This window comes from Kitasatospora sp. NPDC058115, assembly GCF_042884635.1.
Lineage (GTDB): Bacteria > Actinomycetota > Actinomycetes > Streptomycetales > Streptomycetaceae > Kitasatospora.
Window position 1 is genome coordinate 111,525 of record NZ_JBHVTL010000008.1, and the last position, 57,671, is coordinate 169,195.

51 protein-coding genes (2 of these 51 cut by a window edge) are annotated in these 57,671 nt (G+C 73.6%); 39 read left to right on the forward strand and 12 right to left on the reverse strand.

Features of this window, described 5'->3' with window-relative positions; genetic code table 11:
• From ACFVVL_RS11000 to ACFVVL_RS11015, 4 genes are all read right to left on the reverse strand, one after another.
• A protein-coding gene (locus ACFVVL_RS11000) for a transglutaminaseTgpA domain-containing protein (protein ID WP_387673334.1) crosses the window boundary here: on the reverse strand, positions 1–665 show its start. Its footprint begins 1,798 nt before the window's first position; the window shows 665 of its 2,463 coding nt (coding positions 1–665); it begins with the start codon at positions 663–665; its stop codon lies off the left edge, out of view.
• Positions 662–1,984, reverse strand: a complete 1,323-nt coding sequence (locus ACFVVL_RS11005; protein ID WP_380286853.1) for a DUF58 domain-containing protein — start codon at positions 1,982–1,984, stop codon at positions 662–664. The genes ACFVVL_RS11000 and ACFVVL_RS11005 overlap by 4 nt, the downstream gene beginning before the upstream one ends.
• A gap of 1 nt (position 1,985) precedes the next feature.
• A complete protein-coding gene (locus ACFVVL_RS11010) occupies positions 1,986–3,035 on the reverse strand; it encodes an AAA family ATPase (protein WP_380286852.1) in 1,050 nt (349 codons plus the stop codon).
• Between the two features lie 301 nt (positions 3,036–3,336).
• On the reverse strand, positions 3,337–3,879 hold the full coding sequence (locus ACFVVL_RS11015; RefSeq protein WP_387673338.1) for a beta-class carbonic anhydrase: 543 nt from the start codon (positions 3,877–3,879) through the stop codon (positions 3,337–3,339).
• 508 nt (positions 3,880–4,387) lie between these two features.
• On the opposite strand from ACFVVL_RS11015, the gene rsmH reads away from it, so the two are divergent.
• From rsmH to ACFVVL_RS11095, 16 genes are all read left to right on the forward strand, one after another.
• On the forward strand, positions 4,388–5,362 hold the full coding sequence (gene rsmH, locus ACFVVL_RS11020; RefSeq protein WP_387673341.1) for a 16S rRNA (cytosine(1402)-N(4))-methyltransferase RsmH: 975 nt from the start codon (positions 4,388–4,390) through the stop codon (positions 5,360–5,362).
• Positions 5,363–5,489: 127 nt separating this feature from the next.
• Positions 5,490–6,074, forward strand: a complete 585-nt coding sequence (locus ACFVVL_RS11025) for a cell division protein FtsL (RefSeq protein ID WP_387673344.1) — start codon at positions 5,490–5,492, stop codon at positions 6,072–6,074.
• Positions 6,071–8,371 carry a penicillin-binding transpeptidase domain-containing protein gene (locus tag ACFVVL_RS11030; protein ID WP_387673347.1) on the forward strand — a complete coding sequence of 767 codons (2,301 nt, stop codon included), beginning with the start codon at positions 6,071–6,073 and terminating at the stop codon, positions 8,369–8,371. The genes ACFVVL_RS11025 and ACFVVL_RS11030 overlap by 4 nt, the downstream gene beginning before the upstream one ends.
• A gap of 6 nt (positions 8,372–8,377) precedes the next feature.
• Positions 8,378–10,030: a UDP-N-acetylmuramoyl-L-alanyl-D-glutamate--2,6-diaminopimelate ligase gene (locus ACFVVL_RS11035; protein ID WP_380286846.1), complete on the forward strand. Its 1,653-nt coding sequence runs from the start codon at positions 8,378–8,380 to the stop codon at positions 10,028–10,030.
• On the forward strand, positions 10,027–11,427 hold the full coding sequence (gene murF / locus ACFVVL_RS11040; protein ID WP_380286845.1) for a UDP-N-acetylmuramoyl-tripeptide--D-alanyl-D-alanine ligase: 1,401 nt from the start codon (positions 10,027–10,029) through the stop codon (positions 11,425–11,427). Before ACFVVL_RS11035 ends, murF begins: the two co-directional genes overlap by 4 nt.
• Positions 11,427–12,488 (forward strand): phospho-N-acetylmuramoyl-pentapeptide-transferase, encoded by a 1,062-nt coding sequence (gene mraY, locus ACFVVL_RS11045; RefSeq protein ID WP_380286844.1) that lies wholly within the window; start codon positions 11,427–11,429, stop codon positions 12,486–12,488. The genes murF and mraY overlap by 1 nt, the downstream gene beginning before the upstream one ends.
• A complete protein-coding gene (murD, locus tag ACFVVL_RS11050; protein ID WP_387673352.1) occupies positions 12,473–13,939 on the forward strand; it encodes a UDP-N-acetylmuramoyl-L-alanine--D-glutamate ligase in 1,467 nt (488 codons plus the stop codon). The genes mraY and murD overlap by 16 nt, the downstream gene beginning before the upstream one ends.
• A 55-nt stretch (positions 13,940–13,994) precedes the next feature.
• Complete coding sequence (gene ftsW, locus ACFVVL_RS11055; RefSeq protein ID WP_380286842.1) at positions 13,995–15,374, forward strand: putative lipid II flippase FtsW; 1,380 nt, start codon at positions 13,995–13,997, stop codon at positions 15,372–15,374.
• A 6-nt stretch (positions 15,375–15,380) separates the two neighbouring features.
• Positions 15,381–16,487 carry an undecaprenyldiphospho-muramoylpentapeptide beta-N-acetylglucosaminyltransferase gene (murG, locus tag ACFVVL_RS11060; protein WP_380286841.1) on the forward strand — a complete coding sequence of 369 codons (1,107 nt, stop codon included), beginning with the start codon at positions 15,381–15,383 and terminating at the stop codon, positions 16,485–16,487.
• Positions 16,480–17,256 carry a cell division protein FtsQ/DivIB gene (locus tag ACFVVL_RS11065; RefSeq protein WP_380286840.1) on the forward strand — a complete coding sequence of 259 codons (777 nt, stop codon included), beginning with the start codon at positions 16,480–16,482 and terminating at the stop codon, positions 17,254–17,256. The genes murG and ACFVVL_RS11065 overlap by 8 nt, the downstream gene beginning before the upstream one ends.
• 413 nt (positions 17,257–17,669) lie before the next feature.
• Entirely contained in the window at positions 17,670–18,908 is a 1,239-nt protein-coding gene (gene ftsZ, locus ACFVVL_RS11070) for a cell division protein FtsZ (protein WP_387673357.1), read from the forward strand.
• On the forward strand, positions 18,905–19,636 hold the full coding sequence (gene pgeF / locus ACFVVL_RS11075) for a peptidoglycan editing factor PgeF (protein ID WP_380286838.1): 732 nt from the start codon (positions 18,905–18,907) through the stop codon (positions 19,634–19,636). Before ftsZ ends, pgeF begins: the two co-directional genes overlap by 4 nt.
• On the forward strand, positions 19,636–20,442 hold the full coding sequence (locus ACFVVL_RS11080) for a YggS family pyridoxal phosphate-dependent enzyme (protein ID WP_387673361.1): 807 nt from the start codon (positions 19,636–19,638) through the stop codon (positions 20,440–20,442). Before pgeF ends, ACFVVL_RS11080 begins: the two co-directional genes overlap by 1 nt.
• A gap of 227 nt (positions 20,443–20,669) precedes the next feature.
• Positions 20,670–21,272 (forward strand): cell division protein SepF, encoded by a 603-nt coding sequence (locus tag ACFVVL_RS11085; RefSeq protein ID WP_380286836.1) that lies wholly within the window; start codon positions 20,670–20,672, stop codon positions 21,270–21,272.
• A 92-nt stretch (positions 21,273–21,364) separates the two neighbouring features.
• The gene (locus ACFVVL_RS11090; protein WP_030301231.1) at positions 21,365–21,646 is read left to right on the forward strand and encodes a YggT family protein; all 282 of its coding nucleotides are present in this window, start codon (positions 21,365–21,367) and stop codon (positions 21,644–21,646) included.
• 59 nt (positions 21,647–21,705) lie between these two features.
• Entirely contained in the window at positions 21,706–23,052 is a 1,347-nt protein-coding gene (locus ACFVVL_RS11095; RefSeq protein WP_380286835.1) for a DivIVA domain-containing protein, read from the forward strand.
• Between the two features lie 144 nt (positions 23,053–23,196).
• On the opposite strand, the gene ileS is transcribed toward ACFVVL_RS11095, so the two are convergent.
• Positions 23,197–26,328, reverse strand: coding sequence for an isoleucine--tRNA ligase (ileS, locus tag ACFVVL_RS11100; RefSeq protein ID WP_380286834.1), 3,132 nt, complete (start codon positions 26,326–26,328; stop codon positions 23,197–23,199).
• Positions 26,329–26,908: 580 nt separating this feature from the next.
• Here ileS and ACFVVL_RS11105 point away from each other — a divergent pair.
• The 6 genes from ACFVVL_RS11105 to ACFVVL_RS11130 all read left to right on the forward strand — a co-directional run bounded on the left by ACFVVL_RS11105 (position 26,909) and on the right by ACFVVL_RS11130 (position 33,609).
• Positions 26,909–27,427 carry a TraR/DksA family transcriptional regulator gene (locus ACFVVL_RS11105; protein WP_380286833.1) on the forward strand — a complete coding sequence of 173 codons (519 nt, stop codon included), beginning with the start codon at positions 26,909–26,911 and terminating at the stop codon, positions 27,425–27,427.
• Between the two features lie 90 nt (positions 27,428–27,517).
• Positions 27,518–28,321 carry a signal peptidase II gene (lspA, locus tag ACFVVL_RS11110; RefSeq protein ID WP_387673366.1) on the forward strand — a complete coding sequence of 268 codons (804 nt, stop codon included), beginning with the start codon at positions 27,518–27,520 and terminating at the stop codon, positions 28,319–28,321.
• Positions 28,322–28,385: 64 nt separating this feature from the next.
• Positions 28,386–29,324, forward strand: coding sequence for an RluA family pseudouridine synthase (locus ACFVVL_RS11115; RefSeq protein WP_380286831.1), 939 nt, complete (start codon positions 28,386–28,388; stop codon positions 29,322–29,324).
• A gap of 11 nt (positions 29,325–29,335) precedes the next feature.
• On the forward strand, positions 29,336–29,797 hold the full coding sequence (locus ACFVVL_RS11120) for a GNAT family N-acetyltransferase (RefSeq protein ID WP_380286830.1): 462 nt from the start codon (positions 29,336–29,338) through the stop codon (positions 29,795–29,797).
• A gap of 66 nt (positions 29,798–29,863) precedes the next feature.
• Positions 29,864–32,722, forward strand: coding sequence for an alpha/beta fold hydrolase (locus ACFVVL_RS11125; RefSeq protein ID WP_387673370.1), 2,859 nt, complete (start codon positions 29,864–29,866; stop codon positions 32,720–32,722).
• A 5-nt stretch (positions 32,723–32,727) separates the two neighbouring features.
• Positions 32,728–33,609: an ABC transporter permease gene (locus ACFVVL_RS11130; RefSeq protein ID WP_387673557.1), complete on the forward strand. Its 882-nt coding sequence runs from the start codon at positions 32,728–32,730 to the stop codon at positions 33,607–33,609.
• 269 nt (positions 33,610–33,878) lie between these two features.
• On the opposite strand, the gene ACFVVL_RS11135 is transcribed toward ACFVVL_RS11130, so the two are convergent.
• Positions 33,879–35,513: an alkaline phosphatase D family protein gene (locus ACFVVL_RS11135; RefSeq protein ID WP_387673560.1), complete on the reverse strand. Its 1,635-nt coding sequence runs from the start codon at positions 35,511–35,513 to the stop codon at positions 33,879–33,881.
• A 190-nt stretch (positions 35,514–35,703) separates the two neighbouring features.
• Here ACFVVL_RS11135 and ACFVVL_RS11140 point away from each other — a divergent pair, with 190 nt between their 5' ends.
• From ACFVVL_RS11140 to dnaE, 3 genes are all read left to right on the forward strand, one after another.
• Complete coding sequence (locus tag ACFVVL_RS11140) at positions 35,704–36,285, forward strand: dienelactone hydrolase family protein (RefSeq protein ID WP_387673372.1); 582 nt, start codon at positions 35,704–35,706, stop codon at positions 36,283–36,285.
• 73 nt (positions 36,286–36,358) lie between these two features.
• Positions 36,359–37,039 carry a hypothetical protein gene (locus ACFVVL_RS11145; RefSeq protein ID WP_380286826.1) on the forward strand — a complete coding sequence of 227 codons (681 nt, stop codon included), beginning with the start codon at positions 36,359–36,361 and terminating at the stop codon, positions 37,037–37,039.
• 210 nt (positions 37,040–37,249) lie between these two features.
• Positions 37,250–40,795 carry a DNA polymerase III subunit alpha gene (gene dnaE, locus ACFVVL_RS11150; protein WP_380286825.1) on the forward strand — a complete coding sequence of 1,182 codons (3,546 nt, stop codon included), beginning with the start codon at positions 37,250–37,252 and terminating at the stop codon, positions 40,793–40,795.
• Positions 40,796–40,825: 30 nt separating this feature from the next.
• On the opposite strand, the gene ACFVVL_RS11155 is transcribed toward dnaE, so the two are convergent.
• Positions 40,826–41,713, reverse strand: a complete 888-nt coding sequence (locus tag ACFVVL_RS11155) for a LysR family transcriptional regulator (RefSeq protein WP_380286824.1) — start codon at positions 41,711–41,713, stop codon at positions 40,826–40,828.
• Between the two features lie 72 nt (positions 41,714–41,785).
• On the opposite strand from ACFVVL_RS11155, the gene dapA reads away from it, so the two are divergent.
• From dapA to ACFVVL_RS11185, 6 genes are all read left to right on the forward strand, one after another.
• Positions 41,786–42,676, forward strand: coding sequence for a 4-hydroxy-tetrahydrodipicolinate synthase (gene dapA / locus ACFVVL_RS11160; RefSeq protein WP_387673377.1), 891 nt, complete (start codon positions 41,786–41,788; stop codon positions 42,674–42,676).
• Between the two features lie 97 nt (positions 42,677–42,773).
• Positions 42,774–43,802 (forward strand): aspartate-semialdehyde dehydrogenase, encoded by a 1,029-nt coding sequence (locus ACFVVL_RS11165; protein ID WP_380286822.1) that lies wholly within the window; start codon positions 42,774–42,776, stop codon positions 43,800–43,802.
• A gap of 245 nt (positions 43,803–44,047) precedes the next feature.
• On the forward strand, positions 44,048–45,334 hold the full coding sequence (locus ACFVVL_RS11170; protein WP_387673380.1) for an NYN domain-containing protein: 1,287 nt from the start codon (positions 44,048–44,050) through the stop codon (positions 45,332–45,334).
• A gap of 68 nt (positions 45,335–45,402) precedes the next feature.
• A complete protein-coding gene (locus ACFVVL_RS11175; RefSeq protein ID WP_380286820.1) occupies positions 45,403–46,401 on the forward strand; it encodes an ABC transporter ATP-binding protein in 999 nt (332 codons plus the stop codon).
• A complete protein-coding gene (locus ACFVVL_RS11180; RefSeq protein ID WP_380286819.1) occupies positions 46,398–47,210 on the forward strand; it encodes an ABC transporter permease in 813 nt (270 codons plus the stop codon). Before ACFVVL_RS11175 ends, ACFVVL_RS11180 begins: the two co-directional genes overlap by 4 nt.
• A 79-nt stretch (positions 47,211–47,289) precedes the next feature.
• Entirely contained in the window at positions 47,290–48,006 is a 717-nt protein-coding gene (locus tag ACFVVL_RS11185; RefSeq protein WP_380286817.1) for a hypothetical protein, read from the forward strand.
• 97 nt (positions 48,007–48,103) lie between these two features.
• Here the strand turns inward: ACFVVL_RS11185 and ybaK are convergent, their stop codons facing one another.
• From ybaK to ACFVVL_RS11200, 3 genes are all read right to left on the reverse strand, one after another.
• The gene (gene ybaK, locus ACFVVL_RS11190) at positions 48,104–48,598 is read right to left on the reverse strand and encodes a Cys-tRNA(Pro) deacylase (protein ID WP_380286816.1); all 495 of its coding nucleotides are present in this window, start codon (positions 48,596–48,598) and stop codon (positions 48,104–48,106) included.
• Between the two features lie 14 nt (positions 48,599–48,612).
• Entirely contained in the window at positions 48,613–49,341 is a 729-nt protein-coding gene (locus ACFVVL_RS11195) for an LON peptidase substrate-binding domain-containing protein (RefSeq protein WP_387673385.1), read from the reverse strand.
• Positions 49,342–49,402: 61 nt separating this feature from the next.
• The gene (locus tag ACFVVL_RS11200) at positions 49,403–50,983 is read right to left on the reverse strand and encodes an oxidoreductase (RefSeq protein ID WP_380286814.1); all 1,581 of its coding nucleotides are present in this window, start codon (positions 50,981–50,983) and stop codon (positions 49,403–49,405) included.
• Positions 50,984–51,086: 103 nt separating this feature from the next.
• Here ACFVVL_RS11200 and hisD point away from each other — a divergent pair, with 103 nt between their 5' ends.
• The 8 genes from hisD to hisF are packed head-to-tail and all read left to right on the forward strand — an operon-like array spanning position 51,087 to position 56,859.
• The gene (gene hisD / locus ACFVVL_RS11205) at positions 51,087–52,394 is read left to right on the forward strand and encodes a histidinol dehydrogenase (RefSeq protein WP_387673388.1); all 1,308 of its coding nucleotides are present in this window, start codon (positions 51,087–51,089) and stop codon (positions 52,392–52,394) included.
• Positions 52,373–53,491 (forward strand): histidinol-phosphate transaminase, encoded by a 1,119-nt coding sequence (locus tag ACFVVL_RS11210; RefSeq protein WP_387673390.1) that lies wholly within the window; start codon positions 52,373–52,375, stop codon positions 53,489–53,491. Before hisD ends, ACFVVL_RS11210 begins: the two co-directional genes overlap by 22 nt.
• A gap of 6 nt (positions 53,492–53,497) precedes the next feature.
• Positions 53,498–54,091 carry an imidazoleglycerol-phosphate dehydratase HisB gene (gene hisB / locus ACFVVL_RS11215; protein WP_380286811.1) on the forward strand — a complete coding sequence of 198 codons (594 nt, stop codon included), beginning with the start codon at positions 53,498–53,500 and terminating at the stop codon, positions 54,089–54,091.
• Positions 54,088–54,240, forward strand: coding sequence for a hypothetical protein (locus tag ACFVVL_RS11220; protein ID WP_380286810.1), 153 nt, complete (start codon positions 54,088–54,090; stop codon positions 54,238–54,240). The genes hisB and ACFVVL_RS11220 overlap by 4 nt, the downstream gene beginning before the upstream one ends.
• 33 nt (positions 54,241–54,273) lie before the next feature.
• On the forward strand, positions 54,274–54,909 hold the full coding sequence (gene hisH, locus ACFVVL_RS11225; RefSeq protein WP_380286809.1) for an imidazole glycerol phosphate synthase subunit HisH: 636 nt from the start codon (positions 54,274–54,276) through the stop codon (positions 54,907–54,909).
• Positions 54,910–54,929: 20 nt separating this feature from the next.
• On the forward strand, positions 54,930–55,655 hold the full coding sequence (gene priA, locus ACFVVL_RS11230; protein WP_380286808.1) for a bifunctional 1-(5-phosphoribosyl)-5-((5-phosphoribosylamino)methylideneamino)imidazole-4-carboxamide isomerase/phosphoribosylanthranilate isomerase PriA: 726 nt from the start codon (positions 54,930–54,932) through the stop codon (positions 55,653–55,655).
• The gene (locus ACFVVL_RS11235) at positions 55,652–56,092 is read left to right on the forward strand and encodes a Rid family hydrolase (protein WP_380286807.1); all 441 of its coding nucleotides are present in this window, start codon (positions 55,652–55,654) and stop codon (positions 56,090–56,092) included. The genes priA and ACFVVL_RS11235 overlap by 4 nt, the downstream gene beginning before the upstream one ends.
• Positions 56,089–56,859: an imidazole glycerol phosphate synthase subunit HisF gene (hisF, locus tag ACFVVL_RS11240; protein WP_380286805.1), complete on the forward strand. Its 771-nt coding sequence runs from the start codon at positions 56,089–56,091 to the stop codon at positions 56,857–56,859. The genes ACFVVL_RS11235 and hisF overlap by 4 nt, the downstream gene beginning before the upstream one ends.
• Here hisF and ACFVVL_RS11245 read toward each other — a convergent pair.
• Together ACFVVL_RS11245 and ACFVVL_RS11250 are read right to left on the reverse strand one after the other, a co-directional pair.
• Positions 56,819–57,586, reverse strand: a complete 768-nt coding sequence (locus tag ACFVVL_RS11245) for a Crp/Fnr family transcriptional regulator (RefSeq protein WP_387673397.1) — start codon at positions 57,584–57,586, stop codon at positions 56,819–56,821. The genes hisF and ACFVVL_RS11245 overlap by 41 nt on opposite strands.
• 61 nt (positions 57,587–57,647) lie before the next feature.
• On the reverse strand, positions 57,648–57,671 hold the end of the coding sequence (locus tag ACFVVL_RS11250; protein ID WP_387673399.1) for a VOC family protein. It continues 762 nt past the right edge of the window; only the last 24 of its 786 coding nucleotides appear in the window; the start codon falls outside the window, past its right edge; the stop codon is at positions 57,648–57,650.

Genomic DNA, 57,671 nt, shown 5'->3' on the forward strand with positions numbered 1-57,671 from the left:
GCCACCACGCCGACCTGCCGGCCGCCCTGGCCGAGGGCGGCGAGGCCGCCGCCCTCACCGCGTTCGGCGCCGCGGAAGATCCGGCCCCAGCGGGAGACCCGGTCCTGGCCCTCGGCGAAGAGCAGCAGCAGGTAGCCGGCGGCGGCGGTGGCGAACCAGAGCCAGCTGCTCTGGTCGCCGGCCAGGCCGTTGCCGACCGAGTAGAGGGCGAGCAGCGGCAGCCCGGCCAGCGCCGAGCGGCGGTAGGTGACCGCGACGGTGTCCACCGCGACGGCGATCAGGCCGACCGAGCCGACCAGGATCATCCGCAGGCCGGGGTTGGGCGGGGCGGGGATGGCGTAGTCACGGACGTCGGTGAACCCCTGGCCGAGGACCCGGCCGAGGGTGCGGACCGATTCGGTGCCGGGCACCACGCCGCCGAAGACCGCGGAGGAGGAGGCGAAGCCGAGCAGCAGCAGGACGAACAGCACCAGCAGCTGGCCGAGCGGCACGGTCCACCGGTAGAACGGCGTGCGCCGCAGTCCGGCGCCCACCAGCGCGAGGACCGCCACCACCAGGTAGGCGTGGACGATCCAGCCCCTGGAGGTCAGCAGCGGGGTCAGGCAGAGCGCGGCCAGGGCGGTCGCCAGCGCCGAGTACACGGTCAGTTTGGCCCGGGTGGTCACGCGCCGGCCTCCTCTCGGTAGGGGGCGGACGACTCGGCCCGGTCGGCGGCCCGCCACAGCTCGGGGACGGAGTCGCCGGCGCGGACGGTGAGCACCGTCCAGCCGGCCTCGCGCAGCCGGCGGGCCCGGTCGCGGAACTCCTCGCCGCCGGTGTCGGGGGCGAGCAGGCGCAGCCCGGCCCAGGTGCCGGTGTCGAGCAGGAAGGCGACGGCGCCGCCGGTGCGGTTGCGCAGCCGGGCGAGCCGGGCGGTCTGCTCCTCGTCGAGTTCGCCGAGGACGGCCACCAGCAGGCCCTCGCCGCCGGAGCGCAGCGGCTCCTCGGCGCGGGAGAGCCCGGCGCCGTCGGAGAGGTCGACGACGGCGAGCGCGTCCAGGATGACGCCGGAGGTGACGGCGGCGCCGTGCCCGCCGTCGCCCTCGATGCCGGGCACGGCGTGGCCGGTGTCGGTGAGCAGCCGGGTCTGGTAGCCGCGCTCCAGCAGGTGCACGGCGACGGAGGCGGCGCAGCCGACGGCCCATTCGAAGGATGAGGCCGGGCCGCTGCCGCGGTGGCCGGTCTCGCGGGTGTCCAGCAGGACGGTGGCGCGGGCCCGGCGGGGCTGCTCCTCGCGCCGGACCATCAGCTCGCCGTAGCGGGCGGTGGACTTCCAGTGCACCCGGCGCAGGTCGTCGCCGGCCCGGTACTCGCGCAGGATGACGTCGTCGTCGCCGGCCAGCGCGAGGGAGCGGGTGTGGCTCTCGCCCTGCCCGGCCCACTCGCCGCTGAGCCGCACGTGCGGCAGCGCCAGCACCTGCGGGACGACGGTGAGCACGTCGGAGGCGGAGAACGAGCGGTTCAGCTCGCACATCCCGAACGGGTCGGAGAGCCGCAGCTGGAGCGGGCCGAGCGGGTAGCGGCCGCGCAGGTCGGAGCGGACCCGGTAGGAGACCTCGCGGTGGCCGCGCGGCTCGACCCGGTCCAGCACGAACCGCGGGCGCGGCCCGAGCACGTACGGGACCTTGTCCTCCAGCAGCAGCAGGCCGGTGGGGACCCGCGAGACGTTGTCCACCCGCAGGTGCACCCGGGCCTCCTGGCCGGCCACCGCGCGGTGCGGGGTGAGCCGGCGTCCGCTGGCGACCCGGTAGCGGGTGTTGGCCAGCAGCATCGCGGCGGCCAGCGGCAGCACGGCGAGCAGGACGCCGACGCGCAGCAGCGCGTCCTGGCCGAGCAGGTACGCGCAGACCACGGCGGTCAGCCCGGCGGCGAGGAAGGATCGGCCGCGGGTGGTGAGGCCGCGCAGGCCGGCGCGCAGGCCCGACGGTTCGTCGGACGGGCCCACCTCAGCCCCTCCGGACGGCGGTGCCGCCCTGCTGCGGGCGCGGCAGCGGCAGGCGGGCGACCAGGTCGGCGACGATCTGCTCGGCGGTGCGGCGGCTGAGCTGGGTCTCGGCGGTGGGCATCAGGCGGTGGGCGAGCACCGGGACGGCGAGGCGCTGGATGTCGTCCGGGGTGACGTAGTCGCGGCCGTCCAGGGCGGCGGCGGCGCGGGCCGCCCGGACCAGGTGCAGGGTGGCGCGCGGCGAGGCGCCGAGCCGCAGCTCGTGGCTGTTGCGGGTGGCGGCGACCAGGTCGACGGCGTAGCGGCGGACCGGGTCGGCGACGTGCACGGTGCGGACCAGGTCGATCAGCTTGAGGATGTCGGCGGCGTGCGCGACCGGCTGCAGGTCGTCCAGCGGGCTGGCGCCGGCGTGCACGTCGAGCATCGCGAACTCGGCCTCGGGGCTGGGGTAGCCCATCGAGATCCGGGCCATGAAGCGGTCCCGCTGGGCCTCCGGGAGGGGGTAGGTGCCCTCCATCTCGACCGGGTTCTGGGTGGCGACGACCATGAACGGCGAGGGCAGTTCGTAGCTGGTGCCGTCGATGGTGACCTGGCGCTCCTCCATCGACTCCAGCAGCGCGGACTGGGTCTTGGGCGAGGCCCGGTTGATCTCGTCGCCGACCACGATCTGGGCGAAGATCGCACCGGGGCGGAACTCGAAGTCGCGCTGCTGCTGGTCGAAGATGTTGGTGCCGGTGACGTCCGAGGGCAGCAGGTCCGGGGTGAACTGGATGCGTCGCACGGTGCAGTCGACGGACCGGGCGAGGGCCTTGGCGAGCATGGTCTTGCCGACGCCGGGCACGTCCTCCAGCAGCAGGTGGCCCTCGGCGAGCAGGACGGTCAGGGCGATCCGCACGGCCTCCGGCTTGCCCTCGATCACGCTCTCGATGTTGCCGCGGACGCGGTCGACGACGGCGGCGAGTTCCGGCAGGCCGACCGGAGCGTACCCCGCGGCCTCCTGGTCGCCCCCCGCACGACCGTTGAGACCGGCCTGATCGCTGTAGCTCGTCACCCGTTCGCTCCCTGGCACACCACGACCGGCTCCGTCCGAGCCCGGCCCCACCCCATGCTGGACGCGGCCCCTCCGGGCGCGGTTCCGCGTGCGGGAGCCGGGTGCCGGAGTACGGCCTGCGGCTGGCCGCCCCAGGTGGTTCGAGGTCAGACCGGCAGGCGCATTCTCCCCCCTGCGGAGGCCAGAAGTCACCACTTGGAAGGGCCGCGCAGCTCGGCCGGGGGCCCGGCGGGCCCGGACGGGCCGCTCGGACGGGCCGGTCGGGCAGGGATCGGTCGGGCAGGGATCGGTCGGGCCGGGATCAGTCGATCTCGCGCAGCAGGCCGGTGTGGACGTCGAACACGAAGCCGCGCACGTCGTCGGTGTGGAGCAGGAAGGGGGAGGTGCGCACCCGCTGCATCGACTGGCGGACGTCGCCGTCCAGGTCGACGAAGGCCTCGACCGCCCACTGCGGGCGCTGGCCGACCTCCAGCTCCAGCTCGCGCCGGAAGTCCTCGGTCAGGCCGAGCAGGCCGCAGCCGGTGTGGTGGATCAGGGCGATCGAGCGGGTGCCCAGGGCCCGCTGGCTGATGGTGAGGGAGCGGATGGTGTCGTCGGTGACCACACCGCCCGCGTTGCGGATGACGTGGGCGTCGCCGAGTTCGAGGCCGAGTGCGGCGAACAGGTCGAGACGGGCGTCCATGCAGGCCACCACGGCGATCCGCTGGACCGGGCGGGCGTCCATGCCGCCGTCGCGGAAGGTCACCGCGTACGCGCGGTTGGCGGCGACGAAACGGTCGATGACGGTCGGTGGGGCGGGGTCGGCAGCGGCGGTCGGCCCGGGCCGGTCGGGAGTCACTGTCATGGGGGAGACGTTAGTGCGATTTCCCGGTGTGCGGTGGGGCTGATTGCTACAGAGCGGGCGCCTGTTGCCGAGGGCATCCCGACAACGGCCGGACGGGGTCCGTGTGCGCCACCCGGGTGGTGCACCGGGCCCCTGGCATGTGCCACGAGCACCCCCGCGACCTGCGGTGATCCGTACCGCCGCCCGGGTGGTGCGCCGGAGCGGGCCATTGACTGACGGGGCGTGCGCGATAGAGTTGCGGCGCAGTGGAGCACACCCGCCGAGGCCCGTCAACCGGGCCTTTCCGGCCGTGCGGTGACCGACGCGGCCCGTGGCCTCCACCCGCTCTCCGTGCCACCTGGCGCACCTTCCCCGGCGCCGGGCGGTCACGACCTTCCCCTCGGAGCGGGCGGGGACCACGGGCCGCGCGGCCCGGCCCGAGCGACGGCTCCACCTCCCGGTGGGACAGAATGGTCGGAGCTCCCCGGACGTCGGGCGGCTTTCGCACCGAGGAAGGGCGCCACAGCGCATGACCACCAACGAGCCGGCACCCAAGCACGTCCCGGTGATGCTGCAGCGGTGCATGGACGCGCTGGCCCCGGCGATCTCCCGGCCCGGCGCGGTGGTGGTGGACGCCACCCTCGGCCTCGGCGGTCACAGCGAGGCGCTGCTCACCCAGTTCCCGGAGGTCCGGCTGATCGCGGTGGACCGCGACCCGGCGGCGCTGAAGCTCTCCGGCGAGCGGCTGGCCCGCTTCGGCGACCGGGCGACCCTGGTGCACGCCGTCTACGACGAGATCCCCGAGGTGCTGGACCGGCTGGACGTCCCCGCGATCGACGGCATCCTCTTCGACCTCGGTGTCTCCTCGATGCAGCTGGACGAGGCCGACCGCGGCTTCGCCTACTCCCAGGACGCGCCGCTGGACATGCGGATGGACCAGACCCGGGGGATCAGCGCGGCCGAGGTGCTGAACACCTACAGCCACGGCGAGCTGGCCCGGATCCTCAAGTTCTACGGCGAGGAGCGGTTCGCCGGCAAGATCGCCTCGGTCATCGTCCGGGAGCGCGAGAAGGAACCGTTCACCACCAGCGCGCGTCTGGTCGAGTTGGTGCGCAGTGCCATCCCGGCCGCCACCCGCCGCACCGGCGGGAACCCGGCCAAGCGGACCTTCCAGGCGCTGCGGATCGAGGTCAACGGCGAGCTGGAGGTCCTGGACCGGGCGATCCCCGGGGCGCTGGACGTCCTGGCGCTCGGCGGGCGGATCGTCGTGATGTCGTACCAGTCGCTGGAGGACCGCCTGGTCAAGCAGTACTTCGCGGCCGGCGCCACCAGCACCGCCCCGCCGGGGCTGCCGTTCGTCCCCGAGGAGCACCAGCCCTGGCTGAAGCTGATCACTCGCGGTGCCGAGTTGGCCACGGAGGAGGAGATCGAGGAGAACCGGCGCGCCGCGCCCGTGCGGCTGCGGGTGGCGGAGAGGATCAGGGACCGAAGCACCCGGCGCTGACCGGCACCGGGGCGGTCCGAAGGGCGGAGGAAAGACAGTGGGGCCGGTGGCCGGAGGCGGGGCGGGGGGCCGTTTGCTCCCCGGGCAGAGCGGCAGGGCGCGGATCACCGTGCGTCCGGGACGGCAGGTGCGGGGACGTACGCCGTTCGCGGTCCTGGTGGTGCTGCTGCTCGGCGCCGGGCTGCTCGGGCTGCTCGCGCTGAACACCGCGCTCAACGAGGGCTCCTTCGAGCTGTCCCGGTTGCAGCGCCAGACCACCGTGCTGACCGACGAGCAGCAGGGGCTGCAGCACCAGATCGACCAGAACTCCGCGCCGGACGCGCTGGCCCGCCGGGCCGCCGAACTGGGCATGGTGCCGGCCGGCGGGATGGCCTTCCTCGACCTGCCGAACGGCGGCGCGGTGGTCGGCACGCCCAAGGCGGCCCAGGACAGCCCCCCGGTGAAACGGTCCACCGCGGAACCGTGGCCCGCCAAGCAGCCCGCGCCCGGCGCCCAGCCCAGTGCCCCGCCCGCGCCCGGCGCCCAGCCCAGTGCTCCGCCGAGCGGCCAGCCGGCCGCGGGGACGACGGCTCCGGCCGCCCCGCCGCCGCCCACCGCCGCCACCCCCGCCGCCTCGCCGACCGGCCCGGCGGCCGGTGGTGACGTCACCGTCCAGGTCAACCCGGGCCCGGCGCAGCCGTCGCCGCACGCGGGCGGAGGTGCCGGCCGATGAGCACCCCCCGCCAGCCCTCCGGCGGCGGCGCCGACGGGCGCCGCCCGGTCAGGGGCGCCGCGCCGCGTCCGGCCGCCCCGCGCGGGCAGTCCGCCGGCCGCGCCCAGAACCCCAAGCCGCAGAACCCGAAGCCGCAGAGCCCGAGGTCGCAGAGCCCGAAGGCACCCGACCCCAAGGCGCAGAACCCCAAGGCCCAGAACCCCCGCGCCCAGAACCCCCGGCCGCAGAGCGCCAAGCTGTCGGCGGCCAAGCCGTCGGCCGCCCGGGCCCAGGCCCCGAGGGACCCGGCCGCCCGGCCCCGCCCCCCGCGCGCCCCGGAGCAGCGCCGCTCCGACGGCCGCCCGCCGGTGCCCCGCCCGCGCCCGCAGCGCCGCCCGCCGGCCCGCCGCCCGCCGGCCCGCCGGCCGGTCTCCCGGGGGATCCGGCTGGCCGATCCGCGCCGCCGGCTGCGGGTGATCACCATCGCGCTCTCGGTGGTGTTCTCGATCTTCGCCGGACGCCTGGTCCAGCTCCAGCTGCTGGACTCCGACGCACTGGCCGCCGACGCCAACACCAACCGCTACCTGAACATCCCGATCACCGCCGAGCGCGGCTCGATAACGTCCTCCGACGGCGTGGCCCTGGCCACCACCGTCGACGCCTACGACATCACCGCCGACCCGGCGATGTTCACCCCCGAGGCGACCGGCCTGCCGGACGCGCCCGAGCAGGCCGCCGCCCTGCTGGCGCCGATCCTCGGTGTGCCCAAGGAGAAGATCGCCGCCGACCTGCACACCCCCAAGACCCGCTACAAGCGGCTCGCCGCCCAGCAGAGCCCGGACGTCAAGAACCAGATCAGCGACCTCAAGTCCGGCCTGGAGAAGCAGGCCGGCTCGCGCGCCTGCCAGGCCCAGAAGCGGTTGCTGAACAAGCCCGCCGAGGAGGGCGGCCGCACCCGGCTGGACAACGAGTGCGTCAACCCGCTGGCCGGCGTCTTCAACCGGGAGACCCAGAAGCGGGTCTACCCGTCCGACGGGCTGGCCGCCAACCTGGTCGGCTTCGTCAACGCCGAGGGCGAGGGGTCCGGCGGGCTGGAGCAGCAGTACCAGGAACTGCTGGCCGGCAAGGACGGCCACAGCAGCTACGCCCAGGCCGGCGGCCGCCTGGTGCCCACCGCGGGCGGCTCGCTGGAGCCCGCCGTGCCCGGCACCGACCTGCGGCTGACCATCAACCGGGACATCCAGTGGGCCGCCCAGCGGGCCATCACCGACCAGGTCTCCAACGCCGGGGCGGAGAAGGGCTACGTGATCGTCCAGGACGTGCGGAACGGCCAGGTGCTGGCGATGGCCACCTCGCCCGGCTTCAACCCCAACGACCTGAGCACCGCCAAGAACTCGCAGCTCGGCAACGCCGCCCTCCAGGACGCCTACGAGCCCGGCTCCACCGCCAAGCTGATGACCATGGCGGCCGTGCTGGACACCGGCAAGGCCACCTGGGACACCAAGGTCACCGTGCCGTACCCGCTGGTCCGCGGCGACGTGGCGTTCAAGGACGACGTGGAGCACGACACCTGGTACCTCACCCTGGCCGGCGTGCTCGCCAAGTCCTCCAACATCGGCACCATCGAGGCCGCCCAGACCCTCGGCGCCACCCAGCCCGAGGCCAACCAGGTGCTCTACGACTACCTGCGGAAGTTCGGCATCGGCCAGCAGACCGGCCTGGGCTTCCCCGGCGAGACCGCCGGACTGCTGGACAAGCCGGAGGACTGGAAGGCCTCCAAGCAGTACACGATCCCGTTCGGCCAGGGGCTCTCGGTCAACGCGCTGCAGGCGACCTCGGTGTTCTCGACCATCGCCAACGGCGGGGTCCGGGTGGCGCCCAGCGTCGTCCAGGGCACCACCGCGCCGGACGGCAAGTACTCCCCGGCCCCGGCGTCCGCGCAGTCCCGGGTGGTCGGCGAGCAGACCGCCAAGACCCTCACCGAGATGCTGGAGTCGGTCGTCTCCGACGAGCAGGGCACCGGCGGCAAGGCCGCGATCCCGGGCTACCGGGTCGCCGGCAAGACCGGGACCGCCAACCGGGTCGACCCCAAGGCCGGCGGCTACCGGGGCTACACCGCCTCCTTCATCGGCTTCGCCCCGGCCGACCAGCCGCGGGTCACCGTCTCCTGCGTGATCCAGGACCCGGTCAACGGCCACTTCGGCGGCCAGCTGTGCGGTCCGGTGTTCAAGCAGGTGATGGAGTTCACCCTCAAGACCCTCCAGGTCCCGCCGAGCGGCAGCGAGGCGCCCAACCTGCCCGTCGAGTGGAAGCCGTGATCGACCATGAGCAACGACCTGGCGGGTGCGGCCGCCGGTACGGAAAAGAGCCGGTTTGGCCCTGGACGCCCTTCGGCGGATAGCCTCTCCGCCGTGCCGAAACCCGATCAAATCACCGTGAGCCCGCCCCGCCCCGCCCGGACCGGCGCCCGGCCGCTCGCCGAGGTCGCCCGCCTGCTGGGCCTCGACCCCGTCGAGGGACCCGAGGTCACCGGCGTCACCCACAACGCCCGCGAGGTCCGCCCCGGCGACCTCTACGTGGCGTTCCCGGGGGCCAACCACCACGGCGCGTCGTTCGCCGGGCAGGCCGCCGCGGCCGGCGCGGTCGCGGTGCTCACCGACCCGGCCGGCGCCGAGCTGGCGGCCGGCAGCGGCCTGCCGCTGCTGGTGGTCGACCGGCCCCGGGCCCGGATGGGCGAGCTCGCGGCCGCCGTCTACGACCGGCCGTCCGAGCGGCTGCTGATGATCGGCCTCACCGGCACCAACGGCAAGACCACCACCTCGTACCTGGTCGAGGGCGGCCTGCGCGGCGCCGGCCGCCACCCCGGCGTGATCGGCACCGTCGAGATGCGGGTCGGCGACGAGCGGATCAAGAGCGAGCGGACCACCCCCGAGGCCACCGACCTGCACGCGATCCTCGCCGTGATGGGCGAGCGCGGCGCCGACGCGGTGACCATGGAGGTCTCCAGCCACGCCCTGGTCTACGGCCGCACCGACGGCGTGGCCTACGACGTCGCGCTGTTCAACAACCTCACCCCCGAGCACCTCGACTTCCACCCGGACATGGAGGACTACTTCCAGGCGAAGGCCCGGCTCTTCCAGCCGGGCAAGTCCCGCGCCGGCGTGGTCAACCTGGACGACGCCTACGGCCGCCGACTCGCCGCGGAGGCGAAGATCCCGGTCGCCACCTTCTCCGCCACCGGCGCCCCCGCGGCGGACTGGCGCGCGGTGGACGTCCAGCTCGGCCCGGTCGGCTCGACCTTCCGGGTGCTCGGCCCCGACGGCGCCGAGGCGGACGCCTCCGTCCCGCTGCCCGGCCCGTTCAACGTCGCCAACGCGCTGGCCGCGATCGTCCTGCTCGCCACCGCCGGGCTCCCGCTGGAGCGTGCGGTGGCCGGCGTCGCCGCCGTCCCCGGCGTGCCCGGCCGGCTGGAGCGGGTGGACGCCGGACAGCCCTACGTCGCGGTGGTCGACTACGCGCACAAGCCGGACGCCCTGGAGGCCGTCCTCGGCTCGCTGCGCGAGGTCACCAAGGGCCGGCTGCACGTGGTGGTCGGCTGCGGCGGCGACCGCGACCCCCACAAGCGCGCCCCGATGGGCGGCATCGCGGCCCGGCTCGCCGACACCGCCGTGCTGACCAGCGACAACCCGCGCAGCGAGGACCCGCTGGCGATCCTCGCCACCATGCTGAACGGCGCCGCCGCGGTGCCCGAGGCCGAGCGCGGCGCCGTCCTGGTCGTGCCCGACCGCGCCGAGGCGATCGAACTGGCGGTCGCCCGCGCCCAGGCCGGCGACACTGTGCTGGTGGCCGGCAAGGGCCACGAGCTCGGCCAGTACGTACGAGACGAGATCCGCCCCTTCGACGACCGGGAGGTGCTGCGCGAATCCATCGCGCGGACCACGGCCGCCCGGGGCACCGGAGGAGTAGAGCAGCCGTGATCGCACTGACCCTCGCCGAGGTGGCCGCCGCAGTCGGCGGAACCCTGGCCGGCGCCGACCCCGACGCCCTGGTGACCGCCCCGGTCGAGGTCGACTCCCGCAAGGTCCGCCCCGGTGGTCTGTTCGCGGCCTTCGTCGGCGAGCGCGTGGACGGCCACGACTACGCGGAGACCGCGGTCGCGGCCGGCGCCGTCGCGGTGCTGGCCTCCCGCCCGGTCGACGGGCCCGCCGTGCTGGTCGACAGCGTGGTGGACGCGCTCGGCAAGCTGGCCCGCGCCGTCGTGGGCCGCTCCGAGGCCGCCGTGGTCGCGCTGACCGGCTCGGCCGGCAAGACCAGCACCAAGGACCTCATCGCCCAGCTGCTGGAGCGCCTGGGCGACACGGTCTACCCGCCCGGCTCGCTCAACAACGAGATCGGCCACCCGATGACCGCCCTGCGGGTCGAGGGCACCACCCGGCACCTGGTGCTGGAGATGGGGGCCCGGCACAAGGGCGACATCGAGTACCTCACCTCGATCACCCCGCCCCGGATCGGCCTGGTGCTGAACGTCGGCACCGCGCACGTCGGCGAGTTCGGCTCCCAGGAGGCCATCGCCGAGGCCAAGGGCGAACTCGTCGAGGCGCTGCCCGCCGACGGCGCGGCGATCCTCAACGCGGACGACCGTCTGGTGCGCGCCATGGCCGCGCGCACCAGGGCCCGGGTGGTGTTCTTCGGGGAGTCCCCGGACGCCGACGTCCGGGCACGGGACGTTCGCCTGGACTCCACCGGACGGCCATCCTTCACGCTGAGCACCCCGGCCGGTTCCGCACCCGTGCAGCTGCGCCTGTACGGTGAGCACCACGTCTCGAACGCCCTCGCCGCCGCCGCGGTGGCGATGGAGCTCGGGATGACCGTCGACGACACCGCCGAAGCGCTGAGCCAGGCGGGTGCGCTGTCCCGCTGGCGCATGGAGGTCGTCGACCGGGCCGATGGTGTCACCGTCGTCAACGACGCCTACAACGCGAACCCCGACTCGATGCGGGCCGCGCTGCGGGCGCTGATCTCGATGGGGGGGCGCGGCCCGGAGCGCCGCCGCACCTGGGCGGTGCTCGGCGAGATGCGGGAGCTCGGCGAGGACAGCCTGGCCGAGCATGACGCCATCGGGCGGCTCGCCGTCCGGCTGGACGTCACCAAGCTGGTGGCGGTCGGCGGACGCGAGGCGGCCTGCATGGAACTGGGCGCGAGGAACGAAGGTTCGTGGGGTGAGGAGTCGGTGCTGGTGTCCGACGCGGACGCGGCGGTCGAGCTGCTGCGCAGTCAGCTGCGGCCGGGGGATGTGGTGCTGGTGAAGGCCTCCCGTTCGGTGGGGCTGGAGAAGGTGGCCGAGGCCCTCCTCGCGGACGGTGCGGCCGAGTAATGAAGCAGATCCTCTTCTCCGGCATGATCGGCCTGATCCTGTCGCTGGTCGGCACCCCCGCGCTGATCAAGCTGCTCGCCCGGCAGGGCTACGGCCAGTACATCCGCGACGACGGCCCCAAGGCGCACCACAGCAAGAAGGGCACGCCCACCATGGGCGGCATCGCCTTCATCCTGGCGACCCTGGTGGCCTACTTCGCGACCAAGGCGATAACGGGCGAGAGCCCGACCGCCTCCGGCCTGCTGGTGCTGTTCCTGACCACCGGTCTGGGCCTGGTGGGCTTCCTCGACGACTACATCAAGGTCGTCAAGCGGCGCTCGCTGGGCCTGCGGGCGAAGGCCAAGCTGGCCGGCCAGTCCATCGTCGGCCTGCTGTTCGCGGTCCTCGCCCTGCAGTTCCCCGACAACGCCGGCCGCCGCCCGGCCTCCGAGCACCTGTCCTTCGTCCGGGACTTCGAGTGGGCGATCGGCCCGGTGCTGTTCGTCATCTTCGCGTACTTCCTGATCGCCGCGACCTCCAACGGCGTCAACCTGACGGACGGTCTGGACGGCCTGGCCACCGGCGCCTCGGTGATGGCCTTCGGTGCCTACACCTTCATCGGCGTCTGGGAGTACGGCCAGAGCTGCGCCTACGTGGCCTCGGCCACCTCCAACTGCTACGACGTCCGCGACCCGCTGGACCTCGCGGTGGTCGCGGCCGCCCTGATGGGCTCCTGCTTCGGCTTCCTCTGGTGGAACACCTCGCCCGCCAAGATCTTCATGGGCGACACCGGCTCGCTGGCCCTCGGCGGCGCGCTGGCCGGTCTGGCGATCTGCTCGCGCACCGAGATCCTGCTCGTCCTGCTGGGCGGCCTCTTCGTGATCATCACCCTCTCGGTGATCATCCAGGTCGGCTCGTTCCGGATGACCGGCAAGCGCGTCTTCAAGATGGCCCCCCTGCAGCACCACTTCGAACTCAAGGGCTGGAGCGAGGTCCTGGTCGTGGTCCGGTTCTGGATCATCCAGGGTCTGTGCGTGGCCGTCGGCCTCGGCCTCTTCTACGCGGGATGGGTGACCGGATGACCGCCGCCGAACCGGCCACCCCGGACTGGGCCGGCCTGCCGGTCGCCGTCGCCGGGCTCGGTGTCTCCGGCATCAGCGCCGCCCGCGTCCTGCGCGGCCTCGGCGCGGAGGTCACCGTCGTGGACGGCGGCTCCGGCGAGGGCCTCGGGGCCCGCGCCGCCGAGCTGGAGGCGCGGGGCGTCACCGTCCGCCTCGGCGACGGCGCCACCCTGCCCGAGGGCACCCGGCTGGTCGTCACCTCGCCGGGCTGGCCGCCGAGCAGCCCGCTGTTCGCCGCGGCCGCCGAGGCCGGCGTCGAGGTCTGGGGCGACGTCGAGCTGGCCTGGCACCTGCGCCGGCCGCTGCCCGCCACCGGCGAGCCCGCCCCCTGGCTGGCCGTCACCGGTACCAACGGCAAGACCACCACCGTCCAGATGCTCGCCTCGATCCTCACCGCGGCCGGCCGGCGCACCGCCGCCGTCGGCAACGTCGGGGTCTCGGTGCTGGACGCGGTGCTCGCCGACGAGCCCTACGACGTGCTCGCCGTCGAGCTCTCCAGCTACCAGCTGCACTGGGCGCCCTCGCTGCGCCCCTACGCGGCGGCCGTGCTCAACCTGGCGCCCGACCACCTCGACTGGCACGGCTCGATGGAGGCGTACGCCGCCGACAAGGGCCGGATCTACGAGGGCAACGTCGTCGCCTGCGTGTACAACCTGGCCGACCCGGCCACCGAGGCGCTGGTCCGCGAGGCCGACGTCGAGGAGGGCTGCCGGGCGGTCGGCTTCGGCCTCGGCGCGCCCGGCCCGTCGAACCTCGGCGTGGTCGACGGCCTGCTGGTGGACCGCGCGTTCGTGCCCGACCGGGCGACCAGCGCCGCCGAACTGGGTTCGGTGGAGGACGTCAACCCCCCGGCGCCCCACAACATCACCAACGCCCTCGCGGCCGCCGCGCTGGCCCGCGCCTACGGCGTGGAGCCGAAGGCCGTGCGGGAGGGCCTGCGCGCCTTCCGGCCGGACGCGCACCGGATCGCCGAGGTCGCGGTGGCCGACGGCGTCACGTACGTCGACGACTCCAAGGCGACCAACACCCACGCCGCGGCGGCCTCGCTCGCCGCGTACCGGCCGATCGTCTGGATCGCCGGCGGCCTCGCCAAGGGCGCGACCTTCGACGACCTCGTCCAGGGCGCGGCCGAGCGGCTGCGGGGCGCCGTGCTGATGGGCGAGGACCGCGCGCTGATCCGCGAGGCACTGGCGCGACACGCCCCGGATGTCCCGGTGATCGAGGCGGCCGAGGGCCAGACTGGCGCGGTGGCGATGACCGAGGTGGTCCGCGCGGCCGCGTCACTCGCCCGAACGGGTGACACGGTGCTGCTGGCCCCGGCCTGCGCCTCGATGGACATGTTCACCAACTACGGCGAGCGCGGCGACCTCTTCGCCGCGGCCGTCCGGGAGCTGGCGGACGGGAACCGGTAGGCGACCCGTGCCTCGTGGCCTCCGGCCGGAGGCCACGAGGACGAGAAGGGGAGCTGTGGTGGGGCAGGGCGGCAGGGCGGGCGGTTCGAGCGCGCCGGAGAAGGGGCGCCCGGCCGGCTCCCTGCGGGTGATCTCGGCCACCACCACCGCCTACAAGTCGGCCGGTCCGCTCGCCCGGCTGCAGGCCTTCCGGGCCCGCGTGCGGTACGCCCTGGACCGGCCGCTCACCCCCTACCTGCTGGTCGCCGGCACCGCGCTGCTGCTGGTCGTGCTCGGGCTGATGATGGTCTTCTCGGCCTCGCAGATCCTCGCGCTGGGCCAGCACCGCTCGACCCAGTTCTACTTCTACAAGCAGCTGCTCGCGGTGGTGCTCGGCTTCACCCTGCTGCTCGGCTTCGCCCTGGTACCGGTGGCCGTGCTGCGGGTGATCGTCTACCCGGTGATGTTCGCGGTGATCGGCGCCATGGTGCTGGTCGCGATCCCGGGCATCGGCATGGAGGTCAACGGCAACCGGAACTGGCTGGATTTCGGCGTGTTCCAGTTCCAGCCGTCCGAGTTCGCCAAGCTCGCCCTGGTGCTCTGGGGCGCCGACCTGCTCGCCCGCAAGCAGAAGGCCGGCACCCTCGACCAGTGGAAGCACCTGCTGGTCCCGCTGGTGCCGGGCGCCCTGCTGCTGCTCGCGCTGATCATGCTCGGCGGCGACATGGGCACCTCGATGATCCTGGTGGCGATGCTCTTCGGCCTGCTCTGGATGGTCGGCGCGCCGCTGCGGCTGTTCGTCGCCACGCTCGGCGTGGCCGTCGTCGTCTGCACCGCCCTGGTGGTCACCGTCCCGCACCGCGCCGAGCGGCTCTCCTGCATCGGCGTGACCAAGCTCGACCCGGCCGGCGCCTGCTTCCAGGCCCTGCACGGCGTCTACTCGTTCGGCCTCGGCGGCCTGTTCGGCTCCGGACTCGGCGCCGGCGTGGAGAAGTGGGGCCAGCTCCCGGAGGCGCACACCGACTTCATCTTCGCCACCACGGGCGAGGAACTCGGTCTGGTGGGGACGCTGTCGGTGATCGGTCTCTTCGCGGCACTAGGCTACGCGGGTATCCGTGTGGCCATCGGCACGAAGGATCCCTTCGTCAGGTACGCCGCGGGAGCCGCCACCACCTGGATCATGGCGCAGGCCGTGATCAACCTGGGGTCGGCGCTGGGACTGCTGCCCATCGCGGGCGTCCCGCTCCCGCTGTTCTCCTACGGCGGTTCCGCCATGCTGTCGGCCATGTCCGCGATCGGGGTGCTGCTCTGCCTGGCACGCAGCAGCTCGGGCGCGAAGGCGGCCCTGGCCGCCCGGAGCAAGAACTCCCGGATCAGGAAGCAGCTGGCCCGGGTGCTGCCACGACGACGAACCACAGCGCGCCCGGCCAGCGGGCCGGCACGCAGGGAGCGGTGAATTTCGGTGCATGTCGTACTCGCCGGCGGGGGGACCGCCGGTCACATCGAGCCGGCCATGGCCCTCGCGGACGCCCTCCGCAGGCACGACCCGTCCATCGGGATCACCGCCCTCGGCACCGAGCGCGGCCTGGAGACCCGGCTGGTGCCCGAGCGCGGCTACCAGCTGGAGCTGATCCCGGCCGTCCCGCTGCCCCGCAAGCCCACCCCCGAGCTGATCACCGTCCCGGGCCGGCTGCGCGGCACCGTCCGGGCCGCCCAGGAGATCATCGAGCGGGTCAAGGCGGACGCCGTGGTCGGCTTCGGCGGCTACGTCGCGATGCCCGCCTACCTGGCCGCCAAGCGGGCCGGGGTGCCGATCGTGGTGCACGAGGCCAACGCCCGGCCCGGCCTGGCCAACAAGATCGGCGCCCGGTACAGCGACTTCGTCGCCGTCTCCACCCCGGACAGCAAGCTGCGCGACTCCCGGTACATCGGCATCCCGCTGCGCCGGACCATCGCGACCCTGGACCGGGGCGCCGTCCGCCCGGAGGCCCGGCACTACTTCGGCCTCGACCAGCGGCTGCCCACCCTGCTGGTGACCGGCGGCTCGCAGGGCGCCCGCCGGCTGAACGAGACGATCGCCGCGATCGCCCCCCGGCTCCAGCAGTACGGGGTGCAGATCCTGCACGCGGTCGGCCCGAAGAACGAGCTGCCGCAGGTCGACGAGATCCCCGGGATGCCGCCGTACCGCCCGGTGCCGTACCTGGACCGGATGGACCTCGCCTACGCGGCGGCCGACATGATGCTCTGCCGGGCCGGTGCCATGACGGTGGCCGAGCTGGCCGCGGTCGGCCTGCCCGCCGCGTTCGTGCCGCTGCCGATCGGCAACGGCGAGCAGCGGCTGAACGCCCAGCCGATGGTCAAGGCCGGTGGCGGCCTGCTGGTCGACGACGCCGAGCTGAGCCCCGACTGGGTGCTGCAGAACGTGCTGCCGGTGCTCACCGACCCGCAGCGGCTGTGGGACATGAGCCGGGCCGCCGCCGAGTTCGGCCGCCGGGACGCCGACGAGCTGCTGGTGGGCATGGTCTACGAGGCCATCGAGGCCGCCCGGGGCGGCCGCCGTCGTGGCTGACGCCCGGCTCGCCGATCCCCTCGACGAGGAGTTCGAGGCCGAGGAGTACGCTCCTCGGCTCCGGCTCTCCCGCCGGGGGGTGGTGGTGCTGGGCGCCGTGACCGCGGTGCTCCTCGGAGTGCTGTCCTGGCTGGTGTTCTTCTCCTCGGTGCTGGAGGTCCGTTCGGTCTCGGTGCAGGGGATGCGGGACGACCGGCTGACGGCCGACGAGGTCCGCTCGGCGGTCGGCGGGGCCGGTTCCGGCCCGCTGGCCCGGGTGGACCTCGACGAGACCCGCCGGCGGGTGGAGGCGATACCCCGGGTGGCGAAGGCGGAGGTGTGGCGCGGTTGGCCGAACACCCTGCGGGTGAAGGTCACCCAGCGCACGGCGGTCGCCGCGGTCAAGGGCGAGGACGGACTCTTCACCCAGGTGGACGCGGGCGGGGTGAGCTTCGCCACCGAGCCGGCCGCTCCGGAGGGGGTGCCGGTGGTGGAGCTGAAGCTCAGCCAGCAGGCCCTGGACGTCGAGTCGGTGATCGACCGTCCCCAGCTGGTGCGCGGCGCGGTGGCGGTGGCCGCCGGCCTGCCGGAGGACGTCCGGCAGCGGGCCGGCGCGGTCCTGGTGCACTCGTACGACGACATCCAGCTGCAGCTCGGCGGGGGTTTGACGGTGCGCTGGGGGAGTCCCGAGCAGACCGATCGAAAAGCCCGGGCGCTGGTGGCGCTGCTGAATCAGAAGGGTACGAACTTCGACGTCAGCGCCCCTGACTCGCCTGCGGTGTCCGGATGATCCGGTAGGTTTTCCGGGTACACAAGGGGTTCGCGCGGAGCGCGTCGCCGAAAGGGTGGCGGCGGGCTGCGGGTGGGCTTGACGCGGTTTCGTGTCGGCCCGACCCTTGGTGGTCACCCCGGTTTCATTCGCCGGTCGATGATCACATAGGCTCAAAAGAAAAAGGGAAGCTCGGCGTGTTCGTTGAAACACGTGGCCGGAGCCACCTAGTGTCCTGTGTCACCAGCCTCTGTTCCCTGGTGATGTGACAGAGGCGCAGCACTAACCCTAAAGGTCAAGTTTAGGGTTGGGGTCGGCGGTCGGCATTTCGGACATTACGTCAGAAACCAGGCTCCCTACCCATCGACATCCGTCGGTTCGGCCCTGACCGGGCATCGGGCCGACCCGGAAATTCGAGGCGAGAGGCCTTCGACGTGGCAGCACCGCAGAACTACCTCGCAGTCATCAAGGTCGTCGGTATCGGCGGCGGTGGTGTCAACGCCATCAACCGGATGATCGAGGTCGGTCTCAAGGGCGTCGAGTTCATCGCGATCAACACCGATGCGCAGGCCCTCCTCATGAGCGACGCCGACGTCAAGCTCGATGTGGGCCGTGAACTCACCCGGGGCCTCGGCGCCGGCGCCAACCCCGAGGTCGGCCGGAAGGCCGCCGAGGACCACCGCGAGGAGATCGAGGAGGTCCTCAAGGGGGCCGACATGGTCTTCGTCACCGCCGGCGAGGGCGGCGGCACCGGCACGGGCGGCGCGCCGGTCGTCGCCAACATCGCCCGCTCGCTGGGCGCGCTCACCATCGGCGTGGTCACCCGCCCGTTCACCTTCGAGGGACGGCGGCGCGCCAACCAGGCCGAGGACGGCATCGCCGCCCTGCGCGAAGAGGTCGACACCCTCATCGTGATCCCCAACGACCGGCTGCTGTCCATCTCGGACCGCCAGGTCAGCGTCCTGGACGCGTTCCGCTCGGCCGACCAGGTCCTGCTCTCCGGTGTCCAGGGCATCACCGACCTGATCACCACCCCCGGTCTGATCAACCTCGACTTCGCCGACGTCAAGTCGGTCATGTCGGACGCCGGCTCGGCGCTCATGGGCATCGGCTCGGCCCGCGGCGAGGACCGCGCCAAGGCCGCCGCCGTGATGGCGATCTCCTCGCCGCTGCTGGAGGCCTCGATCGACGGCGCCCGCGGCGTGCTGCTCTCCATCTCCGGCGGCTCCGACCTCGGCCTGTTCGAGATCAACGAGTCCGCCCAGCTGGTCAGCGAGGCGGCCCACCCCGAGGCCAACATCATCTTCGGCGCCGTCATCGACGACGCCCTCGGCGACGAGGTCCGGGTCACCGTCATCGCGGCCGGCTTCGACGGCGGGCAGCCGCCGGCCATCGTCCGCGAGCCGGTGGTCAAGGCGAGCGCGACCCCGGCCAACCCGCCGGCCTCCGCGTCCGGCGGCAGCGCCCCGGAGCGTCCGGCCGGCCGCCCCTCGTACGGCGGCATCGGCTCGGTGACCTCCCGTCCGGACGGCGAGGGCTCCGCCCCGGCCCGCCCGGCCGAGGCCCCGGCCACCGCGACCGCCGCCCCGGTGCCGCCGCAGGTGCAGCCGGCCCGCCAGCCGTACGTGGAGAGCCCGGCCGAGGAGCTCGACGTCCCGGATTTCCTTAAGTGATCGACCACGCGGTCCGCGACGGTGCTCACTTCGCCTTCACCTCCCGGTGGGGCGGGGTGAGCACTTCGCCGTACGGGGAGCTGAACCTCGGCGGGGCGGTGGGGGACGACCCGGCGGCCGTCCGGGAGAACCGGGCGATCGCGGCCCGCGCGCTCGGCCTCGACCCGGCCGACGTGGTCTGGATGAACCAGGTGCACGGCGCGGACGTGGCCGTGGTGACCGGGCGGCAGCCGGCCGGCGGGGCGCCGGCCGTCGACGCGGTGGTCACCGACCGCCCGCTGGCCCTGGCGGTGCTCACGGCCGACTGCACCCCGGTGCTGCTGGCCGACCCGGTCGCGGGTGTGGTCGGAGCAGCCCACGCCGGACGGCCCGGCCTCGCCGCCGGGGTGGTCCCGGCGGTGGTCCGGGCGATGACGGAACTCGGTGCCGAGCCCGGGCGGATCACCGCCGCCACCGGCCCGGCGGTCTGCGGCCGCTGTTACGAGGTGCCCGACGGGCTGCGCGCCGAGGTCGCGGACCGGGTGCCCGCCGCGTACGCCGAGACCTCCTGGGGGACCCCGGCGCTGGACGTGCCGCGGGGGGTCGAGGCCCAGCTGGCCGCCGCGGGGGTCACCGGGCTGGTGCGCTCACCGGTCTGCACCCTCGAATCCGCCGATCACTACTCCTACCGTCGCGAGCAGCGCACCGGCCGGCTCGCGAGCTATGTCTGGTTGGGCTCTGAACACTGATGACGAATGACATCTACGGACCGTTCCCGGCCGGTTCCGGTCGGTTTCCGGACAAGGACTGGCTGGACGCGCTGACGGAGGGTCAGCGGGCCCGCTACGAGGAACTGGGCACCAACCTGGAGGTCGTCGAGCGCCGGATCGCCGACGCCTGCGCCGCCGCCGGGCGGGCCCGCGACGAGGTCCGGCTGATCGTGGTCACCAAGACCTACCCCGCCGAGGACACCGCGCTGCTGGCCGGGCTGGGCGTCACCGACGTCGCGGAGAACCGCGACCAGGACGCCGCCCCCAAGGCGGAGCAGTGCAGAAACCTTCCTCTGGACTGGCACTTCGTCGGCCAGCTGCAGACCAACAAGGTCCGCTCGGTCGTCCGCTACGCCGACCACGTCCACTCGGTGGACCGGCCGCGGCTGGTGGAGTCGCTCGGCGCGGCGGTGCGCAAGGCCGGGCGCGCCGACCTCGGCTGCCTGGTGCAGATCGCGCTGGACAAGGAGCACGGCGAGGGCGAGCACCGCGCCGGGGTCGCCCCGGCCGACGTCGCGGCCCTGGCCGACGCGATCGCCGACACGCCCGGGCTGCGCCTGGACGGTGTGATGACGGTCGCTCCGCTCGCCGGACCGCTGGCCGGCGACCCGGCCGCGGCCTTCGATCGGCTGGCGGAAATCGCAACCGCCGTACGCACCGACCATCCGGCTGCCACCATGGTGTCGGCAGGGATGAGCGGTGACCTTGAGCAGGCCATTGCCGCCGGGGCGACACATGTGCGCGTCGGAACGGCGGTACTCGGAGTGCGGTCACCCCTCGGGTAACGTCACCGGGTAGTAGATCAGACTGCAGGACAAAATAGGACAGAAGCTAGCAGCTTATCTGAGCGCTAGCCAACCGTGGATCGCAGCTCCGCGGCCCTCATCCACGAACCCTGATCGGCCGTCGGGCTGATGAAGCGTCGTGGGCGGACCGCGGAATCCGCAGGCGGGGCCGCACGGCCCGGCCGCCGGGACGGAGCCGGTCCACCACAAGCGGAGGAGACAGGAGCATGGCCGGCGCGATGCGCAAGATGGCGGTCTACCTCGGCCTCGTGGAGGACGAGACGTACGACGGCCAGGGGTACGACCCCGACGACGACTACGACGCGGACCCCGAGCCGATCCGGACCGGACGGACCGAGGACATTCCGCGGCCGGCCGCCCCCGCGCCCGCGCCGGTCTCCTCGATCGCCCCGCAGCCGGTTCCGGCCGCCGTCCCGATCCGCCAGGAAACCCCGAGGATGGCCCCAGTGTCGTCCATCACACCCGAACGCCGCCACAACCTGGAGAAGAGCGCCCCGGTGATCATGCCCAAGGTCGTGAACGAACGAGAGCCCTACCGCATCACCACGCTGCACCCTAGGACCTACAACGAGGCCCGTACCATCGGCGAACAGTTCCGCGGCGGTACCCCCGTGATCATGAATCTCACGGAGATGGACGACACCGACGCGAAGCGGCTCGTAGACTTCGCCGCTGGACTCGTCTTCGGTCTGCACGGCAGTATCGAGCGCGTGACGCAGAAGGTGTTCCTGCTGTCGCCTGCTAACGTCGATGTCACGGCGGAGGACAAGGCTCGGATCGCCGAGGGTGGGTTCTTCAACCAGAGCTGACCCGGCCACGACTTTACGTGTGGATCTGATCGACAGTGAGTTAGCGACAGGAGAGCGGCCCTCGGGCCGAGAACAGGGGAGAGGGAAGCGCGATGGAGATCGTGTGGGCAGTGCTCTACTACGCACTGACCGTCTTCCTGGTGTTCCTGCTCGTGCGGTTGGTGATGGACTGGGTCTTCCAGTTCGCGCGTTCGTGGCGACCGGGCAAGGCCATGGTTCTGGTCCTGGAGGCCACGTACACTGTCACGGATCCGCCGCTCAAGCTTCTGCGGCGGTTCATTCCGCCGCTGCGTCTCGGGGGCGTGGCGCTCGACCTGTCCTTCTTCGTACTGATGATCATTGTGTATGTCCTGATCTCGCTTGTGCGGCCCTAGTCGTAGGTGAGCGATGCGACAGGATGCCGGTGTGCCGACGATCACGTTGAGGTGAAGAGATGCCATTGACCCCCGAGGACGTTCGGAACAAGCAGTTCACGACCGTCCGCCTGCGCGAAGGCTATGACGAGGACGAGGTCGATGCCTTCCTCGACGAGGTCGAGGCGGAGCTGACCCGTCTCCTCCGCGAGAACGAGGACCTGCGCGCCAAGCTGGCCGCCGCGACCCGGGCCGCCGCGCAGAACCAGGCCAACATGCGCAAGGAGCCGCCGCAGGACGCCCGACCCGGCGCCCCGGTGCCGGCGGCCATATCCGGCCCGCCGGTCCCCGGCCAGCAGGGCGGCCCGGGTGGCCCGCAGCAGCAGATGGGCCCGGGCGGTCCGCAGCAGCAGATGGGCCCCGGCCCTCAGCAGCAGCAGATGGGCAACCAGCCGCTCGGCCTGCCGTCCGGCGCCCCGCAGCTCCCCGCCGGCCAGGGCGGTCCGATGGGCGGCCCCGGCGGCCCGCAGCAGCAGATGGGTCAGACCATGGGCGGCCAGCAGCAGCTGGTCCAGCCGATGGGCGGTCAGATGCTGCAGCCGATGGGCGGCCCCGGCGGCCCGCAGGGCATGGGCAACCCCATGGGCCAGGGCATGGGCCAGCAGCAGATGCAGCAGATGGGCGGCCCCATGGGCGGCCCGCAGCAGATGGGCGGCCCGATGGGCGCCCCGATGCAGCAGCAGGGTCCCGGTGGCGACAGCGCCGCCCGGGTGCTGGCGCTCGCCCAGCAGACCGCCGACCAGGCGATCTCCGAGGCGCGTTCCGAGGCCAACAAGATCGTCGGCGAGGCCCGCAGCCGCGCCGAGGGCCTGGAGCGCGACGCCCGTGCCAAGGCCGACGCGCTGGAGCGGGACGCCCAGGAGAAGCACCGGGTCGCGATGGGCTCGCTGGAGTCCGCCCGCGCCACGCTGGAGCGCAAGGTCGAGGACCTGCGGGCGTTCGAGCGTGAGTACCGGACGCGCCTGAAGTCCTACCTGGAGACCCAGCTGCGCCAGCTGGAGTCGCAGGCGGACGACTCGCTCGCCCCGCCGCGGATCCCCGCCACCGCGTCGCTGCCGCCGGCCGCGTCGTCGATGGCCCCCGCCGGTGCCAGCGCGATGAGCAGCCCCTCGCCGAGCTTCGGCGGCAGCCAGCCGTCGTTCGGCGGGAGCCAGCCCTCCTTCGGCGGGCAGGGCTCCTTCGGCGGGAACTCCGGTGCGCCGGGCTTCGGCGGGCAGGCCTCGGGCGGCAACTCGGGTGCGCCGCAGATGCAGCCGGCCGGGATGACCCAGCCGATGGCGGCGGTCCGGCCGCAGCCGCCGCAGCCGATGCAGCAGGCTCCCGCGCCGATGCGGGGCTTCCTGATCGACGAGGACGGCGACAACTAGGCGCGCTGTTCACCGCGAGCGCCCCCTTCCTGACCCTTCGGGTCCGGGAGGGGGCGCTTTCGCGTGCACGGGCGCGCCGGGCCGGGCCGGGGCACGGCGAAGCCGCCGCCGGTCGTGCACCGGCGGCGGCTTCGGCGGGTTCGGTCAGGCCTTGCGGAGCTGGAAGGCGAGGCCGAGGGAGTCGTCGGAGAAGGTGTCGGACTGCCAGTCGGCGGCGCCGGCGGCGAAGTCGGTGGCGAGGACCTCCTCGGCGACGAGGGCGCCGTGCTCGGCGATGGCCTCCGCGGTCTCGTCACTGGTGGCCCGCCAGCGCAGGACGATCCGGTCGGCGACGTCCAGGCCGGAGTTCTTGCGGGCCTCCTGGATCTGGCGGATCGCGTCGCGGGCGATGCCGAGGCGCTTCAGCTCGGGGGTGATCGCCAGGTCGAGGGCGACGGTGGCACCGGACTCGTTGGCGACGGCCCAGCCCTCGCGCGGGGTCTCGGTGATGATCACCTCCTCGGGGGAGAGGGCGACGCTCTCGCCGTTCAGCTCGACGGAGGTGGCGCCCCCGGTGCGCAGTTCGGCGGCGAGCCGGGCGGCGTCCGCGGCGGCGACCGCCTTGGCAACGTCCTGCACGCCCTTGCCGAAACGCTTGCCCAGCGCGCGGAAGTTGGCCTTGGCGGTGGTGTCGACCAGCGAGCCGCCGACCTCGGCGAGCGACTCCAGGGCGGAGACGTTGAGCTCCTCGGCGATCTGCGCGCGCAGGTCGGCGGGCAGCTCGTCCCAGCCCTGGGCGGCGACCAGGGCCCGGGACAGCGGCTGACGGGTCTTCACGCCGGACTCGGCGCGGGTGGCCCGGCCCAGCTCGACCAGGCGGCGGACCAGCGCCATGTGGCGGGAGAGGTCGGCGTCGACCAGCGACTCGTCCGCCTGCGGCCAGGTGGCCAGGTGGACCGAGACCGGGGCGTCCGGGACGACCGGGACGACCAGGTCCTGCCAGACCCGCTCGGTGATGAACGGGGTGAGCGGGGCCATCAGCCGGGTGACCGTCTCCAGCGCCTCGTGCAGGGTGGCGAGCGCGGCGGCGTCGCCCTGCCAGAAGCGGCGGCGGCCGCGGCGCACGTACCAGTTGGAGAGGTCGTCGACGAAGCCGGAGAGCAGCTTGCCGGCGCGCTGGGTGTCGTACGCCTCGAACGCCGCGTCGACCTCGCGGACCAGGGTGTTCAGCTCGGAGAGCACCCAGCGGTCCAGCTGCGGGCGGTCGGCCGGGGCCGGGTCGTTCGCGGACGGGGCCCAGCCGGAGGTGCGGGCGTACAGCGCCTGGAAGGCGACGGTGTTCCAGTAGGTGAGGAGGGTCTTGCGGACCACCTCCTGGATCGTGCCGTGGCCGACCCGGCGGGCCGACCAGGGCGAGCCGCCGGCGGCCATGAACCAGCGGACGGCGTCGGCGCCGTGCTGGTCCATCAGCGGGATCGGCTGCAGGATGTTGCCCAGGTGCTTGGACATCTTGCGGCCGTCCTCGGCCAGGATGTGGCCCAGGCAGACGACGTTCTCGTACGAGCTCTTGTCGAAGACCAGGGTGCCGACGGCCATCAGCGTGTAGAACCAGCCGCGGGTCTGGTCGATCGCCTCGGAGATGAACTGCGCCGGGTAGCGCTTCTCGAACAGCTCCTTGTTCCGGTACGGGTAGCCGTACTGGGCGAAGGGCATCGAGCCCGAGTCGTACCAGGCGTCGATCACCTCGGGCACCCGGGTGGCGGTGCCGGAGCACTCGCGGCAGGCGAAGGTGACGTCGTCGATGTACGGGCGGTGCGGGTCGAGGCCGCTCTGGTCGGTGCCGGTCAGCTCGGTCAGCTCGGCCAGCGAGCCGACGCAGGTGAGGTGGCCCTCCTCGCAGCGCCAGATCGGCAGCGGGGTGCCCCAGTAGCGGTTGCGGCTGAGCGCCCAGTCGATGTTGTTGTTCAGCCAGTCGCCGAAGCGGCCGTGCTTGACGTTCTCGGGGAACCAGTTGGTGGCCTCGTTCTCCCGGACCATGGCGTCCTTGACCGCGGTGGTGCGGATGTACCAGGACGGCTGCGCGTAGTAGAGCAGCGCGGTGTGGCAGCGCCAGCAGTGCGGGTAGCTGTGCTCGTACGGCAGGTGGCGGAAGAGCAGGTCACGGGCCTGGAGGTCCTTGACCAGGGCCTCGTCGGCCTTCTTGAAGAACTGGCCGCCGACCAGCGGGACCTCGGGGGCGAAGGTGCCGTCGGCCAGCACCGGGTTGACCACCGGCAGGCCGTACTTGCGGCAGGTCGCGAGGTCGTCGGCGCCGAAGGCGGGGGACTGGTGGACGATGCCGGTGCCGTCCTCGGTGGTGACGTACTCGGCGTTGAGGACGTAGTGCGCGTCCTCGATCTCGACCAGGTCGAACGGGCGGCGGTAGGCCCAGCGCTCCATCTCGGCGCCGGTGAAGGACTCGCCGGTCGGCTCCCAGCCCTCGCCGAGGGCCTTGGCCAGCAGCGGCTCGGCGACCACCAACTGCTCGGTGCCGTCGGTGGCCACCACGTAGGTGACCTCGGGGTGCACGGCGGCGGCGGTGTTGGAGACCAGGGTCCACGGGGTGGTGGTCCACACCAGCAGGGCGGCCCGGCCGGCCAGCGGGCCGCTGGTCAGCGGGAAGCGGACGAAGACCGAGGGGTCGACGACGGTCTCGTAGCCCTGGGCCAGCTCGTGGTCGGAGAGGCCGGTGCCGCAGCGCGGGCACCAGGGGGCGACCCGGTGGTCCTGGACCAGCAGGCCCTTGTCGAAGATCTGCTTGAGCGACCACCAGACGGACTGCACGTAGGACGGGTCCATGGTGCGGTAGGCCTCGTCGAGGTCGACCCAGTAGCCCATCCGGGTGGTGAGCTCGGTGAACGCGTCGGTGTGGCGGGTCACCGACTCGCGGCACCTGGCGTTGAACTCGGCGATCCCGTACGCCTCGATGTCCTGCTTGCCGGAGAAGCCGAGCTCCTTCTCGACGGCCAGCTCGACCGGGAGGCCGTGACAGTCCCAGCCGGCCTTGCGGGCGACGTGGTAGCCCTTCATCGTCCGGTAGCGGGGGAAGACGTCCTTGAAGACGCGGGCCTCGATGTGGTGGGCGCCGGGCATGCCGTTGGCGGTCGGCGGGCCCTCGTAGAAGACCCACTCCGGGCGGCCCTCGGACTGCTCCAGGCTGCGCTGGAACACCTTGTTGTCCTGCCAGAAGGAGAGGATCTGGTGTTCGAGGGCGGGCAGGTCGACCTGCGCGGGGACGGGGTTGTAGGTGCTGGCCATCGCGGGCGTCTACCTCCGGCGGATGCGTGGACGGGATCCGACGGAGGGACGAGACGGCGAGCCGTCCCGCGGTACCACCCTCCTTGGCCGCGGTCCTGCGTGCGGCCCTCTTGTTTGGGCTTGCGACCGGGTCTACTGGGCCGGCGAGAGAGCTCGCGGACCGTTCTTCCGGCGGCTCCGGGGTGATCTTCGCGCGGTGCACACCCCCGGGCTCGCACCGTCCCCGGGTCGCTGGTGGCTGCGTACTGCGGTACTCGTCCCCATCTGCGCCTTGCAGGCCCAGTGTATCGGCCGTCGCAAGTCGGTTTCGGCGCGCCCGGCCCGGGGGCACAACTCTGTTCGGCGTGCTGGGCGTGGCGATTGGGACGTCTGCCCGGGTGGGATCATTGTGGGGCGTCGGTATGTCATGTTGTGACCGATTTTGATCGGGATTATCGTTCCGGCACTGGAGGCCGCCGGGAACCGGCGGCTCGATTCGTTCGTAGATGGGGTCGAAGCCATGGCTGAGAAGGCAACCGGCGCGGGTACCGCCACCAAGCGGGCACGCAAAGCCGTGGCAGGCGACCCAGGGGAGGGGACCGTGACCACTACCGCACGGCGCAAGAACACCACCGACACCACTCTCGTGGCCCCGGGCCGCACCCGTCCCCCGGCTCCGGCCGGGGCCGCCGCCCGGTCCGCCGGCGGCGCCGAGTCGGTCGACCCGGCCGAGCTGCCGGTCCGGCCCGGCGAGGACCCGTGGACCTCCGAGGAGGTGCACGAGCTGCACGCCGAGCTGATCAGCGACATCGACCGGCTCCAGCACGAGATCGGCGCGGCCGAGGCGGCCATCACCGGGCTGATGCGCGACTCCAACGACGGAGCCGGCGACGACCAGGTGGACGCCGGTACGAAGAACATCTCGCGGGAGAGCGAGCTGGCGCTGGCCAACAACGCCCGCGACAGCCTCGCCCAGACCGAGCACGCGCTGGCCCGGCTGGAGGGCGTGGGCTTCGGCACCTGCGAGTCCTGCGGCCAGGCCATCGGCAAGGCGCGGATGCAGGCGTTCCCCCGGGCGACGCTGTGCGTCCAGTGCAAGGCGAAGCAGGAACGCCGCTGACGGTTCGGGGCGACCGGCCGGGGCGGCGCGGGGGGTCGGGCGTGCCGTAGGCTCGACCCCGTAACGTCGCCCGACCCCTCGGCGGATCGGGTGTCCCACCGGCCCTCGGCCCCCCACGTCACGGCAGCGGAGCGGATCATCAGTACGCAAGGTTCCCCCCAGACCCGGGACGAGTCCGTCCCGACGCCCGCCGACGTCGCGGCCGGGGCCGTCCCGGTTGACGGGGAGGACTCCGCCGCGCCCGCCGCCCGGCCGCAGGCTCCCGCCGGGCCGGACGCCTCCGCGCCGCCGCAGGCCCCCGCCCCGGCGGAGGCCGCGGTGCGGACCGAGGAGCCGGCCCCGGCCGGGGAGGCCGTGCCGGCCGAGGAACCGAAGGGGCCCCGGCGGATCGGCGTGCTGCTGGTCATCGCCCTGCTCGCCTTCCTGATCGACCTCGGCAGCAAGCTGCTGGTCGTCGCCCGGCTGGAGAACCACGCGGCGATCAAGGTGATCGGCGACGTGGTGACCTTCCAGGTGATCCGCAACTCCGGCGCCGCCTTCGGCATGGGGCAGGCGCTGACCGTCGTCTTCACCATGATCGCCTCGGCGGTCATCGTGGTGATCTGGCGGATCGCCCGGCGGCTGTACAGCCTGCCCTGGGCGATCGCGCTGGGCCTGCTGCTCGGCGGGGCGCTCGGCAACCTCACCGACCGGCTGTTCCGCTCGCCCGGCGTCTTCCGGGGGCACGTGGTGGACTTCATCTCGGTCCAGCACTTCGCGGTCTTCAACCTCGCCGACTCGGCGATCGTCTGCGGCGGCATCCTGGTCGTCCTGCTCTCCTTCCGGGGCAGCAACCCGGACGGCACCGTGCACCAGCCGGCGGAGAAGGGCGAGAAGGCCGGCGGGGCCGAGTAGCATCGCGGCCCCGGCGCCGCCGGGGCGTCCGGCGGGGCCGCGCGCGTCCGGCATACTCGTACGGGTGAGTACCGCAGCGCAGATCCGCAGCCTCCCCGTTCCCGACGGCCTGGAGGGCGAGCGCCTCGACGCCGCCCTCGCCCGGATGTTCGGCTTCTCCCGGACCAAGGCCGCCGAGCTGGCCGCCGACGGCAAGGTGACGCTCGACGGCGCGGTCGCCGGCAAGTCGGACCGGGTCACCGCCGGCTCCTGGCTGGAGGTCGAGATCCCGGCGCCCGCCGCGCCGGTGCGGATCGTCGCCGAGCCGGTCGAGGGCATGCGCATCGTCCACGACGACGAGGACATCGTGCTCGTCGACAAGCCGGTCGGCGTTGCCGCGCACCCCAGCCCCGGCTGGACCGGCCCCACCGTGATCGGCGGGCTCGCCGCGGCCGGCTACCGGATCTCCACCTCGGGCGCCGCCGAGCGCCAGGGCATCGTGCACCGGCTGGACGTCGGCACCTCCGGGCTGATGGTGGTGGCCAAGTCGGAGCGCGCCTACACCGACCTCAAGCGGCAGTTCCACGACCGGGTGACCGCGAAGAAGTACCACACCCTGGTCCAGGGCCACCCGGACCCGCTCAGCGGCACCGTCGACGCCCCCATCGGGCGGCACCCCAGCTCCGACTGGAAGTGGGCCGTCACCCGCGAGGGCAAGCCGTCGATCACCCACTACGACCTCATCGAGGCCTACCGGGCCGCCTCGCTGCTGGACATCAAGCTGGAGACCGGCCGCACCCACCAGATCCGCGTCCACATGTCCGCGCTGCGCCACCCCTGCGTCGGCGACCTCACCTACGGGGCCGACCCGACGCTCGCCAAGCGGCTGGGCCTGACCCGGCAGTGGCTGCACGCCGTGTCGCTCGGGTTCGAGCACCCGGCGGACGGCGAGTGGGTGCAGTTCTCCAGCGAGTACCCCGCGGACCTGCGGAAGGCGCTGGACATCATCGCGTCGGAGAGCTGAGGGGGCCGGGAATGGACGGGACGATCCGGGTGGCGCGGGGGGAGGACGACCTCGCGCTGGTGCACGGTGTCCGCCGGGACGTCTTCATCGTCGAACAGGGGATCGCCGAGGAGGAGGAGTGGGACGACCTCGACCTCACCTCGGAGCACCTGCTGGCGTTCGGTGCGGACGGTGAGCCGGTCGGCACCGCGCGGCTGATCTTCGGGGAGCAGGCGCTGAGGATCACCGGCGGGATCGAGGGCCGGGTGCTGCTCGGCCGGCTCGCGGTGCTGCGGACGGCCCGGGGGACCGGGCTCGGCGCGCGGCTGGTGCGGGCGGTCGAGGCCGCGGGGCTGGCGCGCGGGGCGCGCGAAATGGAACTGCACGCGCAGGTGCAGGCGCTCGGGTTCTACGAGCGCCTGGGGTACGCGGCCGAGGGACCGGTCTACGACGACGCCGGCATCCCGCACCGGACGATGACCCGGGTGCTCTAGCTCGCCAGCCCGCAGGGCCGGTGATTTTATCGGACGCCTACTCCGGGGGCGGCTACGATCACCGCCATGGAGCTCGGAGGGGCGTGGCGCCGGTGGCGAGGCCGTGGGACGGCCGCCGGACGGAGACTGGTGGCCGGGGCGGTGGCCCTGGTGGCCGTCGCCGGGGCCGGCACGGCGGTGGCCGTCGCGGCCGGCGGCGAGCAGTCCGTCCGGCAGGAGGACCGCTTCCTCGCCATGCCCGAGACGCCCGGCAGCCCGCAGGTCGTCCAGCTGGACACGTCCTTCTTCACCACCGGTGACAGCCCGCGCCCGGCCGTCCTGCTCGGGCACGGCTTCGGCGGCTCCAAGGAGGGCGAGCGGGAACGCGCCCAGGAGCTCGCCCGGCAGGGGTACGCGGTGCTGACCTGGTCGGCGCGCGGCTTCGGGCGCTCCGGCGGGCGGATCGGGCTGAACGCGCCGGACCGCGAGGTCGAGGACGTCAAGCACCTGGTGGACTGGCTGGCGCAGCGCCCCGAGGTCCGACAGGACGGCCCCGGCGACCCCCGGGTGGGGATCACCGGTGCCTCGTACGGCGGTGCGGTGGCGCTGCTCGGCTCCGCGTACGACAGCCGGATCGACGCGGTGGCCAGTGCGATCACCTGGTGGAACCTGGCCGACGCGCTGTTCCCGCAGGGGGTGCGCGGCTCCGGCGCGATCGACGGCGTGTTCAAGAAGCTGTGGGCCGGGATCTTCTTCACCACCGGTTCGGTGGGCGAGCTCGGACCGTCCGGCGGCGCGGCGCGGCCGGCCCTGGCACCCGACCAGGGCGACGGGCAGGTGGGCTGCGGCCGGTTCCTGGACGAGCTGTGCCGGATGTACGACCGGGTGGCGGCCTCCGGGCACGCGGACCCGGAGGCCGTCGCGCTGCTCGACCGCTCCAGCCCGTCCTCGGTCGCCGAGCGGCTGAAGGCGCCCACGCTGGTGGTCCAGGGGCAGCAGGACTCGTTGTTCCCGCTCGACCAGGGCGACGCGATCGCCCGGGCGGTGGCCGCCAACGGCGCCCCGGTGGCGGTGGACTGGTTCGCCGGCGGGCACGACGGTGCGACCGACACCAGCGACCGGGTGGACACCCGGGTGGTGCAGTGGTTCGACCGCTACCTGAAGACCGGCGGCCCGAAGAGCGGCGACCCGAAGGGCGGCGGGTCGGAGGGCGGCGGCGGGGACACCGGCGCGGCGTTCCGGGTGACCCGGACCGGCGGGGTCGACTCGACGGGCTTCCAGACGGTGCTGCGCGGGGCGAGTGCGGACGCCTACCCGGGCCTCGGGGGCACCGGCTCGCGGCAGATCGAGCTGAAGTCCCCCTCCGGCGAGCCCGAGCAGGTCTTCGCCAACCCGCCCGGCGGCGCGCCGCCCAACATCTCCGCGCTGCCGGGATTCGGCGGCGCGCTCGGCCAGGCGTCCCAGCTGGGCGCCGGGCTGTCGCTGGACTTCCCCGGCCAGTACGCCGCCTTCGAGTCGGCGCCGCTGGACGGCTCGGTGCACCTGACCGGACAGCCGACCGTGAACGTCCGGGTGGCGGCGGACCGGCCGGACGCGGTGCTCTTCGCCAAGCTGTACGACGTCGCCCCGGACGGCAAGCAGAGCCTGCCGCAGCAGCTGTCCGCCCCGCTGCGGGTGACCGGCGCGGACGCGCCCGGGGGCAGGACCGTCACGGTGGCGCTGCCCACCGTCGACCACACCTTCGACGCCGGGCACCGGCTGCGGCTGGTGCTCGCCTCGACCGACCTCGCGTACGCCTCGCCCACCGAGCCCGCCACCTACCGGGCGGCCGTCACCGGACCGGTGACCCTGCCGACCGTCGACGAGCTGGTCACCGAGGCGGCGCCGCTGCCGTCCCGGACCTGGGTGCTGCCGCTGGTGGCGCTCGCGCTGGCCGCCGCGCTGGTGCTGGTGCCGAGGCTGCGCGCGGCCCGGTCCGCGCGCCGGGCGCACGGACCGGCGTACGATCCGGCGCTGGCCGGGGTGCCGCTGCAGATCACCGGCCTGAGCAAGCGCTACAAGGGCGCCGCCGACCGGTACGCCGTCCGCGACCTGGGGTTCCGGGTGGAGCAGGGCCAGGTGCTCGGCCTGCTCGGGCCCAACGGGGCGGGCAAGACCACCACGCTGCGGATGCTGATGGGCCTGATCAGGCCGGACGCCGGGGAGATCCGGGTCTTCGGCCACCTGGTGCGGCCCGGCGCCCCGGTGCTCTCCCGGGTCGGCGCGTTCGTCGAGGGCGCGGGCTTCCTGCCGCACCTCACCGGGCGGGCCAACCTGCGGCTGTACTGGCAGGCCACCGGCCGTCCGGAGGCGGACGCGCACCTGGAGGAGGCGCTGGCCATCGCCGGGCTCGGCGAGGCGCTGGACCGGGCGGTGCGCACCTACTCGCAGGGCATGCGGCAGCGGCTCGCGATCGCCCAGGCCATGCTCGGCCTGCCGGACCTGCTGATCCTCGACGAGCCGACCAACGGGCTCGACCCGCCGCAGATCCGTGAGATGCGCGAGGTGATGATCCGCTACGCGGCGGCCGGGCGGACCGTCATCGTCTCCAGCCACCTGCTGGCCGAGGTCGAGCAGAGCTGCAGCGACCTGGTGGTGATGGACCGGGGCCGGCTGGTCACCACCGGCGCGGTCGAGGAGATCGTCGGCGCGGGCGCGCAGCTGCTGATCGGCACCGACGCCTCGTTCGGGGCGATGGAGCTGGCGGCGGCGGCCGGCAAGGTGGCCGCGCTGGACGGGGTCGGCTCGGCGGAGGCCGTGGAGGGCGGACTGCTCGTCCGGCTGGACGGCATGGCGGGCAGCCGGCTGCTCGCCGAGCTGGTGCGGCTCGGGGTGCCGGTCGAGTCGGCCGGGCCGCAGCGCCGGCTGGAGGACGCGTTCCTGTCGCTGATCGGAGGTGCGGCGTGAGCGCCGTGGGTGCTGAGGTGTCGGCCGGTCAGGAGGCCGGTCGGGACGCCGGTCACGCGGCCGGCTACCGGGCCGGGCGGACGCTGCCGTTCCGGGTGGAGGTGGTCCGCCAGCTGCGGCGGCGCCGGACGCTGGTGATCGGCGGGGTGCTGGCCGCGATGCCGCTGGTCGTGCTGGCGGCGTTCGCGGTCGCGGGCACGCCCGGGCGGACCGGCCGGACCACGTTCATCGAGCTCGCCACCGCGTCCGGGCCGAACTTCGCGGCGACCATGCTCTTCATGGGCACCGGCTTCATGCTGGTGATCCCGGTCGCGCTGTTCTGCGGTGACACGGTGGCCTCGGAGGCCAGCTGGTCCTCGCTGCGCTACCTGCTGGCCGCGCCGGTGCCGCGGACCAGACTGCTGGTGCGCAAGTTCCTGGTGGGGCTGCTGTTCTCGGCGGCGGCCGTGACGCTGCTGCCGCTGGTCGGGCTGGCGGTCGGCACCGCGGCGTACGGCTGGGGGGACCTCCAGCTGCCCGTCGGGTCGAGCCTGACGGCGGGGGAGGCGCTGCCCCGGCTGGCGGTCGCGGTGGGGTACGTGTTCCTGAGCGAGATCGTGATCGCCGCGGCGGCGTTCTGGCTCTCCACCGCGACGGACGCGCCGCTGGGGGCGGTGGGCGGGGCGGTGTTCGCCTCGATCATCACCGGGGTGCTGGACGCCATCACGGCGCTCGGGGACCTGCGGGCCTGGCTGCCGGCGCACTGGCAGTACGCGTGGGCGGACGCCCTGCAGCCGCGGATGGAGTGGGGCGGGATGGTGCAGGGGGTGTCGCTCTCGCTGTCCTACGCGGTGGTGCTGCTGGCGCTCGCCTTCCGGGGGTTCGCCCGCAAGGACGTGGTGTCGTAGCGGTTCCGGTGACGGCCCCGCCCCCGGGCACCCCTCACGGGGCCGGGGGCGGGGCCGAGGCGGTTCGGTGGTCGTCCCGGTGGCCGTCCGGTGCGGGGTCGGTCCTCGTACGGCTCGGTGCGGTCGGCGGTCGGCGGCCGTCGTGCGGCGCCGGACCCGGTGGATCAGGATGCCGCCCGCGGTGACGAGCAGGCCGCCCGGCCGGAGCCCGGAAGCGGGGAGCCCCGCCCTCCGGGGGCGGCCGGAGGACGGGGCCGGTGCGGTGGTGGCTACTTGACGGGGGAGTAGACCCGCTCGATCTGCTGGGTGCCGGACTTGGTGCGGTAGGAGCGCGTCCACTTGCTGGTGGCGTCCTTGCGGGTCCGGTCGGAGAGCACGTAGTAGTCCATCTGCGTCTGGGCGGGGGTGACCTCCAGGACGCCGTAGCCGTGCGAGTCCAGGTCGACCCACTTGATGTGCGGGTTGGCGGCCTTGACCGCGGCGGCGGCGACCAGCGAGAGGGTCTGCGGCGCGACCTTGAGGATGTCGTCGATGTTGTCCGAGGTGACCGAGGTGACCACGAACTCGGTGGCGGCGCTGCCCGACAGCGGGTAGGTGGCGGCCTCGTTCGGGACGTCCGCGGCCCAGGCCGAGTGGATGTCACCGGTGAGGAAGACGGTGTTGGTGATGCCGTTCGCCCTGAGGTGGCCGAGCAGCTCCCGGCGGTCGTGGGTGTAGCCGTCCCACTGGTCGGTGTTGATCGCCAGGCCCTCGCCGGGCAGGCCGAGCAGCTTGGCCAGCGGGCGCAGCAGGTAGTCCGGCAGCGAGAAGAGCGCGACGGGGGAGATCATCACCTCGTTGCCGATCAGGCGCCAGGCCGTGTCGGAGGCGGAGAGGCCGGCCTTCAGCCAGTCCATCTGGGCGCGGCCGGTGATGGTGCGGTCGGCCGCGTCGACGTCGCCGTTGCCGACCTTGACCTGCTGGGAGCGGAACGAGCGCTGGTCCATCAGGTGCAGGTCGGCCAGCTTGCCGTAGCGCAGCCGGCGGTAGGTGGTGCCGGCCACCGACGGGCGGACCGGCATCCACTCGAAGTAGGCCTGCTTGGCGCCGGCCACCCGGGCCGCCCAGTCGCCCTCGGCGCCCGGGGTGTGGTTCTCGGCGCCGCCGGACCAGGCGTCGTTGGCGAACTCGTGGTCGTCCCAGATCGCGATGGCCGGGACCTGCGCGTGCAGGGCCTGGAGGTCCTCGTCCGTCTTGTACCGGCCGTGGCGGGTGCGGTAGTCGGCGAGGGTGAGGATCTCGTGGGCGGGGGCGTGCGGGCGGACCACGGAGCCGGCGGCGCAGAACTCGCCGGTCTTGTACTCGTAGATGTAGTCGCCGAGGAAGAGGAAGGCGTCGAGGTCGCCGCGGGCCGCCAGGTGGCGGTAGGCGGAGAAGTAGCCGGCCTCCCAGTTGGCGCAGGAGGCGACGCCGAAGCGGAGCCGGTCGAGGGCGGCGTCGGCGGCCGGGGTGGTGTGGGTGCGGCCGACCGGGGAGGTCGTGGCGCCGGCGGTGAAGCGGTACCAGTAGGCGGTGTCCGGGGTGAGGCCGCGGACGTCCGCCTTGACGGTGTGGTCGGTGGCGGCGGAGGTGGTCACGGTGCCGCTCGCCGCGATCCGGGTGAAGCCCTTGTCGGCGGCGATCTCCCAGCGGACCTCGGTGTCGGCTCCCAGGCCCGAGCCGGGGACGGCCTCGGGGGCCGGGGTGACCCGGGTCCAGAGCAGGATGCCGTCGGGCAGCGGGTCGCCGGAGGCGACGCCGTGCAGGAACTGCGGGGCGGTGGCGGCCCGGGCCGCGGCGCCGAGGGTGAGCGGCAGGGCGGTGGCGCCCGCGACGACGGCGGTGGCCTTGAGCACCTGGCGGCGGCGGGGGCGGGCGGGGGTCATGTCTTCGACAAGGTCGGTCACGGCGGACAGGCTACCGGCGGGTAACGAGCTGTTCCATAGGATGAACTGACTGTTTGTCGTCGATTCACCGGTCCTTGACGTCGCGCCACCGCGCCGGGTGGGCGCGGCCACCTGGCGGCCATGCGCGATGATGGGAGGGTTCCCGTCCGCTGCAAGGAAGTCCCTCCCCGTGGCCCAGATCCTGCTCCTGCACTCCGCCTTCGGCCTGCGCCCCGCCGTCCACGCCGCCGCCGACCGGCTGCGCGCCGCCGGGCACACCGTGCACACCCCCGACCTCTACGAGGGACGGACCTTCGACGACGTCGAGGAGGGCATGGCGTACAAGGAGGAGGTCGGCAGCGAGGAACTCCTGCGCCGGGCGGTCGGCGCGGCCGCCCCGCTGCTGACCCCCGGCACCGCCCTCGTCTACGCCGGCTTCTCGCTCGGCGGCTCGCTCGCCCAGAACCTCGCGCTCGCCGACGAGAACGCGCGCGGCCTGCTCCTCCTGCACGGCACCTCCGACATCCGCGAGGACGCGTCCACCGCCGTCCCCGTCCAGCTCCACGTCGCCGAGCCCGACCCGTTCGAGCCGGAGGACTGGCTGAACGCCTGGTACCTCAACATGCGCAGGATCGGCGCCGACGTCGAGATCCACCGCTACCACGGTGCCGGCCACCTCTTCACCGACCCCGACCTGCCGGACTACGACGCCGAGGCCGCCGAGCGGACCTGGGCCGTGGCCCTGGACTTCCTGGCCGAGCTGGACGCGTAGCCCGCTCCTCCTCCCGGCGCAGGAAGTCGGCCCGGCCGACTTCCTGCCGCGGCGGGGCGGGGAGGATGGGGGCGTGACGAGGATGAGTGACGGGCGGTACGCGCCGGCGGGGTCGTTGATCGGGATGGTTCAGCGGGGGCGCGGGCTCGGTGCGCGGATGGTGGCGGAGGATCCGCGGGGCACCGCCGAGGTGGTGGCGGGGTGCGTGCGGTGGGACTGGCGCTGGGACGACGCCGATCAGCGGTCGGTGTACCTGGCGCGGCTGGTGCGGGACACCGGGGTACGGGCGGAGCCGGCGGGGGAGGCCGGGGCCGGGCGGCGGCACGACGGGCCGGCGGAGGACGTCGAGGGCGACGTCGGGACGCTGGTGGCGCGCCTGGAGCGGGACTGGGTGGAGAAGCGGTGGTGCGGGCCGGCGGACACCGCGCGGGGGCTGGCGCGGTTCGGGGCCGGGGCCGGCGGCGCGGCGTCGTTGCTCAGGAGGTTCTGGCTGTGGACGCCGCACTCGCACGAGCGGGTGGCGTACCTGGAGGCGCTGGCGGTGATCGAGCCGGCGGGGCTGGAGGGGATCTACGCGGAGTGCCTGTGGGACTGCGAGGACGCCGCGCGGCTGCTGGGCGTGGAGCGGGCGCCGGACGGGCCCGGGGTGAGGGAGCGGCTGGCCGGCCTCCGGGACGACGCGCTGGAGACGGCGGAGGTCAGGGCCGCCGCCTCGGCGCGGCTGGCCGCCCTGACCGGGCGGCACGGTCGGTGACGGCGGGCCGCGGGTGGGACGCGGGCGATCCTTCGGGGCGCGGCGAGTGGCGGGGGACAGCTGCGTCCGGAGGCTAGAGTAGGAGCGTGAACGTGTGAGTGCTGGTCCGGGCCCTGGTAGCGGCTCGGACCGTATCTGTTTCCGGGCACCCTTCGTGACCTGCGCGTTCGCCGGCCCACCTGCCTGCACCGAGCCTACGGAGGCCCCGCCTTGAGCGATCAGCCGTTCGCGCATCTGCACGTCCACACCGAGTACTCGATGCTGGACGGTGCCGCCCGGCTGAAGCAGATGTTCAAGGAGGTCGAGCGGCTGGGCCAGACCCATGTCGCGATGACCGACCACGGCAACATGTACGGCGCGGCGGAGTTCCACAAGCAGGCCACCGCCGCCGGCATCACCCCGGTGATCGGCATCGAGGCGTACGTCGCCCCGGAGTCCCGCTCGAACACCAAGCGCATCCTGTGGGGCCAGCCGCACCAGAAGAAGGACGACGTCTCGGCGTCCGGTGCCTACACCCACAAGACCATCTGGGCCCGGAACAAGGAGGGCCTGCACAACCTCTTCAAGCTGACCTCGCGCTCCTACTCCGAGGGCTGGCTGGTCAAGTGGCCCCGGATGGACAAGGAGCTGATCTCCGAGCTGTCCGGCGGCCTGATGGCCACCACCGGCTGCCCCTCCGGCGAGCTGCAGACCCGGCTGCGCCTCGGCCAGTTCGACGAGGCGCTGCGGTCGGCCGGCGAGTACCAGGAGATCTTCGGCAAGGAGAACTACTTCCTGGAGCTGATGGACCACGGCCTCGACATCGAGAAGCGGGTCCGCGACGGGCTGATCGAGATCGGCAGGAAGCTCGGCATCCCGCCGGTCGTCACCAACGACTCGCACTACACCACCGAGGCCGACGCCGGCGCCCACGACCTGCTGCTCTGCGTGCAGACCGGCAAGAACCTCTCCGACCCGGACCGCTTCCGGTTCGACGGCACCGGCTACTACATCAAGTCGGCCGCCGAGATGTACGCCCTGGACCAGTCGGACGCCTGGCAGGAGGGCTGCCGCAACAGCCAGCTGCTGGTGGCCGAGCGGGTCGACACCGAGGGCATGTTCCAGTTCCGCAACCTCATGCCGCGCTTCCCGATCCCGGAGGGCTTCGAGTCCGAGGCGGACTTCTTCAAGTCCAAGGTCTGGGAGGGCATGGACTGGCGCTTCCCGGACGGGTACGACGAGGAGCACAAGAAGCTCGCCGAGTACGAGATGGACACCATCATCCAGATGGGGTTCCCGGCGTACTTCCTCGTGGTCGCCGACTTCATCATGTGGGCGAAGGGCCAGGGCATCGCGGTGGGTCCGGGCCGTGGTTCGGCGGCCGGCTCGCTGGTCGCCTACGCCATGGGCATCACCGACCTCGACCCGATCCCGCACGGCCTCATTTTCGAGCGCTTCCTCAACCCCGAGCGCATCTCCATGCCCGATGTCGACATCGACTTCGACGAGCGCCGGCGCGGTGACGTGATCCGGTACGTGACGGAGAAGTGGGGATCCGACAAGGTCGCCATGATCGTCACGTACGGCACCATCAAGGCGAAGGCCGCCATCAAGGACTCCTCGCGCGTCCTCGGCTACCCGTACGCGATGGGTGACCGGATCACCAAGGCGATGCCGCCGGACGTCATGGGCAAGGGCATCCCGCTGTCCGGCATCACCGACAACAGCCACCCGCGCTACAGCGAGGCCGGCGAGATCCGCGGGCTGTACGAGACCGACCCCGACGTGCGCAAGGTGATCGACACCGCGCGCGGCATCGAGGGCCTGATCCGCCAGCCCGGCGTGCACGCGGCCGGCGTCATCATGTCCGCCGAGCCGCTGACCGACCACATCCCAGTCTGGACCCGGCACACCGACGGCGTCACCATCACGCAGTTCGACTACCCCACCTGTGAGGGCCTCGGCCTTCTCAAGATGGACTTCCTCGGCCTGCGCAACCTGACGATCATGGACGACGCCGTCAAGGCGATCGAGAAGAACAAGGGCATCAAGATCAACCTTCTTGATCTGCCCCTGGACGACAAGCCGACCTACGAACTGCTGGCACGCGGCGACACGCTCGGCGTCTTCCAGCTCGACGGCGGCCCCATGCGCTCGCTGCTGCGCCTGATGAAGCCCGACAACTTCGAGGACATCTCCGCGGTACTGGCGCTCTACCGGCCCGGCCCGATGGGCGTCAACTCGCACACCAACTACGCGCTGCGCAAGAACGGCCAGCAGGAGATCACCCCGATCCACCCGGAGCTGGAGAAGCCCCTGGAGGAGGTGCTCCGGCCCACCTACGGCCTGATCGTCTACCAGGAGCAGGTGCAGAAGGCCGCGCAGATCCTGGCCGGCTACTCGCTCGGCCAGGCCGACCTGCTGCGCCGCGCGATGGGCAAGAAGAAGAAGGAGATCCTGGAGGCCGAGTTCGTCCCGTTCCAGAAGGGCTGCCGGGAGCGCGGCTACTCGGACGCGGCGATCCAGGCGGTCTGGGACGTGCTGGTCCCCTTCTCCGGCTACGCGTTCAACAAGGCGCACACCGCGGGCTACGGGCTCGTCTCGTACTGGACGGCGTACCTCAAGGCCAACTACCCGGCCGAGTACATGTCCGGCCTGCTGACCTCGGTGAAGGACGACAAGGACAAGTCCGCCGTCTACCTCAACGAGTGCCGCAAGATGGGCATCAACGTCCTGCCGCCGGACGTCAACGAGTCGGACGCGGACTTCACCCCGCACGGTGACACCACCGTCCGCTTCGGCCTGACCGCCATCCGCAACGTCGGCGGTCCGGTCGTCGAGTCGATGATCCGGACCCGGAAGACCAAGGGGAAGTTCTCCTCCTTCCCGGACTTCCTGGAGAAGGTGGAGTCGGTGGTCTGCAACAAGCGGACCGTGGAATCGCTGATCAAGGCCGGTTCCTTCGACTCGCTCGGGCACACCCGCAAGGGCCTGACCGCGCAGTTCGAGCCGATGATCGACAACGTCGTCGGCATCAAGCGCAAGGAGGCCGAGGGACAGTTCGACCTGTTCGGCGGCGACACGTCGAGCGACGAGCCGAGCTTCGGGCTGGACGTCGTGTTCTCCGAGGAGGAGTGGGAGAAGTCCTTCCTGCTCACCCAGGAGCGGGAGATGCTCGGCCTGTACGTCTCCTCGCACCCGCTGCACGGCATCGAGCACGTGCTCGCCGACAAGGCGGACTGCGCGGTGGCGGACCTCGCCGAGCGGCCGGACGGGACGATCGTCACCATCGGCGGCATCATCTCGGGCCTCCAGCGCAAGATGACCAAGCAGGGCAACGCCTGGGCGATCGCGACGGTCGAGGACCTCGCGGGCTCGATCGACTGCATGTTCTTCCCGGCCAGCTACCAGCTGGTGTCCTCGCAGCTGGTCGAGGACGCGGTGGTGTTCGTGCGCGGCAAGCTGGACAAGCGCGAGGACGTGCCGCGGCTGATGGGGATGGAGCTCTCCGTCCCGGACCTGTCGAACGCGCACGCCGACGCGCCGATCATCATCAACATCCCGAGCGGGAAGGTGACGCCCCCGCTGGTGGCGCGGCTCGGCGAGGTGCTGAGCAGCCACCGGGGGACCACGGAGGTGCGGGTCCGGCTGGAGGCGCGCAGCAAGACGACGGTGCTGCGGCTCGACCGGCACCGGGTGAAGTCGGACCCGGCGCTGTTCGGGGACCTCAAGCAGCTGCTCGGCCCGAGCTGCCTGGCGGGCAACGGGGCGGGCTGACCCCCCGCCCGGCCCCGCCGCGTCCCGCCGCTAGGCGGAGTTGCGCAGCGGGGCCGGGACGGCGGTGTGCAGGGCGGAGACGAAGGCGGAGACCGCCGGGTGGGCGCCGGCGCCTGCGCGGAAGGCCGCGCGGGTGCGGCGGTACATCGGCAGCCGGGTGAGGACGACCCCCGGCGGGGGCCGGTCGGTGCCGAGGTGCGGGACCAGGGCGACCCCCTGGCCGGCCGCGACCAGGGCGAGCACGGTGGCGAAGTCGTCGATCTGGTGGCGGATCCGGGGCGCGAAGCCGGCGGCCTCGCAGGCCCGGACGGCCATGCTGTGGCACAGGGTGCCGGGCGGGGCCAGGATCCACGGCTCGGCGCGCTGGTCGGCGACGGCACCGGGGACGCGGGCCGCCAGGTACATCGGCTCGGTGAAGACCGGCCGGGTCACGGCCAGGCCGGGCTCCGGGTCGGCGGGCACCAGGTCGTACTCGTGCACCAGCGCCACGTCCAGCTCGCCCGCCCGCAGCGCCGCCGCCACCGCGGCCGGGTCGACCTCGGTCACCATCGGTTCCAGGCCCGGGTGCCAGCCGGCGAGTTCGGCGAGGACGGCGGGGATGATCGCGCGGGCCGCCGACGGGTAGGTGCCGATCCGCAGCGGGCCGGCCAGTCCCTCGCGGGCGTGCGCGAGTTCGGCGTCCGCCTGCTCCAGGCGTTCGAGCACGGCCTCGGCGTGCCGGACCAGGTTGCGCCCGGCCGGGGTGAGGGTGACGCGGCGGCCGGTGCGTTCCAGCAGCGGGACGCCGGCCTCCTTCTCCAGGACGGACAGCTGCTGGGAGACCGCCGAAGGGCTGAAGCTGAGCGCCTCGGCGACGGCGGCGATGGTGCCGAGGTGGGCGAGTTCGCGCAGCAGGCGCAGGCGTCGGACGTCGAGCATCGGCTCAGCTTACGAGAAGCTTCGGAAACATGAACTGGACCTGGGGGATCGGCGGCCCCGAGGATCGTGGGCATGGAACTCGAAGGCATTCTCATCCCGCTGGTCACCCCGTTCGCCGCCGACGGCTCGGTGGCGCTGGACGCGCTGGAGAAGCTGGCGGGACGGGTGCTGGACGACGGCGCGGCCGGGCTGGTCGCGCTCGGGACCACCGGCGAGCCGGCCGCGCTGAGCGCGGACGAGCGGCGCGCGGTCACCGAGGTCTGCGCGTCGGTCTGTGCGGCGCGCGGGGTGCCGCTGCTGGTCGGCGCGGGCGGGCCGGGCACCGCCGCGGCCGCCGAGGAGCTGGCCGCCCTGGCCGCGCGGGTGCCGGGGGCGGCGGGTGCCCTGGTGACGGTGCCGTCCTTCGTCCGGCCGGGCGAGGCCGGGACGGTCGCGCACTTCCGGGCGCTGGCCGAGGCCAGTTCGGTGCCGCTGGTGATCTACCACATCCCGTACCGGACCGGGCAGGCGCTGTCCGGCGCCGCGCTGCTGGAGCTGGCCGCGCTGCCGAACGTGGTGGGCGTCAAGTACGCGACCGGCGGGGTGGACCAGGCGGCGGTGGAGCTGCTGGCCGCCGCGCCGCAGGGGTTCTCGGTGCTGGGCGGCGACGACGCCGTCCTGGCGCCGCTGCTGGCGCTGGGCGCGGCCGGCGGCATCCTGGCCTCGGCGCACCTGGCCACCGCGCGCTTCGTGGAGCTGGCCGGGGCGTGGCGCTCCGGGGACGTGACCCGCGCCCGGGAGCTGGGCCACCGGCTGACCGCCCTGGCGGTGGCGGCCTTCGCCGCACCGAACCCGGCGGTGGTCAAGGGCGTGCTGCACGCGCAGGGACTGATCCCGACGCCGGACGTCCGGCTGCCGCTGCTGCCGGCCGGGCCGGACGAGGTCGCGCGGGCGCTGGAACTGGCGAGTGGTCTGGACCACTAGGGTCCGCAGGATGGAATGCAAGGCCGTCCGATCGCTGTGACAAGGCATGATGGGCGGAGTGCGGCTGTGAGTAGCAAGATCAATGAGGAGTAGTCGGATGAAGATCGGCATTGTCGGGGCCACCGGCCAGGTCGGCGGCGTGGTCCGCGAGATCCTGGCCCAGCGCGACCTCCCGGTGGAGCAGCTGCGGCTGTTCGCCTCGGCCCGCTCGGCCGGGCGCACGCTGCCCTGGAAGGGCACCGAGGTCACCGTCGAGGACGCGGCCACGGCCGACTACGCCGGCCTGGACATCGTGATCTTCTCGGCCGGCGGCGCCACCTCCAAGGCGCTCGCCCCCAAGGCCGCCGCCGCCGGCGCCGTCGTCATCGACAACTCCTCCGCCTGGCGCCGCGACCCCGAGGTCCCGCTGGTCGTCTCCGAGGTCAACCCCGAGGCGATCGCGAACCGCCCCAAGGGCATCATCGCCAACCCGAACTGCACCACGATGGCCGCCATGCCCGTGCTGCGCCCGCTGCACGAGGAGGCCGGCCTCGCCGCCCTCGTCGTCTCCACCTACCAGGCCGTCTCCGGCAGCGGCGTGGCCGGCGTGGCCGAGCTCCAGGACCAGGCCGCCAAGGTCGTGGACGGCGCCGCCGCGCTCGCCCACGACGGCTCCGCCGTGGACTTCCCCGAGCCCAAGGTCTACCGCCGCCCGATCGCCTTCAACGTCGTCCCGCTGGCCGGCTCGATCGTCGAGGACGGCTCCAACGAGACCGACGAGGAGCAGAAGCTGCGCCACGAGAGCCGCAAGATCCTCGGCATCCCCGAGCTCAAGGTGGCCGGCACCTGCGTGCGCGTCCCGGTCTTCTCCGGCCACTCGCTGCAGATCAACGCCCGCTTCGAGCGCCCGATCAGCCCCGAGCGCGCGGCCGAGCTGCTCACCGGCGCCCCGGGCGTCGAGCTGAGCGAGATCCCCACCCCGCTCCAGGCCGCCGGCCAGGACCCGAGCTACGTCGGCCGGATCCGCGTCGACGAGACGGTGGAGAACGGCCTGTCGCTGTTCGTCTCCAACGACAACCTGCGCAAGGGCGCCGCGCTCAACGCCGTCCAGCTGGCCGAGCTGGTCGCCGCCGAGCTCAAGGGCTGAGCGGCCGCACACGCACCGCGAGGGGCCCCGTCCGGGAGCGGACGGGGTCCCTCGTGCCGCGCGCGGGAAAGCCGGAGGCGGCCCGAGGTTCGGGGGGCTGATCGCGGGGAAAAAGGTGACGCAACGATCGGGCGGTTGCGGGCACCCCCTCACCCCACTCCGTCCGGGCCGGGCGCACCGCGCCCACCCCGGCACCGTCGGCCCCGGCGGAGCCCCACCCGAGGGCGAGCGGAAAGAGGTGCGCGATGGACCGCTGTGTCGTCCTGGTGGACGCCGGATACCTGCTGGGCGCCGCCGCGAGCCTGCTCGCCGGTGACCCCTCCCGCTCCAAGGTCACCGTCGACCACACCGCGCTGATCGCCGCCCTGCGCGAGCGCGCCGAGGCCGAGACCGGCCTGCCGCTGCTGCGGATCTACTGGTTCGACGCCGCGCCCGAACGGCGCCCGATGCCCGAGCACCGGCGGCTGCGGGTGCTGCCCCGGGTCACCGTCCGGCTCGGCGCGCTCACCCGGGCCGAGGGCCGCTGGGTGCAGAAGGGCGTCGACGCCGCGATGCACGCCGAACTCTCCGAACTCGCCCGCAACCGGGCCTGCGCCGAGGTCGTGCTGATCACCGGCGACGGCGATCTGCTGCCCGGCATGATGTCCGCCAAGGAGCACGGCGTCGTCGTCCACCTCTGGGCGCTGCAGGCCGCCGACGGCGACTTCAACCAGTCCGAGGACCTCGTCGGCGAGGCCGACGAGCGGCGGGTGCTGGACCGCGAGTGGATCGAGGGGTCGTTCAGCCTCCGCGACACCTCCAGCGTCTTCCCCGGCCCCGGGGCCCGGCACGACATCGCCAAGATCCTCGCCGCGCCGCCCGCGGCACCCCCCGGCGCCCTGCCCGGCCCGCTGCCCGCGGCCCAGGTGCCCGGCCGTCCCGCCGAGGACGAACCCGCCGTCGCCGTCACCGCCGCCACGGCCGTCCCCGCCGTCAACGGGGGCCCCCAGCCGGCCGCCGCCGGACTCAAGGTCGTCCCCACCCCCAAGGACCTCGCCGGGCGCAGCGCCGACCGCCAGGCCGCCGTCGCCCAGCACCAGAACGGCCAGCAGAACGGCCACCAGCAGAACGGCCCGGTGCTGCGCTGGTCCTCCGACCGGGGCTGGATCGACCGGCCGGCCACCGAGCCCGCCGGCACCGCCGGCGACGGCCTGCCCACCCTCGCCCAGCTCACCACCGCCGAGCAGCGCTGGGCCGACCGCGAGGAGGACATCACCTCCATCGGCGGCGACGCCCACGAGGTCGGCCAGGTCTTCGCCCGCCGCTGGACCAGCCGGGTCGGCGACGCCGAACGGCTCACCGTCCTGTGGCCCGGCTACCCGCGCATCCCGCACCGGGTCGACGGCGAGCTGCTGCGCTACGCCGCCCGCTTCGGGCTGCTCGCCCACAAGGACGACCAGATCGACGAGCACGACCGCTACGCGATCCGGGCGGGCTTCTGGAAGGAGCTCGCCGCCCGCGTCCCCGGCGGGGACGTGGTCGTCGACGACTGACCGGGCCGGGCGGCCGGGCGGGGCCCCGTTGTCCGGTTCGCCCGTTGCACCGCGTAGAGTCTTCGGTCGTGAGTGAGTCGGCAGGGCGGGCACCCCAGGAGACCTCGCCGTGCTGCGCCGTACGCGACCTGGTCCGGACGTACCGCGCCGGGCGCGGCGCCTCCGCCACCGGGATCCGGGCCAACGACGGCATCACCCTGACCGTCCGGCAGGGTGAGATCTTCGGCCTGCTCGGACCCAACGGCGCGGGCAAGTCCACCCTGGTCCGCCAGCTCACCGGACTGCTGCGCCCCGACTCCGGCAGCATCGAGATCCTCGGCCACGACGTGGTCCGGCACCCCGAACGCGCCGCCCGGCTGCTCGGCTACCTCGGCCAGGAGTCCACCGCGCTCGACGAGCTGACCGTCGCCCTCGCCGCCGAGACTACAGGGCGGCTGCGCGGCCTGAGCCGGGCGGCGGCCCGCGCCGCCGCCGACGAGGTGATCGCCGAGCTCGCCCTGGAACCGCTCGCCCACCGGCCGCTCGCCAAGCTCTCCGGCGGTCAGCGCCGGCTCGCCTGCTTCGCCGCCGCCCTGGTCGGCGACCGCCCGCTGCTCGTCCTGGACGAGCCCACCACCGGCATGGACCCGGTCGCCCGGCGCGCCGTCTGGTCGGCGGTCGAACGCCGCCGGGCCGAGCGCTCCACCACCGTGCTGCTGGTCACCCACAACGTGATCGAGGCGGAGACCGTGCTGGACCGGGTCGCCGTGATCGACGACGGCCGGGTGATCGCCTGCGACACTCCCGGCGGCCTGAAGGCGCTGGTCGACGGTGACGTCCGGCTCGACCTGGTCTGGCGGGACGAGGCCCCGCTGGCCGTCCCCGCGGTGGCGGCGCTCGCCGAACGGGCCGAGCGCACCGGCCGCCGCTGGACCGTGCGCACCACCCCCGAGCAGGCCCGCGAACTGGTCGCCGCCGTCACCACCGGCCCGGCCTTCGCCGCCCTGGACGACTTCACCCTGGCCACCCCGAGCCTTGAGGACGCCTACCTCAAGCTGGGCGGCCGCCACGGAGGACTGGCCAAGTGACGCTGCTCTCGGCACCGCCGCGGACCACCCCGGACGCGGCCGGCGGGCCCGCCCCGCTCGCCCCGGCCGCCCGGCTGCTGCCCGCCCTCGCCGCCGTCTACCGGGCGCAGCTCGCCCGCGCCCGGGTGGCGCGGATCCCGCTGCTGTTCGTGGCCACCTTCCAGTCGCTCGGCATCCTGGTGATGATGCGGGGCGTCGTCGACGCCGGGCAGACCTCGGCCGCCCGGTACGTGGTGTCCGGCTCCAGCGTGCTGGTGGTCGCCTTCGTGGCGCTCAACCTGCTCGCCCAGTACTTCGGCCGGCTGCGGGCCAGCGGCGGGCTGGACCACTACGCGACGCTGCCGGTGCCGGCCGCCTCCGTGGTGCTCGGCGCGGCCGCCGCGTTCGCCTCGTTCACCCTGCCCGGGACGCTGGTCACCGCGGGGGTCGGCGCGGTGATGTTCGGGCTGCCGCTCGGGCAGCTGTGGGTGCTGCTCGCGGTGGTGCCGCTGGCCGGGGCGGCGCTCTCCGGGCTCGGCGCGGCCTGCGGGCTGCTCGCGCCCAAGCAGGAGATCGCCACCATGCTCGGGCAGCTGGGCATGTCGGCGGCGCTGCTGCTCGGCGTCCTGCCGGTGGACCACCTGCCGCAGCCGGTGCTGTGGCTGCGCGACCTGCTGCCGTCCACCTACGCGGTGGAGGCGTTCGCCCGCACGTTCCGGCCGTCGCCGGACTGGGCGGCGGTGCTCGGGGACCTCGCGGTGTGCGCGGGGGTGGGCGTGGTGTCGCTGGCCGTCGCCACCTGGGCGTACCGGCGGGCGACCCGGCGGTAGCCGGACCGGGCCGGGCGTCCGGCCGCCCGGTCGGTGGGTGGCCGGGCCGCAGGGCCGCCGACCGTGAAACGATGGGGGCGTGACCGTACCGAACACACCTCCGGATCCCGCGGACGCCGCCCCGGCGGACGCCGTGCCCGCTCCGAACGCCCCACGTGATCCGTACGCACTGCCGCCGGGGCCGGACCTGCTGGGCGGGGCGCGGCCCGCGGAGCCGCCGGTGCAGCGGCTGCTGCCCGAGCTGAGGGTCGGGGCGGCCACGGTGCTGGCCTGCCTGGTGCTGGGGGTCGTGATGGGCGGGCTGTGGGCCTGGCTGGCGCCCAGGGTGCCGCTGGTGGTGGACGGCAACAAGATCCTCTACGGGGACCCGGAGGGGGAGCAGCGGGCCGGGGCCGACAGCGTGTTCGTGCTGATCGGGCTGGGGATGGGCCTGCTGACCGCGCTGGGCGCGTTCCTGGTCACCCGCAAGCGCGGCGGCGGGATCGCCGTGGCGGTCGGGCTGGCGGTCGGCGGGCTGCTCGCGTCGGTGGGGGCCTGGGGGCTGGGGCGGTGGCTCGGGCCGGGCAGCGACCTGGTCGCCGAGGCGCGGCGGGTCGGCAACGGCGGGCACTTCCAGGCGGACATCGACCTCGGGGCCTACGGGGCGGTGCTGGCGTGGCCGATGGCGGCGATGGTGGTGCTGCTGGCGCTGTCGGCGGCGTTCGGCAAACGCGAGGAGGACCCGCCGCCGTACTGGATGCCGGGGCCCGTGGCGGTGGACGCCGGGGCTGCGGCGGAGGAACGGCGGGAGGGCTGAGGACACCCGCCGGGCCGGACGGGGGCGGTGCGGCGCCGGATCCCGGGCCGCGCCCCGCGCCCCCGCCGCGTCCGCCCCGGGCGGTTCAGCGGGCGGTTCAGCGGGCGATGGGGGCGGTGCGGGCGTCGGTGAGGGCGACGAGGTGCGCGGGGGCGAGTTCGACTTCGAGGCCGCGGCGGCCGGCGGAGACGTAGACGGTGGGGTGGGTGAGGGCGCTGGCGTCGACGACGGTGCGCAGGGGGCGGCGCTGGCCCAGCGGGGAGATGCCGCCGAGGACGTAGCCGCTGCTGCGCTCGGCGGCGGCCGGGTCGGCCATCGCGGCGCGCTTGCCGCCGACCGCCGCGGCCAGGGCCTTGAGGTCGAGCTGCCCGGTGACCGGGACGACGCCGACGGTGAGGACGCCGTCGACGTCGGCGACCAGCGTCTTGAACACCCGCTCCGCCGGGACGCCGAGCGCCTCGGCGGCCTCGCCGCCGTAGGAGGCGGCGGCCGGGTCGTGCGCGTAGGAGTGGACGGTGAACGGCACGGCGGCGGTCTCCAGGGCGACCGTCGCGGGCGTGCCCTGACCGCCCTTCTTCGGCTTCTTGGCCACGGGGGGCTCCGTCGTCAGTTGGGGCTGAAGGACTGGCGGGTGAGGTGGACGGCGGGCAGCGACGGCAGCCAGCCGAGCACCGCCGTCTCGCGGCGCAGCAGGTCGAGCTCGGCGCGCAGCCGCTGGGCGTTGTCGGGGCAGGCGAGCAGCCGCTGCTTCAGCGGGACCTCCAGGACGGCGGCCGCGGCGACCAGGTAGGACAGCACCTGGGGGTCCTCGGGCAGCTCCTGGCGGCCGACGGTGCTGGCCTCCCGGGCGCCGGCGAGCCGGCGCTGGTAGGTGCGGAAGATCCGCTCGACCTCGGCGGCGAGCGCGCCGGAACCCTCGCCGGTGCGCTCCTCGACGGGTTCGGTCTCGCCGGTGAGGTACGGGCCGCCGACGTCGACGGACCGCAGCCGGAACCGGGTGGTACCGGTGACCAGCAGCTCGTACCGGCCGTCGGGCTGCGTCTGGACGGAGGTGATGTCGGCGACGCAGCCGATGTGGTGGAGCGCCTCCAGCGGGTCCCCGGTGGCGGTGCCGAGGCCGTCCAGCGGGCCGGCCGGGCCGTCCTCGGGGCGGACCGGGGCGACCTCGCGGCCGTCCTTGATGGCGAGCACGCCGAAGCGGCGCGGCCGGTCCTCGGGCTGCTCCAGCAGATCGGCGACCAGACGGCGGTAGCGCTCCTCGAAGACGTTCAGGGGCATCACCAGGCCCGGGAAGAGCACGGTGTTCAGCGGGAAGAGCGGAAGCCGTTCTGTCACGGCGGACAGCGTAGTTCCCCGGACCGGCCGGGCCTTCACGGCCCTGGCCGCGCGGGCCGCGCTAGCCGCGCTGGAGCATCCGGCTGGCGCCGGCGGCGACCGTGGTGGCGAGCACCCAGCCGACGATCACCAGGCCGGAGGAGACCCACTGGGCGGTGCCGCCGGGGTTCCAGCCGCTCTGGCCGAGGTCGACGACCGGCAGCAGCTGGCCGAGCGCGTACAGCACCGGGTTCCAGTGCGGGCGCTCGTCGGCCTTGAGCGGCTGGAGGGCGTGGGTGGCGAAGTAGAGGCTGCCGAGCGCCCAGGCGAGCAGCAGCCACAGCGCCGCCCGGCCGGGGCGGAAGCCGTAGCCGACGGTGGCGTCCTGGACCCGGCCCCAGATCCGGGCCGGCAGCGGCAGGGTGCGCCGGCGCCGGCGCTGCTTGGCGTAGAGCACCGTGCGGGCGTCGTCGTCCGCGCCGTCGCGGCGCAGCGCGGCGGCGAGCTGCTCGTAGGACTCGGGCTGGAAGTCCACCGAGGCGCTCTCCAGCCAGGCGATCCGCTGCTGGACGGTGAACGGCGCGGCCGGGCGCAGGCACTCGTAGGTGAAGCCGGTGAGGCCGAGGTGCCTGCCCTGCGGCCAGGCGTCGGGGGCGTCGACGAGGTTGCCGATCCGGGCGCGGGAGAGCGCCACGGTGCCGGTGGGCGGGGTGCGGCAGGTGAACCGCAGCTCGGGGGTCTGGATCCGGCGCAGGGCCAGTTCGTCGCCCTCGCCGAGGTGGAACTCGGCGCCGGAGATCAGGCAGGCGTTCTCGAACCGGCCGTCGGAGAGCCGGACCCGCCCGTACGCGCGGAACGGCGTGCTGGCGGCGGTCGGCGGGACCACCTGGCCGTAGCCGGAGCCGTAGTAGGACTGCGAGTCGGTCCAGCCGCGGTCGGCGGAGCTGCTGAGGTACAGCGTGTGGCCGACGGTGATCCGGGGGGCGTTGAGCGCGTTGGGGTTGTCCGGGACGGCCCGCAGCAGGGCGCCGCGCAGCGAGAGCCGGCCGCCGATCCGGGCGGTGCGCAGGCTGACCTCGCCGACCGACTCCAGCCGCTCGGCCTCGAAGTCCTGGCTGACGGCGAGGCCGTCGGCGGACAGCGCCCGGCCGAACCGGTCGCCGCCCAGGACGGCCTGGTTGAGCAGCAGGTCGGTGCCGATCCGGGCGTCGGTGAGCCGGACGCCCTGCGGGATGCGGCAGCGGGCCAGGTGGAGGTCCCCGGAGGTGACCAGCCGGGAGGCCTCCAGGCGGGGGACCAGGCAGCCGACCAGGCGCAGGGTGCCGGCCTCGGCCTCGGACATGAGGATCTTCTGCTCGAAGCGGCAGTCGTGCAGTTCGACGTAGTGCCCGATGGTCCCGCCGGCCAGCCGCAGCGGCCCGGTGACCAGCGCGCCGGTGAGCTTGAGCGAGGCGACCCGGCCGGGGACGGCGGCGGGCCCGTCCAGCAGCAGACGGGAGAGCACCTGGGCGCGGACCGTCCGCCCGCGGCCCCAGGCGGCCGCGCCGAACGGGTCGTCCTCGGCCGCGTCGCCGGTGCGCAGATCGTGGATCCGGCCGTGTCGGAACGCGTGCCAGAGCGCCTGCTCGGCCGCCGTCCAGTCGTCCGGTGCCCGATCCGTCACGGTTCCCCCCAGTCGTCCCCGGCCTCCCCCGGCCGTCTCGCCCTTCGTATCACGGACTGAAATGCGGGACCGCCGGTTCCGGCCACTCCTTACACTGGGTGGCGTGATCTCTCGAATCGATCTGCGCGGCTCGCTCGACGACCCGCGCGACCTGCTGCCCCGTGCCGACTTCGACGTCGCGGCCGCCCTGGAGAAGGTGCGTCCGATCGCCGAGGACGTGCATCATCGCGGGGTCGCGGCGCTGATCGAGATCACCGAACGCTTCGACGGCGTGCGGCTGGAGACCACCCGGGTGCCGGCCGGGCAGATCTCCGAGGCCCTGGAGGGGCTGGACCCGAAGGTGCGCGCCGCGCTGGAGGAGTCGATCCGCCGCGCCCGCATCGTGCACGGGGACCAGCGCCGCGAGGGGCACACCACCCAGGTGGTGCCGGGCGGCACGGTGACCCAGCGCTGGGTGCCGGTCGACCGGGTCGGGCTGTACGTGCCGGGCGGTCTGGCCGTCTACCCGTCCTCCGTTGTGATGAACGTGGTGCCGGCCCAGGAGGCGGGCGTGCGCGGCATCGCGGTGACCTCCCCGCCGCAGAAGGCCTTCGGCGGCCGGGTGCACCCGACCATTCTGGCGGCCTGCGCGCTGCTCGGCGTCACCGAGGTGTACGCGGTCGGCGGCGCCCAGGCGGTCGCCATGTTCGCGCTCGGCACCGAGGAGTGCGAGCCGGTGAACATGGTCACCGGCCCCGGCAACATCTACGTGGCCGCCGCCAAGCGCTACTTCGCCGGGCGGATCGGCATCGACTCGGAGGCCGGCCCGACCGAGATCGCCGTCCTCGCCGACGACAGCGCCGACCCGGTGGACGTCGCCGCCGACCTGATCAGCCAGGCCGAGCACGGCCCGACCTCCGGCTCGGTGCTGGTCACCGACTCGGTGGCGCTGGCCGACGCGGTCGAGGCCGAGCTGAAGGCGCAGGTCGCCCGCACCCGGCACAGCGAGCGGGTGGCCGAGGCGCTGGGCGGCCGGCAGTCCGGCATCATCCTGGTCGACGACCTGGAGCAGGGCCTGACCGTGGTCAACGCCTACGCGGCCGAGCACCTGGAGATTCAGACCCGGGACCCGCACGCCGTCGCCGCGAAGGTCCGCAACGCCGGCGCGATCTTCCTCGGCCGGTTCACCCCGGTCTCGCTCGGCGACTACGCGGCCGGCTCCAACCACGTGCTGCCCACCGGCGGCTGCGCCTGCCACTCCTCGGGGCTGTCCGTGCAGACCTTCCTGCGCGGCGTCCAGGTCGTCGAGTACGACCGCGAGGCCCTGGCCGGCATCGCCGAGCACGTCGTCAACCTGGCGGACGCCGAGGACCTGCCCGGTCACGGCGACGCGATCAAGGCCCGATTCGGATGGAGTGTGCCGGGCGCGTGACGAAGATCGACGACCTCCCCGTCCGGGACGAGCTGCGCGGCCAGTCGCCCTACGGCGCCCCGCAGCTCGACGTCCCGGTCCAGCTGAACACCAACGAGAACCCGTACCCGCTCCCCGAGGAGCTGGTCGCCCGGATCGCCGAGCGGGTCGCCGAGGCCGCCCGCGACCTCAACCGCTACCCCGACCGGGACGCGGTCGAGCTGCGCGACGGCCTGGCGGCGTACCTCACCCGCACCACCGGCCACGCCGTCGCCCGGGCGAACGTCTGGGCCGCCAACGGCTCCAACGAGGTGCTGCAGCAGCTGCTGCAGACCTTCGGCGGCCCCGGCCGCACCGCCCTCGGCTTCGAGCCCTCGTACTCGATGCATGCGCTGATCTCCCGCGGCACCGGCACCGGCTGGATCTCCGGCCCGCGCAACGCCGACTTCACCATCGACCTGGACGCGGCCGTCGCGGCGATCGCCGAGCACCGCCCGCACGTGGTGTTCGTCTGCTCGCCGAACAACCCGACCGGCACCGCCGTGGACGCCGGCACCGTGCTGCGGCTGTACGAGGCCGCGCAGGCCGCCCGGCCCAGCCTGGTGGTGGTCGACGAGGCCTACGTCGAGTTCTCGCACCGCGCCTCGCTCCTGTCGCTGATCGGGGGCCGCCCCAACCTGGTGGTCTCGCGCACCATGTCCAAGGCCTTCGGCGCGGCCGGGCTGCGCCTGGGCTACCTGGCCGCCGACCCGGCGGTGGTGGACGCGGTGCAGCTGGTCCGCCTGCCCTACCACCTGTCGGCCGTCACCCAGGCGACCGCACTGGCCTGCCTGGAGCACACCGACACCCTGCTCGGCTACGTCGGCCGGCTCAAGGACGAGCGCGACCGGCTGGTCGAGGCGCTGCGCGGGCTCGGCCTGGAGGTGACCGACTCGGACGCCAACTTCGTCCAGTTCGGCCGCTTCGCCGACACCCACGCCGTCTGGCAGGCCATCCTCGACCACGGCGTCCTGGTCCGTGACAACGGCGTTCCCGGATGGCTGCGCGTCACCGCCGGCACCCCCGCCGAGAACGACGCCTTCCTGGACGCCGTCGCCACCGTGATCAAGGAGCTGTAACCCCGAATGACCCGCATCGGACGCGTCGAGCGCACCACCAAGGAGACCTCCGTCCTGGTCGAGATAGACCTGGACGGCACCGGCAAGACCGACATCTCCACGGGGGTCGGCTTCTACGACCACATGCTCGACCAGCTCGGGCGCCACGGCCTCTTCGACCTCACCGTGAAGACCGACGGCGACCTGCACATCGACACCCACCACACCATCGAGGACACCGCCCTCGCGCTCGGCGCCGCCTTCAAGCAGGCGCTCGGCGACAAGGTCGGCATCTACCGGTTCGGCAACTGCACCGTGCCGCTGGACGAGTCGCTCGCCCAGGTGACCGTCGACCTCTCCGGCCGCCCCTACCTGGTGCACAGCGAGCCGGAGAAGATGGCGCCGATGATCGGCACCTACGACACCACCATGACCCGGCACATCCTGGAGTCCTTCGTGGCCCAGGCCCGGATCGCCCTGCACGTCCACGTGCCGTACGGGCGCAACGCGCACCACATCGTGGAGTGCCAGTTCAAGGCGCTGGCCCGGGCCCTGCGCTACGCCGCCGAGCGCGACCCGCGCGCGGCCGGCATCCTCCCGTCGACCAAGGGTGCGCTGTGAGCAAGGCCGCGATCGTCCTCATCTTCGCCGGGCTCTTCCTGACCGGCGGGGTCATCTCGTTCTGGAAGCAGAAGCAGTCCAAGGGCGTCATCCTCGTGCTCGCGCTGGGCGCGGTGATGTGCCTGGGCTCGGGCCTCATGCGCCTGTAACCGTCGAGCGAACGAAAGACTGGACACCTGAACATGGGCAAGAACGTCGTGGTGCTCGACTACGGCTCGGGCAACCTCCGTTCGGCGCAGCGCGCCCTGGAGCGGACCGGGGCGAACGTCACCGTCACCTCCGACTACCAGGCAGCGATGGACGCCGACGGTCTGCTCGTCCCCGGCGTCGGCGCCTTCGAGGCCTGCATGCGCGGTCTGAAGTCGGTCCGCGGGGACTGGATCATCGGGCGCCGGCTGGCCGGCGGCCGGCCGGTCATGGGCATCTGCGTCGGCATGCAGATCCTGTTCGAGAAGGGCGTCGAGCACGGCGTGGAGACCGCCGGCTGCGACGAGTGGCCGGGCACGGTGGAGCCGCTGGAGGCGCCGGTCGTGCCGCACATGGGCTGGAACACCGTCGACGCCCCCGAGGGCAGCCGGATGTTCGCCGGCCTGGACGCGGACACCCGCTTCTACTTCGTCCACTCCTACGGGGTGCGCAGCTGGGAGCTGGAGGCGCACAGCGCGCGGATCAACCCGCCGCTGGTCACCTGGGCCACCCACGGGCAGCCGTTCGTCGCGGCCGTCGAGAACGGTCCGCTGTGGGCCACCCAGTTCCACCCCGAGAAGTCCGGCGACGCCGGCGCCGCCCTGCTGACCAACTGGGTCAGCACCCTCTGACGACGGAAGAATTTCAGATCATGAGCCGCCTCGAACTGCTGCCCGCCGTCGACGTCCGGGACGGCCAGGCCGTCCGCCTGGTCAAGGGCGCCTCCGGCACCGAGACCTCCTTCGGCGAGCCGCTCGCCGCCGCCCTCGCCTGGCAGGACGCCGGCGCCGAGTGGCTGCACCTGGTCGACCTCGACGCCGCCTTCGGCACCGGCTCCAACCGGGACCTGGTGCGCGAGATCACCGAGACCCTGGACATCAAGGTCGAGCTGTCCGGCGGCATCCGCGACGACGCGTCGCTGGCCGCCGCCCTGGCCACCGGCTGCACCCGGGTCAACCTCGGCACCGCCGCCCTGGAGAGCCCCGAGTGGGTCGCCAAGGCCATCGCCGAGCACGGCGAGCGGATCGCCGTCGGCCTGGACGTGGTCGGCACCACGCTGCGCGGCCGCGGCTGGACCAGCGAGGGCGGCCAGCTCTTCGACGTGCTGGCCCGCCTCGACGCCGAGGGCTGCGCCCGCTACGTGGTCACCGACGTCAACCGGGACGGCACCCTGACCGGCCCCAACCTGCAGCTGCTGCGGGACGTCTGCGCCGCCACCGACCGGCCGGTGGTGGCCTCCGGCGGCGTCTCCTCGCTGGACGACCTGCGGGCGATCGCCGGCCTGGTCGGCGAGGGAGTCGAGGGCGCCATCGTGGGCAAGGCACTCTACGAGCAGAAGTTCACCCTCGGAGAGGCGTTGGAGGCGGTTTCGGGATGACGGAACGTCGGATCGTACGCGGCCGGGTCGGCGGGTTCTCGCACTGGGAGGACCTCCTCGGCGCGTCGCAGGCGGTCGCCGCCGGGGACCACGTCCACGTGGCCGGTGCCCGGCCGCTGGTGGACGGGGTGCTGTCCGGCGAGGGCGACCCCTACGAGCAGGCGAAGGCCGCCTTCGGCAACGCGCTGGAGGCCCTGGCCGCGTACGGTCTGACGGCGGACGACGTGGTCCGCACCCGGATGTACCTCACCCACGCCCGTGACATCGACGCGGCGGGCCGCGCCCACCACGAGCTCTTCGGCGCGGTGCGCCCGGCGGCCGCCGTGGTGGTGGTCGAGAGCCTGGTCGACTCGCGGATGCTCGTCGAGACCGAACTCGACGCCCACCGCGCCGGACTCGCCGCAACCCTGGAAGCTCTGGAAGGCAATCAGCCGTGACCCTCGCAGTACGTGTCATCCCCTGCCTGGACGTCGACGCCGGCCGCGTGGTCAAGGGCGTCAACTTCCAGAACCTGCGCGACGCCGGGGACCCGGTCGAGATGGCCAAGCTCTACGACGCCGAGGGCGCCGACGAGCTGACCTTCCTCGACATCACCGCCTCCTCCGGCGACCGCGAGACCACCTACGACGTGGTGCGCCGCACCGCCGAGCAGGTCTTCATCCCGCTGACCGTCGGCGGCGGCATCCGCGCCGTCGAGGACGTCGACAAGCTGCTGCGGGCCGGCGCCGACAAGGTCGGCGTGAACACCGCCGCCATCGCCCGGCCCGAGCTGGTCCGGGAGATCGCCCAGCGGTTCGGCCGCCAGGTGCTGGTGCTCTCGGTGGACGCCCGCCGCTGCCCCGAGGGCACCGAAACCGCCTCCGGCTTCGAGGTCACCACGCACGGCGGCCGCAAGGGCACCGGCCTGGACGCCGTCGAGTGGGCCGGGCGCGCCGCCGAGCTGGGCGCGGGCGAGATCCTGCTCAACTCGATGGACGCCGACGGCACCAAGGACGGCTACGACCTGGAGCTGATCCGGGCCGTCCGCAAGAGCGTGTCGGTGCCGGTGATCGCCTCCGGCGGGGCCGGCAAGCTCGCCGACTTCGCCCCGGCGGTGGAGGCGGGCGCGGACGCGGTGCTGGCCGCCAGCGTCTTCCACTTCGGCGACCTGCGGATCGGCGAGGTCAAGGACGCGCTGCGGGAGGCCGGGCACCCGGTCCGCTAGCCGGCCGGGCGTCCTCGGCGAGCTCCAGCAGGCCGGGCAGCGAGAGCACGGTGGTGCTGCGCCGGCCCAGCCGGATCAGGCCCCGGCCGGCCAGCTCGTGCAGCGCGTGGTGGACCCGGCGCTCGCCGGCGCCGGTCAGGGCGGCCAGCTCGGCCTGGGTCAGCCGCGGGCGCACCGTGATGCCGGTGCCGTGCGGGCCGGCGGTGCCGTACCGCCGGGCCAGGTCCGCGAGCTGGCCGGCGAGCCGCTGCAGCACGGGCTCGGAGGCGAGGCCGACCAGCCGGCGGGTGGTGACCCGGCCGCGGTGCACCAGGCAGCGGCTCAGGGCGATGCCGGCCGGGGCGTGGGCGCCGAGCCAGTGCAGCCAGTCGGGCTGGGAGATCCGGCGCACGGTGACCGGTCCGGCCGCGGTCACGGTCGCCGAGCGGGGCCGGCCGTCGAGGGCGGCCGCCTCGCCGACCACGTCCCCGTACGCGCGGACGTCCAGCAGGGCGGTCGCGCCCGCGGTGTCCTCGACGGTGGCCTTGGCGAAGCCGGTCAGCAGCAGCAGGACGAAGCCGCCGAGGTCCCGGTCGAGGATCAGCGTCTCGCCGTGGGCGTGGGCGCGCCGGGTGCCCAGCCGCAGGACGGCCCGCTCGGCGGCGAGCGCGGCGGGCGAACCGTCGCGGCGCAGCTCGGCCAGCAGGGTGCCCTCGGGCCAGCCCCCGTCCGCTCCCGCGTGCCGCACGGCCCACCCCCTGCGCTGCTCGTCCGCGAAGATAGCGCAGGGGGCGGGGCCGTGGAAGCGGTCAGGAATCCTTCGGCGGCTCGCC

Coding starts and splice junctions, on each gene's coding strand:
- ACFVVL_RS11015 (WP_387673338.1), bottom strand. CDS start 3,879: ATGACAGTGACTCCCGACCGGCCCGGGCCGACCGCCGCTGCCGACCCC.
- rsmH (WP_387673341.1), top strand. CDS start 4,388: ATGACCACCAACGAGCCGGCACCCAAGCACGTCCCGGTGATGCTGCAG.
- ACFVVL_RS11030 (WP_387673347.1), top strand. CDS start 6,071: ATGAGCACCCCCCGCCAGCCCTCCGGCGGCGGCGCCGACGGGCGCCGC.
- ACFVVL_RS11035 (WP_380286846.1), top strand. CDS start 8,378: ATGAGCAACGACCTGGCGGGTGCGGCCGCCGGTACGGAAAAGAGCCGG.
- mraY (WP_380286844.1), top strand. CDS start 11,427: ATGAAGCAGATCCTCTTCTCCGGCATGATCGGCCTGATCCTGTCGCTG.
- murD (WP_387673352.1), top strand. CDS start 12,473: ATGGGTGACCGGATGACCGCCGCCGAACCGGCCACCCCGGACTGGGCC.
- ACFVVL_RS11080 (WP_387673361.1), top strand. CDS start 19,636: ATGACGAATGACATCTACGGACCGTTCCCGGCCGGTTCCGGTCGGTTT.
- ACFVVL_RS11085 (WP_380286836.1), top strand. CDS start 20,670: ATGGCCGGCGCGATGCGCAAGATGGCGGTCTACCTCGGCCTCGTGGAG.
- ACFVVL_RS11090 (WP_030301231.1), top strand. CDS start 21,365: ATGGAGATCGTGTGGGCAGTGCTCTACTACGCACTGACCGTCTTCCTG.
- ACFVVL_RS11095 (WP_380286835.1), top strand. CDS start 21,706: ATGCCATTGACCCCCGAGGACGTTCGGAACAAGCAGTTCACGACCGTC.
- ileS (WP_380286834.1), bottom strand. CDS start 26,328: ATGGCCAGCACCTACAACCCCGTCCCCGCGCAGGTCGACCTGCCCGCC.
- ACFVVL_RS11120 (WP_380286830.1), top strand. CDS start 29,336: ATGGACGGGACGATCCGGGTGGCGCGGGGGGAGGACGACCTCGCGCTG.
- ACFVVL_RS11125 (WP_387673370.1), top strand. CDS start 29,864: ATGGAGCTCGGAGGGGCGTGGCGCCGGTGGCGAGGCCGTGGGACGGCC.
- ACFVVL_RS11135 (WP_387673560.1), bottom strand. CDS start 35,513: ATGACCCCCGCCCGCCCCCGCCGCCGCCAGGTGCTCAAGGCCACCGCC.
- ACFVVL_RS11155 (WP_380286824.1), bottom strand. CDS start 41,713: ATGCTCGACGTCCGACGCCTGCGCCTGCTGCGCGAACTCGCCCACCTC.
- dapA (WP_387673377.1), top strand. CDS start 41,786: ATGGAACTCGAAGGCATTCTCATCCCGCTGGTCACCCCGTTCGCCGCC.
- ACFVVL_RS11165 (WP_380286822.1), top strand. CDS start 42,774: ATGAAGATCGGCATTGTCGGGGCCACCGGCCAGGTCGGCGGCGTGGTC.
- ACFVVL_RS11170 (WP_387673380.1), top strand. CDS start 44,048: ATGGACCGCTGTGTCGTCCTGGTGGACGCCGGATACCTGCTGGGCGCC.
- ACFVVL_RS11210 (WP_387673390.1), top strand. CDS start 52,373: ATGGAGTGTGCCGGGCGCGTGACGAAGATCGACGACCTCCCCGTCCGG.
- hisB (WP_380286811.1), top strand. CDS start 53,498: ATGACCCGCATCGGACGCGTCGAGCGCACCACCAAGGAGACCTCCGTC.
- hisH (WP_380286809.1), top strand. CDS start 54,274: ATGGGCAAGAACGTCGTGGTGCTCGACTACGGCTCGGGCAACCTCCGT.
- priA (WP_380286808.1), top strand. CDS start 54,930: ATGAGCCGCCTCGAACTGCTGCCCGCCGTCGACGTCCGGGACGGCCAG.
- ACFVVL_RS11235 (WP_380286807.1), top strand. CDS start 55,652: ATGACGGAACGTCGGATCGTACGCGGCCGGGTCGGCGGGTTCTCGCAC.